The sequence below is a fragment of the Psychromonas sp. MB-3u-54 genome (assembly GCF_002836415.1).
Taxonomy (GTDB): domain Bacteria; phylum Pseudomonadota; class Gammaproteobacteria; order Enterobacterales; family Psychromonadaceae; genus Psychromonas.
This window is the reverse complement of sequence record NZ_PJBP01000129.1, coordinates 1-41,787: the sequence shown is the minus strand read 5'-3', so window position 1 is coordinate 41,787 and position 41,787 is coordinate 1. Positions and strand designations below refer to the sequence as shown.

The window sequence follows — 41,787 nt, the reverse complement described above, 5'->3', positions numbered from 1 at the left end:
GCAGAAATCCAAAAATAATGGTCGCAATAGGAATGACATCGACCACAGTATCAATAAAGGTATCAAAGAATTGCGTCAGGCTTATCATGATAAAAACATTCCATAAAGCATCACAAAGATCATTGGTAACAGCGACGCAAAGGCAATCAAACCAAATCCGTCTATCATCGGGTTTCGGCCTTTAATGGATGATGCCAGCCCGATACCCAAAGCTGTAACCAGAGGGACTGTGATGGTCGAGGTGGTAACGCCGCCGGAATCGTAAGCGATACCTATGATGGTCTCGGGGGCAAACCAGGTAAGTACAACGACCCCAATATAACCGCCAATAATCATAATATGGATAGGCCAGCCTTTCAGTATACGCACCACACCGAGCACAATAGCTAACCCCACGGAAAGGGCCACCGTCACTCTTAATCCATTGGCGTAATCATCCATTTCTTCAATAGTGTGCGGAATCACTCCACCTTCAGCTGCCACTTGTGCCGCTTCATTAGCCACTGCGGTTAATGCCGGCTCGGCAATAGTCGTTCCAAAGCCTAAACAAAATGCAAATAAAATCAGCCAGAAGAGACTTCCTTTTCGGGCGAAAGCTTGCGCCATGCTTTCACCAATGGGAAATAACCCCATGTTCAAACCAAAAATGAAAAAGGTCAGCCCTAGAATGACAAAAAGCAGGCCAAAAAGAATGGATAATATATTTGGAAGGGGTTCTTGTAATACCACAAATTGAAAGAAAGCGATCACGCAGATGATAGGCAGAAGATCACGAAAGCTTCCCAACATTGCTTTAAATAACGCAATCATTGCTTTCATGGCTTCTCCCTGTAGAATATTTCCCTGCTCTTAGATTGCTCAAAGTTTAAAGTCACGTCCACTACTATCTCTTTTTTTTTATAAAAATGAGAACTTTAGCGCGATTGCTCCAAGATGAAATATCAATGCGTTATATTACTTTAAATCATTTAATTAAATAAAAAGTTATTTATTAGTAAAATAAAAGCAATTAAAAACACCCTGTCACACCATTCAAAAGCTTAGAATTTCCCGTGAATATCGGCTGATAAAATGGCTGCCAGAAAGCAACAAGCCAAAGCACTTTGTACCGTGGTAAATGGATGATCCCAGTTACCGGGCATAGTCATCATGAATAGTCACCGAGCTTTGAATCAGCAGACTCAAGCGACTTATTTTAATAATTATTATGGCTAAAATAGCCGTGTCGCACCAAGACGTTCATAAAATGTGGTTCTAAAGCTTAGAGGGTTACAAAAAAAGCACCATGCCAGTGGCTTCCCACACAGCATAGTGCTTTTTATGAGCAAGAATAATTGCCAGAAGCGTAATGTTAATTTTTTTACCTACTATTTTTTTTATAAAATATCTTCATTAAAAAATAAATAAAAGTACGAATAATTATGTAAAGCGTAATTATCAACAATAGCCATTTTAGCTCTTGGGTAATACTTGGATATTCAACTAGCCTATAAAAAGTGTAATTACCTATATTTGTCAAAATAAAAAAAACCCATAAAACCAAGGTGATGGCAGTTATTACTACATGTTCTAGAGCCGACAGGGTGTGCTCTCCAAACTCTCCTTTTTTGCACTTGTGATACTTCTCTGGAATAGTGTATCTCCAAAAGTATGCTGCGTAACAAGAAACGGCAAAAATAGGTATGCTCATGAACATTGGCGCTGATGACTTCCCGCTACGTTGAATGACTGATGCGTAACCCATGTACTCCGAAAAACTCATGGTGAACATGGAGAAAACCCAAAAAAACAAGACTGTAAAAACACTCCACTTTAATACGTTTTTAGCAGGATTGTGTTCGGTTCGAAACCATCGGTCAAGAAGCTTAAGCAATTCAAATTCTTTCATTATTTATTCCTGCGTTAAAAGTTTATTAAAAGCTTGGCTAGAAAAAAGACCCATGATTTATGAACGTCTTGGTGTCGCACCCCCTTTAATAAAGTGTGCAATGCTTTACCATCAATATGCACCATATGTTGATGATCTCCTGCTTCAAAAAAAACATTAGCCAGCGTCAACAGGCGCTGATCCATAAAAGTTTCCAGTTTATAGGCGGGACCCAATGGCGGAATCGCACCGGATTGACAGTCGCTAAATAACTTATTAATTTCATTTTCTTCCGCGAGTTCAAATCCCCGGTCGAGTTCCTCTTTCATTGCCTTTAGTTTGAGCCAATGATGTCCCGGAATAATCACCATGGCATAACCCTGCGTATCTTTGACAATGACCGCCTTGGCAATATGATCTTCGGGAATATGCAGCGCTTCGGCACTATCACGACTGCTAGAGGTTTTTGGATGCGCCACCAGCTCATAATCAATTTGATGTTTTAATAAATAAGATTTTACCGTTTCTGCCATAGCCATAGTTTTCTCCTTATAGTGCTTAGTTTGTCTCATACCTCTTTTAGGGATTTTGCTTCAATCCAGTACGCTCCCTTATAAGGTTCTCATTGAATAACGCTTTAATTAACTCAAAGTGTCGTCCGGTACACAGATATTTACTCGGGTTGATTAAGCGATTTAATTGCCGCTCATCGGCCATTACCCAAAGCGTCATGCCAAGCTTGATAAGCCCCCCTTATCTGTCCCACACAGAGACTGGCATCATTAGCGGGTAACTTTTTATGCCACAAAACTGCTATCCCCTGTTGCTGTAAAAGTGCTGAGGTTGTTTCAATCAGCAGGGTATTTTGAAAACATCCTCCGGTTAATAACAGTTGCGTGACGTTATAATGCTGTGCGATTTTCAAAATAATAGCGGCAGCACTGTTATGAAAACGCCTGGCAATAACGGCGGATGAAATATGATTGCCGATGTCGACAATGATCCCTTCGAGCATAGGCCGCCAGTCGATAATATTGGGGGTCACGGAAAAATCAACCGGCACTGCATAAATTCCACTGTCCTTTGAGGTTTTCGCCGCAAATTCCAGGCGCATTGCAGCTTCGCCTTCAAAACTGTTGATCTGTACTAAATTCAGCAGACTGGAAATGCCGTCAAATAATCGGCCCGCACTGCTGGTTGAGGGGCTGTTGATATTATTGGAGAGCATTTTTGAAAGCTGCTTAATGGTTGATAATGCCAAGGTCGATAATGACTTAACAACGTCGTTCGAGGCAATATTTTTACCATAAATTTCATATAAAAGCGCGATAGCCACCCGCCTAGGCTCTTTGATAGCGGCCATCCCGCCGGGTAATTTAAAAGGTAAAAAAGTAGCCACTCTTTGCGGCTTATCGGCCGCAATAAGCATAAATTCCCCTCCCCACAGAGTGCCATCTTCACCATAGCCGTTTCCATCCCAAACCGCAGCAAATGCCGAGTCGGTTATGCGATGCTCGATCATCGCCGCATAGAGATGCGCCGAATGATGCTGCGTGCTGATAACGGGCAGATGCAGATCCATGGCCAATTGCGTGGTCAGATAGTCAGGATGCAGATCGCAGGCGACAAAGTCGGCCGTCACTCCCATTAAACGGCTCATGATTTGCCGAGTGCTTTGATGGCGATTAACCGCTTTGACATTATCAAGTGAGCCAATATACTGGCTTAAATAAAGGCGCTTGCCTTGGCTGATGGCGATGCTGTTTTTTAATTGCCCGCCGAGCGCCAGTATCGAAGGGTACTCAGTATCTAAGGTCAAATAATCAGGTACATATCCGCGCGCACGCCGTAACAGCATCGGCTCATGGTTCACAAATTTCACAATGGAATCATCTAATCCCTGATATATTTCCCGATCGTGGATCAAAAATCCATCCACCAGCTGGCTTAGCTCCTCGAGTGCCTGCTCATTATCACAACAGACCGGCTCGCCACTGCGATTGGCACTGCTCACCACCAGCGGTTTATTAACCGCCCGGCAGATAAGCTGATGCAGCGGAGTATAGGCTAACATAACCCCAAGATAAGGATTATCCGGCGCGATCGCCGGGCTGAGCGATCGATTGCTGTATCTGTTTTCCAGTAATACAATAGGTGCAATCTCACTGATCAGCAGTAACTTCTCCTGATCTTCAAGCAGACAATCAGCTTCGATCAGTGATAACTGCGAATACATAAGCGCAAAAGGTTTTTCCGGACGCCGCTTTCTCGCCCGCAGCCGTAAAACCGCCTGGTGATTGCAGGCATCAACCATAATATGAAAGCCGGTTAATCCTTTTACCGCAAGGATTTTACCCGCCTGCAGCGCGTCAATGGCAAGGGTTAAGGCTGCTTCTTTTTCGGCAATTCTTTGCCCATTATCATCAACAAAACTCAGCTGTGGCCCACATTTTTCGCAGTTAATTCCCTGAGCATGAAAACGCCTGTCCATCGGATTCTTATACTCGGTTAAACAATCCTCGCACATCGGAAAAGCATTTAAGGTTGTATTGCAGCGATCAAAGGGTAACTTCTTAAGAATACTGTAGCGCGGGCCGCATTGGGTACAGCTGATAAAGGGGTAGAGATAACGTCTATTTTCCTCGGAAAAAAGCTCATTTTGGCAGTGTTTACAAATCCCGATGTCCGGTGAAATGCTCACTAAACCCTCATTCTGTCCGCTGCTCTTCAAAATATGGAATCCGGTCTCATTTTTGTTTTCTATCTGTTTATAATTAAACTGCTCAATTTTTGCCAGAGCCGGCGCTTTTGACTGCAGTTGTAGCAAAAATTCTTGAGTGTCTAAAAATTCACCCTGTATTTCAATTAATACCGACTGCTTGATATTACGCACCCAGCCGGACAGATTGAGCTCGGCGGCAGTCACAGCAACAAAAGGCCTGAAACCGACCCCTTGTACCCTGCCTTGAACACTTATTCGATATCGCTGTTGCACAGGCACACCTTGCTGAATTTTAGAGAATATGAAGAAAATAATGAGCAGCGGAAGTTATTCAATTTTCTAATAATTAATTCTGTTGTTATTATTATAGGAGTATCTGCATTGTTTAATTAAGTTAAATAATTAAATTAAATAACGGATTTAGTCTATCTTTAAAAGGGTTGCATCGATTAATTATTGGCGCTCAAACCTAAGCATTTAAGCCGCAATAAAAGGTCTTAATCGTTACCTCAAGCATCAAAAGAACTAATCATTTAAAAGGAAAAATCAGCACTAACAAGTTGTGAGCTTGTGCTCACTTCATAAAATCATATAGAACGATTTTAACCGCTAAGGGTGAACACCTTTTGAGTTATTTTGTGATAATGAGGAGCCTTTAATAATGAACAAAGCGCTTGCCGCACTGATCCATCAACAAGTCAAAGTGTATCGGGGCGATGCCACTTATCTATTACAGATACTGCGACATATCCAATTTTTCTGCTCACATATTCCCGAGCAGGCGATTCAGCTGCTGTCCTTCGAATTGAAAATATCAATCCCTAAAATCAGGGCGCTGATTGAGTTTTATCACTTTCTCCATTATCAGCCCAGAGGCGATTATGATATCTATATCAGTGACAGCATCATCGATCATATGTCCGGTAAAAATGAAATTACCTCTTATCTCTGTGAAAAACTCAAGGTTAAATTAAATCAACCCAGAGCAGACGGACGGGTAACAGTGGCCAACACTTCCTGTACAGGCATGAGTGATCAGGGACCTGCGGTTTTAGTTAACGGTTTAGCATTAACCCGCCTGAGCCGAAAAAAAGTCGGCCAGATGGTGGCTAAAATTGAGGGAAAGATTGCCGTTGAAGCGTGGCCAAAGTCATGGTTTAACGTCGCTGATAATATCCAAAGTAAAGGGGTGTTATTAAATTCTGAAATTAAACCCGGAGAGGCTATTAAAAAAGCGCTGGCAGCAGATCCTCACGACAGCCTTACCGAAATTGACAAGTCCGGCCTGCGCGGCTGTGGCGGGGCCGGTTTTAAAACCGCTGAAAAATGGAAATCCTGCCTGTTAAGCGACGATAATCGACGTTATGTGGTTTGTAATGCCGATGAAGGTGAACCCGGTACCTTTAAAGACCGCGTTTTACTGAACAGTTATGCCGAACAGTTAATTGAGGGAATGACCCTTTGTGCTTATATTATTGGCGCTCAAAAAGGCATTATTTATCTGCGTTATGAATATCAGCATCTTCATAAAAAGCTTCAGGAAACATTACAGACACGCCGCGCTGCTAACTTATTAGGCACGCATATTTTAAACACTGAACTGAGTTTTGATATTGAAATATTTATGGGAGCGGGTTCCTATGTCTGCGGTGAAGAATCCGCTTTGCTCGAATCCCTAGAGGGCCGTCGCGCCATCCCGCGCATCCGGCCGCCTTATCCGGTTACGCACGGTTACTTAGGTAAACCAACTGTGATCAACAATGTAGAAACTTTTTGTTATGCCGCACTTATTATAGAAAAAGGCGCAGACAATTTTGCACAGCAAGGGCTTGCCGGCTTTAGCGGTTGTAAAATTTTAAGCATCAGCGGCGATGTAGAAAAAGCGGGAATATACGAGATACCTCTGGGAATGCCGGTCAAAAATGTGCTCAATTTATGCGGCGCACAATCTGTTCAAGCTGTTCAGGTTGGCGGCCCCTCCGGTGCTTTGATTATCCCCGCTGAATTTAGCCGCGTAATTTCCTTTGACTCTCTCAATACCGGCGGCTCTTTTATGGTGTTTAACCACAGCCGCGATATTCTGGAAAATGCGCTTAACTTTACCCATTTCTTTATGCAGGAAAGCTGCGGGTTTTGTACACCTTGCCGAGTGGGAACTAAACTTATCTGTGATTTAGCCGATAAAGTCGCCACTGGGCAAGGTGCCAGACTGGATCTGGACAGCATAAAACAACTTAACCATGTGATGAATGAAATGAGCCATTGCGGGTTAGGTCAAAGAGCCGCACACCCCCTGTTAGAAACATTAGAAAAATTTCCCGAGTATTTTGTAAAACGCATGACAGATGTTGAGTATCAGCCTTCCTTTGATGTGGAGAAATCGATTCAGCGGGCGATTGATATCGTTACCATAGAGAGCAATTGATAGGGTTATTGATGGTTATGAGCAAGCGAAGCAATACCTTCACCATAGATGGCCGGGCGATCCCTTTTATAGTGGGAGAGACAGTGATGCAGGCCGCCATTAAAGCCAATATCTATATTCCGCATTTATGTTTTAATCCTGAATTTACCCCTAATGGCAGTTGTAAACTTTGTACCTGCGACATTAACGGCCGTAAAAAATCATCCTGCTGCACCGAGGCCCAGCAGGACATGCAGGTCAACAATGAAACCCATGAACTTACTGGCATGAGGCGTACTCTGGTACAAATGTTGTTTGTCGAAGGTAATCATTACTGCCCTTTTTGCGAACGCAGCGGTAACTGTCAATTGCAGGCCTTAGCCTATGATTTAGGGGTGACCGATCTGCATTTCCCGCAGTTTACCGCACACCGAAATGTCGATGCCAGTCACCCGGATCTGATGCTCGATCTGAACCGCTGTATATTTTGTGAGCTGTGTATTCGTTCCAGTACCGAAGTCGATCACAAAGATATCTTTACCATTGCCGGCCGCGGCATTAATAAAAGACTGGCCATTAACTCAAAAAGCGGCCTTTTAAAAGACAGCACAATGAAGGTCACCGATAAATCAGCTCATATTTGTCCGGTAGGCTGCATTATCATTAAAGGGGAAGGTTTTAAAACCCCGATTGGTGAGCGACTTTATGATCAGCACTCAATTCGCGATGTTGGTAATCTCCGCCCCGACAGTGCTGTCAAAGCAACAACGCCAATGCAGGCAGAGAAGCCCAAGAAAAAACTAAAATTGGCGACTTGCTCACTGGCCGGATGTTTCGGCTGTCATATGTCCTTTCTTGATATGGATGAACGCCTTATCGAGTTGCTTGATAGGGTTGAACTGAGCCGCTCTCCCTTGAACGATATAAAAACCTGCGCACCCGATTGTGATCTGGGATTAATTGAAGGGGGGGTCTGTAATACGGAAAATATTGCCGTACTCAAACATTTTAGAGAAAGTTGTAAAATTATTATTGCCGTGGGCTCTTGTGCTATTAACGGCGGCGTCCCTTCACTGCGCAATAATATTGATGTTAAAGACTGTTTAGATGAAGCTTATCTTAACGGCATTGGTCTAGTGAACCCGAAGATCCCTAGCGATAAAGAGCTGCCCTATCTGCTTGAAAAAGTTTACCCGATTCATGAAGTTATTAAAGTCGATTATTTTCTGCCCGGTTGTCCGCCTCCTGCTGATGCTTTCTGGAAAATACTCAATGATTTGCTGGACGGGAAAGAGCCGGAATTACCCTATAACCTATTACACTTTGATTGATGGACAACCCTATGGATCATTCATTAGACACAGCAGAAAACAGCGAAAACCTGAAAAGATTTGTGATTGAACCTGTATCAAGGGTGGAGGGACACGGTAAGGTGACGCTGCTTGTTGATGATAATAACCAGGTGCAGCAGTGTCGCCTGCACATTGCAGAGTTTCGAGGATTTGAACGTTTTATTCAAGGGCGTCCCTATTGGGAAATTCCCATTTTAGTGCAGCGACTTTGCGGCATCTGCCCGGTCAGCCATCATATTGCCGCCGGCAAGGCGATTGATATGATTAGCGGTGTCACGGAGCTCACCGAATCCGCCTATAAATTAAGATTACTACTGCATTACGGGCAAACTTTACAGTCCCATGCGCTGCATTTTTTTCATCTAAGCTCACCCGATTTCCTGTTTGGTTTTGAAAGTGACCTTACCAACAGAAATATCGTCGGCGTGATTCAAAAACACCCGGAGCTCGCGCTTCAGGGAGTCAAGCTTCGCAAGTATGGTCAAGAGGTGATCCGCGTTATTTGCGGTAAGCGCATCCACGGCACGGGTTGTATTCCGGGTGGCATGAATAAGCCCTTAAGCCGCGAGGACAAGCACTATCTTCTTGGTGACACTGAGCAGATGGTAGCATGGGCAGAGTGCGCGGTTAAAACGGCTCGAGATTGTTATCTGGCTAATGAGCCTTTCCACAAAAATTTCGCCGGCTTAAGGTCCAATTATTTAAGCTTAGTCGGTAATAATGGCGAACTGGATCTTTATCACGGTAAATTAAGGTTAAAAGATGCCAATGGTAATCTGCTCTTTGATAAAAAGGATTATTGCGATTATCAAAATCTGATCCAGGAAGAGGTTAAATCATGGACCTATATGAAATTTCCTTTTATTAAAACAATGGGCAAAGAATCAGGCTGGTACCGCACCGGCCCCTTAGCACGAGTCAATAATTGTGATTATATTCCAACGCCGCTGGCTGAAATTGCGCGTCAGGAATTTGTCGCCTATGGCGGTAAAGAGCCAGTGCATTCAACTTTAGCCTACCATTGGGCGCGCATGATAGAAGTGCTTTTTTCTGCCGAAAAAATCAAACAGTTACTGCACGATCCAATGATTACCGGGACAGATCTGATTGTTCAGGGCAAACGCCAGAGTGAAGGGATAGGCGTAGTTGAAGCACCGCGCGGAACGCTGTTTCATCATTATCAGGTGGGTGAAGATGATCTGATCACTAAAGCCAATCTTATTGTCGCAACCACCCATAACAATACAGCCTTAAATGAATCTATCCGCATGGTGTGCAGCCAGCAAATTAACGGCCGGGAAATCAGCGAAAAGGTATTAAATAATATAGAAGTTGCCATTCGTGCTTATGATCCCTGTTTATCCTGTGCAACCCATGCAATCGGCAGAATGCCGCTAAAAGTTGAAATGCGCCACCAGCAAAGCGGAGAGCTTATCAACCGATTGAGTAAGGATATCGACGGCACTTTGCATCGGTGACGATGACATTAAAAAAGACAATCCTATTATTCAAAAAACAGGTCGTAATGGAAAAGCCTATCAGCAAACGTTAAACCTGTTTATTCGCTGCAAGACATGCAATCAGCAGAATTGAAAAGAGGTAGTAATGGAGAAAGCCTATCAGCAAGCGCTAAACATTTTTATTCGCTGCAACGCATGCTATTCGTAGAATTGAAATGAGGTCGTAATGGATAAAATCGGTCAGCAAACATTAAACCTATTTACCTGGGGTAATCCAAGTCGAGGAGATGATGCGATCGGCCCCGCGCTGCATCAATTTATTAAACAGTTTATCACCCGCTTTGCCCTTCAACATATTCAACTGATCGAAGATTTTCAGCTGCAGCCGGAGCATGTCTGCGATATTACCGATAATGCCTGCGTGGTTTTTATCGATGCCCGTTATCAAGGAGAAAGCCCCTTTCAGATTGAAGCTGTTAGCGCTAACAATGAGCTCGGTTATACCACTCATGCATTAAGCCCGGCCGCATTAATGGCAATTTATGCACAAACACAAAACAAACCATGTCCGCCCGCTTTTCTCTTCTCTGTTCGCGGCTACTCTTTTGAACTCGGCGCTCCCTTATCCAAACAGGCGCAAGTAAATATCACACTCGCCACGCAATTTTTAAAGGAGCTGCTTTCCTGTCAAAATCCACGGCAGCTACTGCAGCAAGCCATCCTCAGCGCAAAAGATAAAGAAAATGCATGAATTATCCATTGCTGAAAGCATTATTGAACTGCTGGAAGAACATGCAGTCACGCATAAATTTAAAAAGGTGACTAAAATTATATTAGAGATCGGCGTATTAGCCGGAATAGAAAAGTCAGCACTGTTTTTTTGTTTTGATGCAGCCGCGCAAAACAGTCTCGCAGAAGGGGCGGAACTGCTGATTGAGGACAAACTTGCCAAGGGGGTTTGCCGGCATTGCCATCTGCAGGTCACCGTCACAGATTGGTATCAACCCTGCCCCTATTGCGGTCAACTGCTCATTAATATTACTGATGGTGAGCAGATGAACATTAAATCTTTAGAAGTGGAGAATTAAATGTGTAAAGTCTGCGGTTGTAATCACGCTGAAGTGACCATGGAAGGCACACAGCATCAACACCATCAGCATCTTGATTTTGATGGTGTTGATGTTGAACAGCCTTGGTCGGCGGTTTCTGCAAACACCTCGCGAATGATTGAAATTGAACAGAATATTTTGTCCAAAAATAATTATTACGCCAAGCAAAATCGCGAGCAATGGCTGGCCGATCAAATTTTCTCAATCAATTTTATCTCCAGTCCCGGATCGGGTAAAACCACGTTATTAACCGAAATCATCCTGTCTATCAAAGCGCAGCATTGTATTTACGTGATTGAAGGGGATCAACAAACAGCCCTTGATGCCATGCGGATCAGAGAAACCGGAGTTCAAGCACTACAGGTCAATACCGGCAAAGGCTGTCATCTGGATGCGCACATGGTCGGTCATGCGGCTGTGGATCTGAAAATGCAGAAAAATGCATTTTTGTTTATCGAAAACGTCGGTAACCTGATTTGTCCGGCGGGCTTTGATTTAGGAGAAGCACATAAGGTGGTTATTCTATCGGTCACCGAAGGCGAAGATAAACCCTTAAAATACCCGGAAATTTTCCATGCTGCCAATCTGATGGTGATTAACAAAATAGATCTGCTGCCCTACGTAAATTTTGATCTGCAGCAGTGCTGTGCTTATGCAAAACAGATCAATCCCGAGATTGAAATTATTCAGCTTTCCGCCACTTCCGGTGAAAATATGGAACAACTGAATGATTGGTTGATTGCCGGAAAAGCGGAGCTGCAATCCGGCAAAATAAAATTATTATAAGAGAGCAATTTATGTGCCTAGCAATTCCCGGACAGGTTATTTCAATTAATCAATCAGCGAAGCCTATCACGGCAAAAGTTAATTTTAGCGGGATCATAAGAGAAGTGGTGGTTGAATGGATTGATCAAGTTGCAGTGAACGACTACGTGATTGTTCATGCCGGATTTGCAATCAGTAAACTGGATCAACAAGCGGCTTTCGAAACCCTGCAACTTTTTGATCAATTTGATCAGCAGCAGGAATAAACCCTTCATCCATAAACCACAAAAATGAGGTTAAGCTATGGCATCAGCAAACATTAAAATGGCCCATGGCAGTGGCGGCCGCCTTGCCAATGAACTTATCAATGAGCTGTTTTTTCCGGCCTTTGACAATCCGATTTTAAAGCAGGCCAATGACGGTGCATTATTAACGTTAGACAGCAGGCGCTTGGCTTTCTCCACGGATTCCTTTGTGGTTAATCCCTATTTCTTCTCCGGAGGCAATATTGGCGATCTTGCAGTTAACGGCACGGTGAATGACATTGCCATGTGCGGTGCGCTGCCGCAGTTTCTCTCCGCAGCCTTTATTCTCGAGGAAGGTTTGCCTATTACGCATCTAAAAAAAATAGTGAACAGTATGGCTGCCGCTGCACAGGCGGCACAAGTGCAGATAGTAACCGGCGACACTAAAGTGGTCGAGCGCGGCGCTGCGGACGGCATCTTTATTAATACCTCAGGAATAGGAATCATTCAGCATCAGCAGCAGATAGCGCCGCAAAATGCACAGGCTGGCGATGTTGTTATTACTAATGGTTATATCGGCGACCACGGCATTGCCATCCTATCGCAGCGCGAAGGTTTATCTTTCGAAACCACTATTCAATCGGACACCGCCGCTCTGCATACTCTGGTCGCCAGCATATTAGCGGCTTCTGCTAATGTCCATGTACTACGCGACCCCACCAGAGGCGGTATTGCCGGCACCCTGAATGAAATAGCCCAGGCCAGCCAAATAGAAATTCGCCTCGAAGAGTATGCGATTCCGATCCACGATTCGGTACGTGCGGCCTGCGACTTGTTAGGACTGGATCCTTTGATCGTCGCCAATGAAGGTAAACTGCTTACCATTGTGCCGTTAGCTGACAGCGGCAAAGTATTAAAAGCGATGCAGCAGCACCCGCTTGGCAAAGAGAGTGCCATTATCGGTCGAGTATTAAATCAACATATCGGTAAGGTGACCCTTGAAACCAGTATCGGCAGTTTAAGAGTGGTTGATATGCCACTCGGCGAGCAGTTACCGAGGATCTGTTAATGGAGGACTGGTTATTAATTAAACTTGCCAATAAAAAATGTCTTTTCCTGTGCTCTGCATTTAATGGATTGAGTCAGAAATTTTGGGTTAATTTCTCCTTTTTATTTAAAGAAAGCCGCTTAATACTGGGGATTGATCCCGCCGCTATTAGAGCATTTCAGCCGGACCTGATACTTTGCCCTTTTTTGAAGGACTTTATTCCCGAGGAAATCTGGTCTGCAATCCCCTGTTTTATCGTCCACCCCGGCCCTGCGGACGAAGCCGGCCCGAGCGTATTAAACTGGGCAATTTTAGAAGGAAAAACCCATTGGTCAGTCACTATTATTCAAGCCGATGCACACTGGGATGGCGGTCCCGTTTGGGCACAGGCCAAATTTAAACTGCCCGTAGCTTCCTTATCCAGCATCTATCGCCAGCAAGTCTCGGACACGGCGCTGCAATTGCTTCCTCTGACGTTAAGCCGTTATTATTCAGCCGAGAAACCACTGTTAACTGCCCCACCCGTCTATAGAATGAGAATAACGCAGCAGCAGTTGCGCATCACCTGGGATCGGCCAACAGCTGAAATAATAAAAAAAATTAATGCAGGAGACAGTAAGCCGGGCGCTCCGGCAATGATCAACGATAATCACTACCTGCTTTTCGGCGCGCAAACCGGCGAATCAGCGCTGCGTTTAAACGACTCACCACCAGGAATGATTATTCGGCAACAGGATGGTCAAATCTGTGTCAGTACAGCGGATGGCTGTGTGTGGATTGCACGCATGGCACGCAGCGCTGAAAAGATCAAAATCAGGCCGGTAGATCTGCTGGCACAATCATCAGAGTAATAGACAATTAATATGCAGGAAATCAGCTCTCAGGAAGGTGGTTCTGCTGGCACAATCACCAAGACAATAAGTGAAATAATATGCAGGAAATCAGCTCTCAGGAAGGTAGTTCTGCTGGCACAATCACCAAGACAATAAGTGAAATAATATGCAGGAAATCAGCTCTCAGGAAGGTAGTTCTGCTGGCACAATCACCAAGGCAATAAGTGAAATAATATGCAGGAAATCAGCTATCAAGCACGCAACAATGTGGGACATATTAAATTTCCTATCCATAACGGCGCGATGGATTTAAGCCATTGCCGGCAGCTTTTGCACACCATTGAACTTGCCAAAGAAGATCATGCCTGCAAAGTCATTATTCTCTGGGGAGGGCCTGATTTTTTTTCCAACGGAATTGACTTAAATGCCGTTCATCTGCAATACAACGCTTCTATTCTTGCTTATAAAAACCTCAAAGCATTGAACAACATAGTGCATGCTGTTTTAACCGCCAACACTAAATTGGTGATTAGTGCCCTGCAGGGCTCAGCTTCTGCCGGCGGTGTGATGCTGGCAATTGCAGCTGACCTGCGCTATGCCCGGAAAAACATAGTACTCAATCCCTCCTATGCAAATTTAGGGCTGTGCGGCTCTGAGTATTGGTCGGTACTTTTACCCGCCATCATAGGCTATGGTTTTACTCAAAAACTGATCTATGAGGCCAGCCCCGTCTCAGCCGCCGAGGCCCTGCGTCTGGGATTGATTCATCAGATCATTGATGGTGAGCCCGATACTTTTGAAGAGAATATAACCGCCAAAGCCGAATATTTAGCCTCAACCAATATCAATGCCCGCCTGGCAGCCAAAAGCGTGCTTAATCATCACTTACTTGCACAGATGGAAACCCAGGTAAAACTGGAATTAGAAAAGATGAAAGACTGCTGCAATCATCCGGAATTTGAATCGGCAAGAGGCCGTTTTGTAGAAAAGAACGGCCACCAGCAGCCCTTATTTCTAAACGCCGCGGCAGGCAATATTCAGCAAAAAAATAAACGGGATGACCAGGATGACAACACATATGAAGCGAATGACAATACATAAAAAATTCAATCCGGATGCCTTTAAAGACCGGGAGATTGTTAATAGGCTGACGCAGGAGATAAAATTACTCGCAGCGCGAATGGCCCCGCTAAAAATCATGCATATTTGCGGCGGCCATGAAAATGCCATTGTCCGCTACGCCATCCGCCAATTTTTGCCCGCGCATATTAAGGTTATCGCAGGTCCAGGTTGCCCGGTCTGCGTCTGCCCGGTAGAGTCGATTGATGAAGCTATCACCCTTGCACTGCTTCCCGGAGTGACCCTGCTCACTTTTGGCGATATTCTACGGGTGCCTGCAACTAACAGCTCCCTAGAGGAAGCCCGAGTCAATGGCGGCAGTGTAAAAGTCGTCTATAGTCCCCTTGATGCGATTAAATTGGCACAACATTCACCTCAGCAGACCTTTGTTTTTTTCTCGGTAGGTTTTGAAACGACTGCAGCGGGCATTGCCGGACTGATCCATTCGGGGGTCCCGGAAAACCTTTTTTTTCTGATCGCCAATCGTTATATGCCGCCGGTCTTGAAATTATTGATGGAGGTCCATGATGACAGCCTGCAGGGATTTCTGCTGGCGGGCCATGCAACGGCCATTACCGGTTTAGGGGTTTATGATTTTATGCGCGACGAATTTAAGTTGCCCTGCGCCACGGCAGGTTTTGAACCCGTTGATATCCTGCTGGCGATTCGCGAACTGTTAACACTTATCAAAAACGATCAGCATCAAGTGATTAACTGCTACAGCCGCGTGATTAAAAATGAGGGCAATCTGATCGCGCAAAAATGTCTTAAAGAAGTGTTTGATCTTAAACCCGGCGTGTGGCGCGGAATCGACAAAGTGGAAGATTCTGCCTACGTGCTTAAGGATAAATACGCCTTTCTTGACGCCAGAAAACAGCTTGCCTGTAAACCGTCCTATCCGCCGCAAGCCCATCATCCGAGCTGCCTCTGTCACCGAGTGATGCTCGGCGAAGTAGAGCCGCAGGATTGTAAATTATTTAAAAAAGCCTGCACCCCGAGTAAACCCTTCGGCCCGTGCATGGTTTCCCCCGAAGGTACCTGCCATGTACGTTATAGCTATTCTGAAATCAAAATCGACTCTCTCTAATTTTTAATCAGAGCATAATCTATCGGGCTTGTTTACGGTTTTTATTGTAAGCTTATTTGAGAATGATTTTACTTTGCCTACAAGTAATGATAAATCACTGAAATGCAGTTTCGCAGTACCAAGAAGATAGCTTATCAATAGCAAGAAAATAAAGTAAAGAGAGACACTATACAGCCGCATAACGCACAGTGCTGCTCCTAATTGGCAGGTTTATGTATCAAAATTTTGAATGTCCCCGAATTCGATTGTATTTCTAATGCGTTAGAGATATTGCAAATCAACCGCTTGAAAAAACTATAATAAACGCCTCAATAGGACAAAATACAGTTGTCTATTTCTATAAAGTAAAGGGCAAAGTATATGACAAAAGTTTTGGTTAGTGCATGCATGCTTGGATGCAAAGTACGTTATAACGGCAGTGATTTAAAGCCTTCCAATAACGACTTTGACCGGCTCATAAAAAATCATAAAATAGTTTCATTTTGCCCTGAAGTCTCAGCAGGTTTGCCCATTCCAAGAATACCAGCAGAAATTCAATGCGGTGTTGGGTAAAATGTATTATCGGGTAACGCTAAGGTACTGGACAGGGATGGTTCGAGTCTCAGCGCTCAATTTTTGCTTGGGGCACAATTGGCTCTCGAAAAATGTCAGTGGAGAACATAGACTTTGCGGTATTAACTGAATACAGTCACTCATGTGGCAGTGCCAGCATTTATAATGGTCATTCTCTGCTCAGAAAAAGTTGGCAATGGCGTTACTACTGCACTGCTTAAGGAACATAATGTACAAGTTTACAGCCAGCATCAAGTCCATCTACTACAACTGAAATTTAATAAAGGTAGCTAACAAGTCAAAGCATGAATGCATTACGTTTTGACTAAAAACCAAAGGTTGTAAAAACAGCACCCGGTTATGCTGCTGTTTACTGTCATGCACTGGGATCTCGCCAAAAAGCCCTTTTTAATTCAATGAGTAGGTCTGGTATTATGTTAATGGCTGTAACATTCTAGTTGCGGCACTCATAGCAGTTGGCTGCGTTGCATATCAGATCCACCCATTAGTGATTTATTTTAATTTTTTAGCAATTTATCAGTAAGTTATCGTCATTTATGGAAGCCTCTCTCAAGTCGGCTCATACTGAGGTTAAAACGTAAATAACAAAGGCCAAGATCATACTGGCCTGATATTCACCTGTGACCCCGGGCGAGTTAAAGAGAACGTCTAGTGAATGAATTAATTAATTTAATACATCTGCTAGCATTTTATCGCCGTTAAATAATTCAAAGACTTTGCCGCCCAGCTCCAACTTGCCTATTGCGCAGGTCAGTACGTTGGCAACATCCTCGCGGTTAATGATCATTTCCTGTTTGCTTCCGGGCCTCAGGGTTTGCACTTTACCTGTGGCGTTGTTATCTGTTAATAAACCAGGTCTGAACATGGTATAATTTAGCCCGCTGCGGATCAAATGTTCGTCGGCCATGTATTTGGCAACCATGTAAGGCCGCATTTCGTCAGTACCTTGAGAAGGATTGTCAGCGCCAATAGAGCTGACCATTACAAAATGTGACACATTAGCCGCTTTTGCGTAATCTACCGCTTTACATGCCGCCCATAAATCAATGAGCATCGTTTTGTCAGCACCTGTTTTGCCACCGGAGCCGGCACTGAAAATGACCTGATCACAATCTTCAAACGCCTGGCTGAAGTCATTTTCCAAATTCCCTTCAACAATATGTAGTTTATCACTGGAAATATCAGCCAATTTAGCTTTATCGCGCACTAAAGCTATCACTGTTTTTCCCTCGGCCAACAGTTGCTTTGTCGTCATTTTAGCGATTTGTCCGCTGCACCTATAATTAGTGTCTTTTTCATTTAATCTTCTCCTTAGTAAAGCTGCACTCACAGAATCTGCCGGTAACGACATAATCTGATAAGAGCCTATAAAACCGAAAAAGTCTTCCTAGATCACCATCTCCGGCGGATGGTGGAGATTCTTAGCTGATTCAACGTCCCCTCAACACACACACCATCAAATAGGTCACTTTGGGGACAAGCATATTATTCATCATATGCGACACCTTAATATTTTTCATTGCACCCTGCCCACTTTTGTCCAGGTCGCGATAACACCTTTTGAAACTCTCTTATAGCAAAAGAATGAATGAAGTGCTCAATGATTGCGAAGGAAAAATGAGTACTAACAAGGCATAAGTTACATTCGATCATTATTCTGCTTCACAAAAATCGTATGGAACGATTTTGAACCGCTTTAGCTGACCACAAAGTGGTGATGAACAGGATGTTCCGAATAAAACTCACAACGCAGTTAGGGATAATTTTAAAGAGTAAATAGGATCACTTTATTAATGCCTTTGGTATAACAAGAGATGGCCTGTCAACACAACAATATTAGCGCGGTTGATATTCCAAATTGCGGGAACTTATTTTATAAAATGTCAATCCAAACTATGCTCGGAAGTATCCCTTTTCAAGCATCACCCAAAACCAAAGCAAATATTATATCACTCTCTATGAGTGACATAATTGCATTAAAATAGACCAAAATGTATTCAGGTGAGCTGGTCAGTGTTGTTTTTATCAATGCCAGTACAAAAAAATCAGCCCCTTTTAGTAAGGTTTGCAGTCTAAAAACTATTTAAAAATACACCGCCCCTTTGCCATTGCATCCCACCGTACCCCCGGAGTGGTGATATCAAAAATCAAGCCTAATCGGATAAGCGGAAGTGTATTCTCTACAGCCGACTTTCGCGGGCCTCCCTTGCCATTCTCGAGGCATTAACCTTTAATCCTAAATAAGTGATTAGTGACTGATTTTTCTATTAAATATCAGTTAATACTCATGACGAGCATCGCAAGTGCAGTATCAGGAAGGATCTACAGTGGCCAGTTCTGTTATCATTAATCTCCTTGTTTTAGTTCCAATAAAGAAAATCAGGCGAGTAAAATCTTAAACTGATAAATTTGAAAAAACGTGAATGATTAAAATTGTATATTAAGGATAATTCTTAAGGGGGATTTATGATTAAACAATTGGACCTGCTGCAAGGTAATATAGATATGGAAACCCTTTTCGAATCTATGCCCGTTGCAATGGCTTTAACCGACAGAGAAGGCAGGTTGCTCCTAGTCAACCGTAAAATGGCATTGCTCAGTGGACTGAATGTAAGCGACCTTATTGGACGCAAAGTTGAAGAGGTTGGCAAAGAAGCCGCAGAGAATATAAAATATGAGTTTCGTATGTTCGATGCAGGATTAGATGTCCCGAATCGAGAATTAAAAATGGGGGACAAAATATGCTATGCATCGGTTAAACCTGTTCGTGACAAAGATGGATTAGCTGTTGGTGTAATGGCTGCTTTGACCGATATCACTAAACAAAAAAAGATTGAACGAGAGCTTGCCGAAGCCAATAAACAATTAAAATTGTTAGCCGATAATGACCCATTAACCAATTTATTAAATGCCCGTGCTTATTATCAAGTCTGTGAGCGAATGATGAGTATCGCATTTCGCCACAATAATCCATTTTCTGTTCTCTTTGTTGATCTTGACCACTTTAAAAAGATCAATGACACATACGGACACCATGCCGGAGATCTCCTTCTTAAAGCAGTCTCAGCCTGCATATCAGAAACTTGTAGAGAAAGTGACCTTATCGGTCGAGTTGGCGGCGAAGAGTTTTCTCTCTTTCTACCGGAGACAGACATCTCAGGCGCGATGATTTTTGCTGAAAAATTGCGTTCTAATATCGAGCAGTTACAGCCCACTATTGGCACAGATAAAAATATAAGTATTACAGCCAGTATTGGGGTTGCATCAAAATTGATACATCATAAAGCGATAGTAGATATTCAACGAGATGCGGATCATGCGATGTATCATGCAAAACACGAAGGCCGCAATCGGGTTTCCTGCTTATCTGTCGCGTTATGTAGAACCGGAAATGTCTCAATAAAAAAAGTAGTCGAACAAAAGGACGAAAAAATAGGACAGCCAATCTTTGGCTAAAATTTTGGCTTCAGAAAGAAGATTTATGGCTGCTGATATTATATTGATTAGGCGGCTATTTAGCGGGAAATATTATTGGAACCTGTTAACAGAAAAACGTCGTACAGTCCGTCCGCACAAAAATATTAGCGCGCAGAATGTGGGACCTGTCCTATCAATGATCACTCTGCCCAATATAAGCGATGATCGAAAGTATCCGTTTTCAATTATCACTCAAACCAAAGTCGAGATTATCTTTGGTTGCATAAGCGCATTAAAATGCCCCCAAGAGAGCTGGCAGTATCGTTTTATCAAGTCCAATACAGAAGTTTTTAGCCCGTTTTTGGCCTAAAAGTCAATTGAAAATACTCAGCGCTCTTTGGGAACGCCCCTCTAAAAAGAATCCCTCATTTATTTTCTACTTTCAAAAAAAAGATCTCGATGTTGCTCGTCATTGGCTATAAAGCGGCAGTTCGCATCCGTTCAAAGCAATATTTTTTTTGGCAATAACCTTTATTGTTCGATTTCTTCTTGTGGTTTAGAAAAATAGTACCCTTGGGAAAAATCAACGCCTAAATCATTTAAAATCTCATAAATGTTTTTTGTCTCAACAAATTCAGCAATCGTCTTTATATTCATCTTTTTAGCAAAAAGTAAAATACTTTCAACGGTTGCAAGTTGAGCGGAGTCATTATCTATATTTTGGATTAAAGAGCCATCTATTTTTATATAGTCCACATCTAATTTTGATAAATAATTAAAGTTAGAATAGCCTGATCCGAAATCATCTATAGCCACTTTACAACCGTATTTTTTAATACGTTTTATAAAAACTGACAGTTCATCAAATTTTTCTATTCCTTCAGACTCTACTATTTCTATAATTAATCTATTTCCGCATTGATACCGCTCAAGATAAGCCATCAACATCCTTACAACGGTCACGGATTGAATATCTTGAAGTGTAAAATTGATAGAAAAATCACAGTTATTGTCTGCAAACTTTTCAAATGATTTCCTGATCATAATCATAGTAAGCTTATGATAAAGCTTCGCTTTTTTAGCATGTTCCAGAAAAAAGAACGGCGTCAGGACTTTATCATTTTCTTCTTTCAAGCGAATCAGACACTCATATTTAGTTATTTTTTTAGTTTTATTATTAAATATGCCTTGATAAAACGGCACAAATTTATCGTTAAGGATTCCCTCTTTTATACTTGCTATCACTTTTATATTTTCGGCTATTTTGTTGTATAAATTCATATTATCATTAAAAAAAGTAACTATATTATTGTCTTTTTTATTTTCTTTTAAAGCCATATGGGCAAGATTGTATATCTCATTTTTTGTGCCATTAGCCGCCCCGCAAGATAAAAGCAAAGTGATTTTATCGGCTAGTATATTATACTCTTCATTCTCCAGGTCAGTAATCAACTCTGCTATAGTATTTTTTTTGTGTTTATCTAATGGCTCTTCGCAAAAAACAGCAAACTCATCTCCACTTATTCTAAAAACGTCAGAATATTTACTTTTAAGAACAGAGGCAAAATGTTCCAAGGTTTTATCACCTTTTTCATAGCCGTAGTAATCATTAATATCAGAAAATCTGTCTATATTAATAAGGATAAGCGTAACCTTTTCACTCTTGACGTTTTCTAGTTTGTCTATAAGTGCACTTCTATTTTCTAAACCGGTTAGCTTATCTTTATACTGTAGTTTAATAATTTCGTCTTTTTTTATTAGTTCTGTGACATCGGTTCTTGACGCTATATAACTTACAATCTGTCCATAGTCATCTAGAATAGGCATTATTAACGTCTTCACATAGTATGTGGAGCCGTCTTTTGCACGATTTTTTAGCGTGCCTTTCCAGACTCTTTTAGCGGTGATAGTCGTCCACATATTTTTAAATATGCTATTACTGTTACCCGGATGCCTTACTATACTGTGGTTTTTTCCAATCAGTTCTTCTCTGGAGTAGCCTGAAATTTTACAAAAATTATCATTGACATAAATAATATTCCCCTGCGTGTCAGCCTTTGACACAATAGAACTCTTATCTAAAAGTTGTTTATATTGATTTAAGTTCTTATCTGAGACATTAACTAAGTGTACAAGTGAATTTAGCATATTACTGCTGCTTATATTTTCTGGAATCTCATCTTTGTTTTGGACAATGTCTGCTTCAGACAAACTCAACGTTGTTGTAGTGACAGTTAAAAGTTGATTTTTTATTTTTGAATGAAAAAACTCTCCATAGCAGAAAAATCCACTCGAAGGGGCAATTTTTTCAATCAATCCAAGTTCATAATCCAAAAACTTTTTGGGGAATGTTTTTCTGCTCACGCATGAATAAACGTAGGTAGCTTCAACCGGATTACACATTATTCTGCTATATAAATCATATGATTTTAAGGATATATCTGCATTGTTTGTTATTGAAAAATTTACTTTATCGCCATTTTTAAAATGACCTGCATATATAAATCCCCCCTCTTCCGTCATGCTCATTGCTACTCTGGCAACACTAATTTCATCTTCTATTTTTAGCAGTGGAAATTCTACGGCACTGAGGGGGAAATCATCTAAAATATTCTCTCCCAAATAGTATTGGTAAATTTTATGGACAGGCGTGTAATCTATCTCATAGATAATATTACCCACAGCCTTAGTAACAATCATTTCTGTACCGATAGACACACTGCTGAAGGAATAATTTGAGTGTGCATATAAGCTGTCGCTATTCAGCGCACACAGGACGATACCCTCAAAATAAATTTTATCATCATAGATGACAAAGGTTTTCTCATATAAAAGATTATCACCAGCGTTTCCGCCGGATAGGGGGATATTTTGTTTTTTAGATGAAAGCCCTTCTAAAAAAAGTTCAGCATCACCTTTAAATGTCTCATTAAAAGCAATAACGGCTTTGGTATTTTGAGAATAAATTTCAGCTGACGCTTTCTCACCCGTTATAAAATTTGTTTGCGGGTAATAAAAGAGTTGAAAATTGGTTTTTGCAAAAAGAGAGAAAGAAAGTTGAATAGTATTATTTTTGCTAACGCCAGAAGCTATCTCGCCCGCCGTTGAGCAACCGATAATAGTCGCATGTGGGAGTTTGAACTTTAAACTATCTAACACTTGCTGAACATTATCGATATTCAAATCACCACTAAAAACTTGAATTAAAATAGAAATACCAGCTTCGTTGAGATTTTCATCTATAAAAAACTCTAAATCATTTATTGTTTCAAACTGATAGTTTATTAACTTCATTTAACACAAGCCCTCTTATTGCCGTGCTCTATTAAATTGATTTAACATTGCATGTTTCGGTCTTATACTATCGTTGATTCCAGTTTAAAGTGGAATAATTTTATATTTTAAATCAATGAAATACTATCTTTTATGTATTTAAAAGGGACAGAAACGAGTAAAATCAGAGATCTATCACGTCTTAAATTTGATTGTCACTTATTCCATCGTGACATCATTTATTGCCTATTGATGGTGCTATCGTATCTGCACTAGCTTATACGTGGATAACGGCTAACCTGCAAAAATTTCACTAAAATTTGATTGTCAAAATAATATTACAGCTGCATTAAGCTTCAGAAAGGATATTTATGGGTGCTAATATTGTCTTAATCCGGGGGTTATTTCGCGGAAAACCCCATTGGGGCCCCTTCACGGAAAAACTTCGCGCAGCCTTTCCGCACAAAAATATTAGCCCCGTTGATATTCCAGGTTGCGGAGAGCTGTCTTCTGAAATTTCCCCCTGCTCAATCGAAGCAATGGTAGAGAGTATCCGTTCTCAACGCACATTCAAGGCCAATGTCGATATTATATCACTCTCGATGGGTGGTATGATTGCGTTAAAATGGGCCGAAATGTATCCAAGTGAGGTGGGCAGTGTTGTTTGTATCAATACCAGTACAAGCGGTTTCACCCCCTTTTACCAACGTTTACTGCCTAAAAACTACTTAAAAATACTCCGCGCTTTTTGGGCACGCCCCTTTCAAAGAGAGTCCCTCATTTATTCTATGGTGTCGAATAAAAAAAGGGATATCGATGTTGTCAGTCATTGGGTATCGATTGAGAGATTGCATCCGATCAGGCGGGTTAATTTTGTTCGTCAGTTGCTTGCAGCTTTGAGGTTCAAGGTAAAGCGACCAAGTTGCAGGCTGCTGTTTATATCCTCAATTCAGGATGGTTTAGTCAGCTGCCAAGCAAGTCAGGCGATGGCTATTCAGTGGAAAGTAGCTTTAATCAATAACCAACTGGATGGGCATGACATTCCATTGGACAACCCTGACTGGTTGTGTAAACAATTACTTAGTTGGTTACAAGACTAATCAGATTAAACTTTCCAAACATCTAATCAACAATAGTCAATAGTCAATAGACTATAGACTATATAATTCATTGATAGCGCCAAAAATGACAAATATTAGGCACCTTGCTACCTTAGAAATGACTAGGCGCAAGGTCATACCCAAAGGCCCTAAAAATACAGTGATAATCAGAAAAACGTAAAGGAAATATTAAATAATAGCTATCACGCCACATGAATATGACGCAGCAACAAGCAGCTGAAGTCGTTTTCCGGTAACGGTTTAGAAAATAGATAACCCTGTCCGTAATCACATCCGGCAGCACTTAGTAAACGCCGCTGCTCCTCGGTTTCTATACCTTCTGCGATGACCTGCATACCCAGTTTGTGGGCCATCATAATGATCGCTTCACAGAGTATCATGTCATCCGAATCCGCTTTAAGATTACGCACGAAGGATTGATCTATTTTAAGGTTGTCGATATGAAACTTTCTGAGGTAGGACATGGATGAATAGCCGGTACCAAAATCATCAAGTGACACCTCAATGCCGTGATCACGGAACGCCAGCAGCTTGTCCATCACTATGCTGCTACTGCCATCAAGTAGAAGACCTTCGGTGATTTCAATAATGACGGCCTGCCCGGGCAGGCCGAGTGCCTGCAGATGTTCAAACCAGCTGGCAATGTCGCTCCCACCCTCACGGAACTGTACTGGGGATTTGTTGATACTTACCTGAAAGTCATCATGATACTCACGACGCCAGTGGGCAACCTGATCGACCGCCTGACGGAATACCCAGTCCCCTATTTCAACAATGTGCCCCGTTTCTTCGGCAACGGGGATGAATTCTGCAGGGCTCACGATACCGAGTTCAGGATGATGCCAGCGAATCAAAGCCTCGGCTTTACGAATGTTACCTGTTCCCAACGCCACGATCGGCTGATAGTAAAGCTCTAGCTGATTATTTTTCAGTGCATCGCGTAAATCGTTTGCCAATTGCCCCTCGCGCTCTACCTGTTTCTGCATAGAGTTGGTAAAATAGTGGTAGCAGTTCCGCCCTTCATCCTTCGCCGAATACATGGCTTGATCGGCATTTTTTAACAGTATTTCAGTTGCCTCCCCGTCTTCCGGATAGAAGGTTATGCCGATGCTAGGTGTAATATAAACGTTTTTCTTGCCCAGCAAGAATGGCTCAGCTAATTCGCACAGGATCTTTTGTGCTACACGTTCGACACTTTCTGTGTTTTTCAACCCGCCAATAATCACGGTAAACTCATCTCCTCCAAAGCGTGATACCAGATCTCTTTTTCGCACACAATTACGCAGCCGCTGAGCGACATCGATGAGAAGCTGATCGCCCATATTATGACCCAGAGTATCGTTGACTGCCTTAAAGCGATCAAGGTCGAGAAACAGTAGAGCCACGTTGAGACCTCTACGCTGTGCTTTATTCTTTTCATGAAGCAGCTGCTCATGGAACATCTGCCGATTGGACAGCCCGGTTAAATTGTCGAAGTTCGCCTGTTTCCAGATGATTTTTTCAGACTTTTTCCTCTCTGTAATGTCAGAGAACTGTGCAACCCGGCGGTGGACGGATCGATCCTTATTATAAATGGAATTAATGCCCAGTAAGGCAATATAGTTTTCACCATCTTTGTGACAGTAATTGATCTCTCCCTGCCAATGGCCGGTGCTGTTTAGGGCTTGCTCCATGCGTTGATAAACCCGCTTATCCTGCTGCTTGGACACGATGAATTTATGGCTTTTACCGGTGATCTCTGCAAGGTCATACCCGGTCATTTCGGTAAACGCCGGGTTGGTGGTAATAATATTGCCATTGCTGTCGGTAACAGTCATTGCCTCGCGGCTGTTTTGATAAACCATACTGGCCAATTGCATCGACTCATCAGCTAACTTACGTTCGGTGATATCGGTATGCGTCCCACTCATACGCAATGGACGCCGATCCTGTCCGTAGTTAACGATTTTGGCACAGTCCAGAATCCACTTGTACTCTCCCTGTTTGGTGCGCATCCGGTATTCAATTTTGTGTTGCGTAGTTCGCCCTTCCAGATGGTCAGTAACTGATTGCCAGACCCCTTCACAATCATCGGGATGAATACCATCAAGGTTGATGCTTGTGCCGTTCTGAATTTCTTCAAAGCCGTACCCCAGCATTTCTGCCCAGCGCGCATTTCTCTGTACTGTATCGGTTTCTATATTCCAGTCCCAGAACCCCAGTTCACTGCCTGACAAGACGGAGGTAAGCTGCTCCTTTCTTGCCCATATTTTGTCTTCGGCATGTTTTCTGTCGGTGGTATCTAATATACCGGCAATCACAAACTGTATTATTCCATCGACCCGATAGCAGGACATAGTCATGTGGGCATAAACGCTCTGCCCATCCTTACCGATGAAACGTTTGTCGAGCGAATAAGCATCTCCTTCTCCCGTCAGCATCCGGTCATATTGGTACAAATCAAGATGCAGATCATCAGGATGAGTCAACTCAGGCCAGCTTAGCTGCAGCAGTTCTTTTTCGCTATAACCGAGCATTTTACAAAACCGGGGATTTACCCTTAACCAGCCTTTGTCCGGATGGGTAATGGCAATCCCAATGCTGCCCATATCAAACTGGGAGCGAAACAGAAATTCACTTTCCTGTAGCGCATCAGCGCTCTGGCTGCGTCGCAGTCTCTGGACAAACAACATCCCCAGTAGAGACGTTATTAAAGGATAAAGTAGCAATATCGGAAGGCTGATATTGGAAAGTACCGCTAGCGCCTCTTCTCTGGGAAAAATAAACATCAGCGCCAACATTACCCCATGGGTGACGATCCCAAAGAGATATATTTCACGGAAGGACAGTGCTGACAAAGCATTCTGACGATAATAGCGCCAGGCAATGCCCAAGGTGCCCGAAGTAAAAATCACTAAAATGCCAATAACGACAGATTCCTCGCCCCCCAGAAACAGCCGCAATGTAGCGGTTATCAGCATCGCAATTAAAGTGGGTATAGTGCCAAAAAATAATCCGGATATTCCGAGCAGCACCGAGCGGGCATCAAACATAATGCCCGGCGCATATTCCCAGGGTGTAAGCATGATAATAATACCAACCAATCCCAGAGCAACACCGGTAAAAATAGCCCAGCAAGAACCGAATAGGGTACGGTTTCGAGAAACTGCCATGTCATAGATGAAAAACATTGCCAGTAATAAAGCAGCATTATGGATCAAAGTGAGAAAGCCAAAAGAGTTCATATATATTTCAGTCTATTATTCATTGTTCGATTGTTCTCTATTTTCGAAGGCAGAGTGCGCAACAATATCAATTAAGCGGGAAAATAGCTCACAACAATTTTATATGTATTGTTAATATTTATATGTAAAAATATCTGTGCGAATGAAATAACAATCAGGATTAAAGTCCGCACTGTTGCTTTTTCATATTGGCATTTTGACTTTTTTATAAAGATGGAAGGAGTTTGGTCTTTTTAACTGAGGGGCATTCCATTTATTTTGATTTGGATCTGTAGGTGTAACGCTTGTTTATTAATTTATTTAATCAAATTCAGGCACAAAAAAATCAACCGAATTTCTGCCTGATGTTTTTGATAGGTGCATGGCTTGATCTGCTTTTTTAATTAAATCCATCGACTTTATTCTATCATCGGGGAACATTGAAATCCCAATTGATACGCCTATTTCAAGATCGCTGCCAGACAGTTGAACAGGCTCATTAATCGCGCTTATAATTCGCTCTGCAACCTGCAAAATTTCATTTTTTATTTTGGGATTATTAAGAACAAAAACAAATTCATCTCCCCCTAAACGGGCTACGGTATCGGACTGCCGTACTAATTCCAACAGTCTTTTCGAGATCACTTTAAGCAACTCATCTCCAACATTGTGACCAAATGTATCATATGACTAATATTGCCATTTGTTTTTTCCAGCTTCCGCTCAAAGCGCTGCGCTTCTCCCGCCAAAACAGCTTGGATATAGGGATCATTCAGGGCATATAACGTCTCTCCCGCGAATTCCCTAAATGAGACTTCAATAAGATCTTTAGGGGACTGAGTGAACCAGTGACTACAAGCATTATTAGCAAATTGGCAATGTAACTCTTTATCCCAATAACCTATCATATTAGGCACAGAAGCGATGATTTTTATAATAAATTGCTTATCTTGAGCTTCGGATTCATAGGCTGATTGTGCTTTTTTCAGCTGCAGTCGAATACCTTGTACAACCCCGTTAAGGTCGATGATATAACTGCAAATCATGACAAAAAAGCATCTCTAACAGATCAAAAAGGTTATTTATTAGCGGATGGGTAGCCAGTAGTAGCCAGAAAAAAATAATGGTTAAACATGCCAATAAGGTTGCTATTAAACCTGCCGAAATTCCACCATAAAGCGTTGCCAAAATAACGGCAGAATAAAAAGTAAACCAAGTAATTTCTTCTCCAATCGTCTGCAATGGCCAGACACGCAAGACAGCAGAAAACTAACCAGTAAAAGTGCAGCGGTAAAATGCTTCAGCTGTTGGGAGGAAAAAAAATCGATGACTTCTGGTTATCACTTTTCTCATTTCACTCATGCTCATCCCCTACTCTATCGTTATGAATTTAGATCTTTTGCCAATAAAATAAATTCTGACTAACGGTGATTTTTATGCAGCTTTTTTATTGGCTTAGTTGGCTTTAATGCCACAGCTATAATATGGCAGACCAGCTAATGGATTTTAGCCCTCGCAGCGGGAAATTAAATTAATGTTTTGATAAACTATGACTTAGCCAAACGGACAATATAAAGCAAAATGACCGCTCCGACCGTTGCGGTAACGATTGAACCAAGAAAGCTCCCTGAATGCAGACCAAGTAGCCTAAATGTAAAGCCACCAACAAATGATCCAACGACACCAATAGCGATATTCCCGATCAGACCAAAACCCGATCCTTTTGTTAGTTGACCAGCTAACCAGCCGGCAGCACATCCAATAATTAAAAATGCGATTAATGACACGGTATTATCCTTTTGTATAATTTTTGCTAGTTTATACCCATTTTATTAAATTATACCAAAAGAATTAATTAAGTGATCAATGATTGCGAAGGAAAAATCAGCACTAATAAGGCGTGAGTTGCATTCGATCATTATTCTCACTTCACAAAAATCGTCTGGAACGATTTTGAACAGCTTTAGCTGACCACGAAGTGGTGAAGAACAGGATGTTCTGAATAAAACTCACAACGCAGTTAGGGATGATTTTAACCAGCAAGGGTGATCACCTTTTTAGTTCTTTTGGTATTAGTGTTCACTTCGTTGGAATTTAAAACATTTCCCAAAGTATTAACACGCTGGACAGTTTGAGGATAGGTGCGCTGGGCAAGAATTGCGAAAATAAGAAAATAAACGGCTTGCTTTCATTTTATGCTTTATATTTAAAATTTTCTCAATATTGAGCGTTGAGTACCCCTCCCTTCCTAGCAGCTCATTCTTTGGCAGATTTTGTAGAGCCTTTAGAGCATGCAAGAAAAACCCATCAATCTCAATAATGCTTATTTGCATCGAGTAAGAAGAAAGCTATGTCAGCAAAATGCTCTTTTCAAGATGAATATTACAAATGAATGCAGTCTTCCGTTGTGTTACATACTATAAGTTAATGTCACTTTTTCGAAAATATGACACTTTTACGCTTGGATAACGATTTATTGCCTTATTCTTAAATGTCTTTTGGCCGTTTTTTGCAATAATATCTTTGTGTTACCGGCTCACGCCCATTTTTTTAACATAAGAGTGGGCAATGAAGATATTTGGATAAATCATCAAATATAGTCTAAAATAACTCATTGACAGTGATTTCCACCTGCGTTGACTGAATTGAGCAGTGAATAACCTTTATTTGAGCCCTTACGCGCCATTGGTTAGATCAAATTGATTGATTAATGATTTAGTATTCATCACTTTCACCCTCAATAAGTTACGCCTATTGGTAGATACAGACAGCAATATTGTGAAACAGAACCTTTTAATAACATTTAATGATCACAAGGCAAATATCTGAAGTGCATAATTCAACTTAAAATCAATCTGTTATGGCATAAGACCCTTCGCATTTTATCTTTAATTAACTGATTATTATGATTTTTTTAATGTAACATCCTTACGCTCCCTATGGTACTGGATCAATATAATCATTTTATAAGCAATGATATTGAGCAGTTGATTTATATCAATCATGATCTGTATTTATTACCTTTAAATAACAATCTAGTTGTTATCTAAATGTTAAGTATTTATAGTGAACATTATTATTTATTAAAAAAACTTTGTTAGCTGCAATATTTATTTGTATTAACGCCGTTTAATCGGGAAATGTATATTTCCACGAACAATCAAAAGATATCAGATATAAAAAACATCTTCACGCCGAATAAGGCAAAGGGATATAAAGATTCGAAAATAGAGAGGTACCTAATGTCAACCGCAAACATACTTATTGTTGAAGATGAGTTAGTCACACGTAACATGTTAAAAAGTGTTTTTGAAGCAGAAGGATATAATGTTTTAGAAGCGAATGATGGTAATGAAATGCACCAAGCCATCAAGGAAAATAATATTAACTTAATTATTATGGATATTAATTTACCCGGTAAAAATGGACTGTTATTAGCACGAGAGTTACGTGAACATGAAAATATTGCGCTTATTTTTTTAACGGGTCGTGATAATGAAGTTGATAAAATACTGGGATTGGAAATTGGTGCAGATGATTACATCACTAAACCTTTTAATCCTCGAGAATTAACCATACGTGCGCGCAACCTGTTAACGCGTACCATGCAAGATAGTATTTATTCTGAAGAAGCAGGTAAAAAAGTAGAAAATTACAAATTTAACGGTTGGACACTTGAAATAGAGAGTCGCTCACTGATTAGCCCCGATGGTAATATATGTAAATTACCACGCAGTGAATTCAGAGCTATATTACATTTCATTGAAAATCCGGGGAAAATTCAAACACGCGCAGATTTATTAATGAAAATGACCGGGCGAGAATTAAAAGCACAGGATCGTACTGTGGACGTTACCATCCGCCGCATCCGCAAACATTTTGAGAGTATTCCCGATGCACCTGAAATTATTGCGACCATTCATGGTGAAGGTTACCGCTTCTGTGGTGAAGTAGAATAAAAGCACAGACTTTTATAACACAATATATACCAAGGCACGCTAAGTGCCTTTTTTATTGGCAAAAATTTATTTTTAACATGCAAAAAAAAGCCTCACGATAACGCGACGCTTTTATAAACTTGATTGGATAAATGTTAGTACGTAGCTATAGAGGCCTCTTTGATCGTAATGAGAGGAGAGCAATATTACTCAGGAGATAGTCTTCCAAAAGGACTATCTTGGTGGCTGTACAGCAGTAGGTTTATCCAGTGAGCCCTGTGAGTGAATAATGCCAAAGGGAACAAGTGATGAATCAGTGGTAAACAGATCAGCACCAATATTAATATAAGGCCCATTCAAACCAGCACCAATTAACGGCGCGTTTTTGATGAAGTCATAACCGAAACCTAATTCTCCTTGAACATTTTCCTGTCCTCTCATATAGTTAATTTTAATTTTACCGGGCTGAATATTACCGGCTAAATTAACATCTAATGATAAGTTAGCCCCTTGAGTGTCTCCATCGGAATCGACCTTCGCTCTGATCACACCAAGTACTAATGACGGTGTATAACTGCCGTTTAACGACCACTTTAAACCAATGTAAGCCTTAGTATCAAAACGACTACTATTTGCTAAAGGAATATCAGCGTAACTTAGTGATGAACTTAAAGCCGCGACACAAAATAAAATACCTGAAATACGTTTTTTCATTATTTATTCCTTATTGAATTTTTCCTTTTTACGGCTAAAAATCACTTTTATACCAATCCGCATAAGTAAATGTAGCCGAGCGTGGAATATTTTTATCACTGATCTGGAGAGAGTGCAAACACCCTGTTCAAGAGATTGAATCTGCATGGGAATATTTAATCGAATGGGAATATGTTATCGGTAGGGTGCATTCTATGCACCGCAGGCAGACAATCGGTGCGTGAAGCTAGCGGTTGTTGTTATGGTTCGTGCTAGTGTCTTCGGACTGAGATAAGCCGATTCATTTTTTTACTTTTTTAAAAGCAAAAAAAAAGCTTCACGATAACGTGAAGCTTTTTTTAAACTGGTGCCCGAAGCGAGACTTGAACTCGCACACCCATAAGGCGAGGGATTTTAAATCCCTTGTGTCTACCGATTCCACCATTCGGGCAAAACTTTAAAATTTGGAGGCGGAACCCGGAGTCGAACCGAGATGGATGGATTTGCAATCCACTGCATGGCCACTCTGCCATTCCGCCAATATACTTTTAATTTAAATTTGGAGCGGTACACGAGACTCGAACTCGTGACCCCGACCTTGGCAAGGTCGTGCTCTACCAACTGAGCTAGTACCGCATCACATTTTTAATGATTTAGTTATTACGAGTAAACTCGTAACGCCAGTAAATTCTTGTCAAGGTTGGTCTCGACGAACTTAACTAATACTGCATCACATTTAAATTATCATCTTAAGGTTGCTAGTAAACTAAATCCCCTCTCGATGTGTGCGCATTCTAATGGTTATTAGAAATGAGTCAATACACTTTACCCATTTTTTTATCAGTTTCACACTGTTCGCTTCTTTTTTAAACGAAGCGATGACTTAATGTACTAATTGTTATGAATTTTTACTTAGTGCTGGCCATGCCGCGCGCAAATATACAATCATAGACCAAAGTGTTAATCCGGTTGCTATATATAAAGCGATGAAACCTAACCACTCCATGGTGATTGAATTCTGCCAAATCAGTAAAAAAAGAGCACTCATCTGAGCGACTGTTTTTACTTTTCCTACCCATGAAACAGCAACACTGGATCTTTCCCCGAGTTCTGCCATCCATTCTCGAAGAGCGGAAATGATTATTTCCCGGCAGATCATCACCATCGCAGGAATTGTTATCCAAATAACAGCGTAGTGTTCCACGATCATAACTAATGCCACCGCGACCATTATTTTATCGGCCACAGGGTCTAAAAAAGCACCAAAAGCAGTCTGTTGATCCAGTTTTCTAGCGAGGTAACCATCCAAATAATCCGTTATCGCTGCGGCCAAAAAAATAAAAGCAGCGGTAAAGCCCCCCCAGTTAACGGGTAAAAAATAAAAAAACACAAAAATGGGGATTAAAAAAAGTCGAAAACCCGTTAATATATTTGGGATGTTTAACATTAAAATGTCCTTTGATGATCGCTCCCCAATCCACTTGGAAATACGAGTTTGCAGATTTACAACCAGCTTGATTATAAGCTATTTTTGCATTTTATGGTTTCATTATGCAAATCCTAAAGAGTAATTTATGGGATTAACATTTTAATTTTATCAATTATGCAAAGCGTCATAAATTTTTTCAGCTAATGAAGCGCTTATGCCGGGAATTTTTTTCAATTCATCAATACCTGCGGACATGACCCCCTGTAGTCCGCCTAAGTGGTTTAATAATGATTGACGACGTTTAGTGCCTACTCCAGCGATATTTTCTAATGTACTTGTCCGTCTTACTTTGTCACGCTGCTGGCGATGCCCCATAATGGCAAAACGATGCGATTCATCACGGATTTGCTGTATTAAATGCAGCGCAGGTGAATCACTGCTCAATTCAATGATTTCGTGGCTCCCGGCTAAAATCAGTGTCTCTAATCCGGGCTTACGGCCTTCGCCTTTGGCAATACCTATCAATAACGGGTATTTATCTTTGAAATTCTCTTCAAGAGAACTAATAATATTTTCAGCTTGATTTAATTGCCCCACACCGCCATCGATAAAAATAATATCAGGAATATTTTCTGTCTCCTGCAGCGCCTTAAAGCGTCGCGCGAGCACTTGCCCCATTGCCGCATAGTCATCGCCAGGTGTAATACCGGTAATATTAAAACGACGGTAATCAGATTTTTTTGCCCCCTCACGATTAAACACAACACAGGATGCCACTGTTTTTTCCCCCATCATATGTGAAATGTCATAACATTCCATGCGCAAAATCGGTTTACTTAACTCCAATTTGTCCTCCAGCAGCTGATAACGTTTTAATATGTTATTTTTTTGGCTGAGGTGGCTCTGTAATGCTATTTGAGCATTTTTTTTTGCCAGTTTAACAAACTTTGCACGCTCACCACGTACTTCTACTTTCAAGGCCGTTTTATAGCCACAATATTCAGTGAATAAATCAGTAAAAACACCACGTTCAGCAAAATCATCACTGAGCAAAATTTCCCTTGGTATTGCGCGTCCATTTTGTCCGGACAGATAAAACTGGCTTAAAAATGCGCTTAATACTTCATCTTTACCGGAGTTTTTAGGGATTTTAGGGAAATAATTACGGCTGCCTAATATTCGCCCCTGACGGACAAACAGCAGATGCACACTGGCAAAACCTTGATCATAACTGAAACCCACTACATCTAACTGTTCAATGTCACCGCTGACCCATTGCTGTTCCTGCACTTTTTTTAAGGATTGGATTTGATCACGTCGCAGCGCTGCTTTTTCAAATTCAAGGGTCGTACTTGCCGCTTCCATTTCATCAACCAGCTGATTAATGACATTTTGACTTTTACCCTGTAGGAAGGCGCTGGCTAATTCAACTTGGTGTTGATATTCAGATTCCGGCATAGCATTCACGCAGGGTGCAAGACAACGTTTTAATTGATACTGCAGGCAGGGACGGGAGCGATTGTTATAATAACTGTCTTCGCATTGACGTATTGGGAACAGTTTCTGCATTAAATGCAGACTTTCTCTGACCGCCCCGCCACTCGGATAGGGGCCAAAATAGGTCCCTTTTCGTTTGCTATTTTGGGAACGTACTAAAGTCAGTTGCGGATGTTTATGGTCACTTAAAAACAGGTAAGGGTAAGATTTATCATCACGCAATAACACATTATAATGAGGCTTGTAGCGTTTGATAAAATTGTGCTCGAGGATTAACGCTTCAGTTTCTGTGTGCGTGACAGTTACTTCAATTCGGTCAATATGACTGACCAACGCTAATGTTTTAGGGTGTTTTTGGGTAAGGCTAAAATAACTGCTTAGGCGTTTTTTCAGGTTTTTTGCTTTACCAACATAAATCACTTTTTGTTGGTTAAACATCCGGTATACGCCCGGTTCAGAGGTGACCGTTTTTAAAAAAGTTGTCGGGAAAAATTCACTCATATAAAAATATAACCTCGCACAGAAAAGTACTTAACAAGGCTAAATTGTGCATTGTTAAGCCACCCGCACAAGATCAGCATATTGTTACATTGCATCTCTAATAGATTACAGCAGACCGGTATCAAGCATGCCGTAACGTATCGCTAAATGAGTCAAACCAACGTCACCCTTTACACCGAGCTTATCAAACAAACGATAGCGGTAACTATTGATTGTTTTTGGGCTTAAACCAAGTTGCTCCGATATATCCACCACACGCAGCCCTTTAGTTATCATCATCATAATTTGTAACTCTCTTTCCGAGAGCACGCTAAAAGGATCATCAGCAGTCGGAGAGAGTTGTGAAAGTGCCATTTTTTGTGCAATTTCAGACGCTAAATAACGTTGTCCGGAATGCACCAAACGGATGGCATTTAATACTTCATCGGGGCCGGCAGATTTACTTATATAACCGGAAGCGCCAGCCTGCATTACTTTTGACGGGAAAGGATTCTCGGTATGCATGGTCAGCATAATGATTTTTAGGCTTTCATTTATACGCAAAATTTTGTGCATTGCATCTAAACCACCAATACCGGGCATATTGATATCCATCAAAACGACATCGGGGTGATTATTTCGGCACCATTTTACGGCCTCTTCACCACTTTGTGCCTCTCCAATAACTTTCATGCCTCGCACATCATCGATGATACGGCAAATCCCTGTACGAACTAATTCATGGTCATCAACCAACAGAATATTTATCACAAAATTTCTCCGTTAATGCCAAAGCAACAACTAAAACATTAAGCTAAAAATAAAATAAGGACTATAAAAAAGAGATAACAACTGGATAATAGTCTTTTAGTAATCAGAGATTATGATAGTGAAAACAAACACAGCAGAGTAATCAAAGGGAAGTAAATATAACATTAAAAATTTATTTTTATAAGCAAAAAACGCGCGATTATTGAAGACATTTAGGTAAAAGAAGATAGAGAGTTAAAATGGAGACGTTAGAAATGAGAAAACCCACTGCAAGCAGTGGGTTTTCTTAATGTGGCGGAGGAGGAGAGATTTGAACTCTCGGAGAGCTATTAACCCTCGCTGGTTTTCAAGACCAGTGCATTCAGCCGCTCTGCCACCCCTCCGGAACGAAAGGGATAATACAGACTCAAGGCTTAACTTGTAAAGCTTAAAATAACAAAAAAAGTTCGTTTGCACACAAATTAATCAAAAGACAGTTTTTAATAAAATCAATAGCGACGAATAACAAGTTTTGATTGATACCAAACGTATTAATAAAGTGATCCGATTTATTATTTTAAATTAATCATAAATTTAATGCTTTTGGTATGAGTAATAGGAAGGCATTGCAAATAAAAATAACGAAGCTGGCGTGCATTTTAAAAAATTGAACAGATGTTTATTCGCGCTAAACAGCGCTAATATTTTTAACTGGGAGGATTAACAACAAACTTGGGATAAAGATTCAAAGGACGCAGAAACGAAAAAAGGCTTCTCATATGAGAAGCCTTTTTAAATGAGGCTGAATAAAGAACAGGAGAGATTCAGCCTCTTGTAACATATAAAACCCGTCGTATAAAACAAAAAACCCGCTGTAAAAACAGCGGGTTTTCAATGTGTGGCGGAGGAGGAGAGATTTGAACTCTCGGTGAGCTATTAACCCACGCTGGTTTTCAAGACCAGTGCATTCAGCCGCTCTGCCACCCCTCCGGAACGAGGCGAACAATAGCGATTTTCAGGTTTAATTGCAAAGCTTAAAGTAACAAAACGAACCGTTCGCTTACAAAATCAACAACCTGCACAGATTCTCCGCACATTTTGTTGTTTTCTAGCCTGAGTTACCGCTGAAAAAGTGATTAGCTGAATAATGTTTATATTTAATAAAACAATCACCAGGAAAAAAACAGCTTATTACTCATAATTATTGTTGCAGAGCCCACGCTCCTGTATTCTAATGCCTAATTAATTATTTCATTTATCATTGCTAGGCAGACACAATATGCAAGAGTTATATAATCCTAAAGAGATTGAAAAAAAATTCCAAACTAATTGGGATGAAAACCAGTCATTTAAGGCCACGGAAGACCCCTCTAAAGAAAAATATTACTGCCTTTCCATGTTCCCCTACCCGAGTGGCAAACTGCACATGGGTCACGTGCGCAATTACACTATCGGCGATGTTATTTCCCGTTACCAACGTATGCAGGGCAAAAATGTAATGCAGCCTATGGGCTGGGATGCCTTTGGTCTACCCGCTGAAAATGCCGCCATTAAAAATAATACCGCACCGGCAGGTTGGACTTACGAAAATATCGCTTATATGAAAACGCAACTGAAACAGTTAGGTTTTGGTTACGACTGGAGTCGTGAACTGGCTACTTGCCAACCTGAATATTACCGTTGGGAACAATGGTTTTTTACAAAATTGGTTGAAAAAGATCTGGTTTATAAAAAAATGGCCACCGTTAACTGGGATCCGGTTGACCAGACTGTTTTGGCAAATGAACAAGTTATTGACGGCCGAGGCTGGCGCAGTGGCGCATTAGTTGAACAAAAAGAAATCCCGCAGTGGTTTATTAAAATAACCGCCTATGCCCAAGAATTATTAGATGATTTAGACAAGCTTGACGAATGGCCAGAACAGGTACGTACTATGCAGCGTAACTGGATTGGACGCTCTGAAGGTGTCGAAATGGACTTTAAAGTAAGCGGAAAAGAGGAAAGTTTTTCTGTTTACACAACACGTCCGGACACCGTAATGGGTGTCACCTATGTTGCGGTTGCCGCACAACACCCGTTAGCGCTGGAAGCGGCTAAGAATAATCCAACCCTAGCGGCATTTTGTGAAAAATGTAAAAACGTAAAATTAGCAGAAGCTGAAATTGCAACAATGGCCAAAGAAGGTGTTGATACGGGCTTTAAAGCAATTCACCCTATCAGCGGCTTAGAAGTGCCAATCTGGACAGCAAACTTTGTTCTTATGGGTTACGGCTCCGGCGCGGTGATGTCTGTTCCAGCCCATGATCAGCGTGATTATGAATTTGCTAAAAAATACGGCCTGGAAATTAAGGCGGTGATTAAACCTGCCGATGCGGATGTTGATGTCTCCGTTGAAGCTTACACTGAAAAAGGGGTTTGTTTTGCTTCCGGTGAATTTGATGGTTTAGACTTCAGTGCTGCATTTGATGCCGTCGAAGCAAAATTAGTCGCGGATAACAAAGGCAAACGTCAAGTGAACTTCCGTTTACGTGATTGGGGAGTTTCCCGTCAGCGTTACTGGGGAACGCCTATTCCGATGCTCAACCTGGAAGACGGATCCGTTGTGCCTGTTCCGGAAAACGAGCTGCCAGTTATTCTGCCTGAAGATGTGCAGATGAACGGCATTGTATCTCCCATTAAAGCCGATCCTGATTGGGCAAAAACAACCTATAACGGCCAGCCGGCGACACACGAAACAGATACCTTTGATACCTTTATGGAATCAAGCTGGTATTACGCACGTTACTGCTCACCGCAAAGCGATGATGCCATGTTAGATCCTGAGAAAGCGAATTACTGGCTGCCGGTTGATCAATACATAGGCGGTATTGAACATGCAATATTGCACCTTCTATACTCACGCTTCTTCCATAAATTATTACGTGACTTTGGTTTAGTCGATTGTGATGAACCGTACAAAAAACTGCTTACGCAAGGCATGGTATTAGCGGATGCTTATTATTATGAAGATGCTAAAGGCGGAAAAGTCTGGGTTGCACCTACAGATGTAGAGACTGAAACCGATGAAAAAGGCAAAGTCATTTCAGCCACAACAAAAGACGGGCAAACAGTGATTTATGACGGCATGAGCAAAATGTCTAAATCTAAAAATAATGGTGTTGACCCGCAGATTATGATCGATAAATACGGCGCAGACAGTGTGCGTTTGTTTATGATGTTTGCAGCGCCTGCTGATCAAACATTAGAATGGTCAGACTCCGCCCTTGAAGGTTCACTGCGTTTCTTAAAACGTTTATGGAAAATTGCTTTTGACCACGTGGCATTGGGCACAGTTGTCGATTTAGATCTTAAATCACAAACCGAAGCACAAAAAACACTGCGCCGTGAACTTCATAAGACAATTGCAAAAGTGACCGATGATATCGGCCGTCGCCAAACCTTTAACACGGCTATAGCATCGGTGATGGAGTTGATGAATAAATTAACTAAAGCGGCCACAAAAACCGAGCAGGACCGTGCTATTTTACAAGAAGCATTGGTTGCTATTACTAAATTGCTTGCCCCTATTACGCCGCATATTTGCGCAGAGTTATTTGAAGTATTAGGTCAAACTGAAGAGATATTAAATGCACCTTGGCCAACGGTTGACGAAAGTGCATTGGTTGAAGACTCAAAACTTATCGTCGTGCAGGTCAATGGTAAATTACGGGCTAAATTGACCGTTGCCGCTGACGCGCAACAGGAAGCGGTTCAGGCCATGGCGCTGGAAGATGAAAATGTGAGTAAATTTACCGATGGAAAAACCATTCGTAAAATCATTTTTGTCCCGGGTAAATTATTGAATATAGTGGCTAACTAAGTAATCAGTCATCAATTTTAAAACATTCAAATCCATACTGTTTCTATGTCTCATTTTGAGATATAGAAACAGTAAATTGTAAAAATGTTTGATTCTAACTAACAGTCACTTAGCAATATTTTGTCGGTGTGAGCAAGCTATTTGTTTCGCCGCCTATTTTCACCTCAGACAAGGCTTCTTATGCAGTCCACAGTACGCACATCTTTTTTCACTAAAATAGGCTTAATCTTATTATCTGCTTTATTTATCAGCGGTTGTGGCTTTCATTTAAAGAACAACAATGGCCTTATTGAAAAATACCCTAAAATTTACTTACAAAGTAATGATAGCAATAGTGAATTAGCTCGTTTTATTAAAATCCGTTTACGGGGTGCCGGTATTCAAATAATGAATCAGCCGGAAGCCGATGTTGCCATATTAAAAGTCTCTCCGGATCGCCAATCATCACGCATTATCTCTCTTTATGTTAACGCGCAGAATGCAGAAAAAGAGATAAGTTATAATGTTAAATATTCAATTCAATCTCCCGGTTACCAAACCCAAGAATTTTCGGTAAACCTCTATCGTGACTTTACTGAGAATGCTTCACAAGCTCTCGCAAAATCGCGAGAATCAGAAATATTAACCAAGGAATTGCGCGGTATTGCTGCCGACAGTATTATTGCCACCATGCTCAGCCTAGAAAACAAAAAATAAGCGATAAAAAATGCGTATTTACCCTGAACAATTGAACCAACATCTTAAGCAAAAAATACCCAGCTGCTGTTTGATTTTCGGTGATGAGGCGCTACTTTGCTTAGAAGCAACGGAGCAAATTCAGAAAGCGGCAAAAACACAAGGGTATTTGGAAAAATTAAGTTTCAGTCTTGATGGTAAGTTTGACAGTGATCTTATTTTTGGCGAGTTCCAAACGCTCTCCCTTTTTTCTGAAAAAAAAATTATATTATTAACTCTGACTAAAACAAACAAAGAAAACAGCGCTTTTATTCGAGAAATTACCCCCCTATTACATCCCGATATCCTGTTGATTTTACAGGGGCCAAAACTCAACAATCAGCAAATGAGCAATGTTTGGTTTAAGACCTTAGAACAACAGGGGATTTTTGTTGCAACCAACCTGCCGCAAGCGCATCGTTTTCCCCAGTGGATTTTCCAGCGTCTTAAAGCACTCAATTTGCACGCAGATAAAGAAATCGTCGATTATCTTTGTTTGCATTTTGAAGGTAATTTATTGGCGGCTAAACAAGAGTTTGAAAAATTGGCTTTGTTATATCCAAAGCAAAATTTAACCCTGCAGCAAGTTGAGCAAAGCATTACCACCCACAACCATTTTAATCTTTTCCAATGGATTGATAGTTTATTGGCTGGTGATCAAATGCGTGCTGAGCGTATTTTAAAGCAGATAAAAGCCGAAGGCACTGAGATTTTATTACTCTGCGCAACCTTGAATAATGAAGTCCAAAAGCTCCTTAAACTTAGCTATCAAAGCCAACAGCATTCTTTAACGGAATTATTCAACCAGCAGCAACCAAAACTTTGGCCA

The 41,787-nt window shown here is 41.3% G+C and carries 32 protein-coding genes, 5 tRNA genes and 1 pseudogene; 19 read left to right on the top strand and 19 right to left on the bottom strand.

The features are described 5' to 3' along the window. Positions 1-84 precede the first annotated feature (84 nt). The 4 genes from CXF72_RS09850 to hypF all read right to left on the bottom strand — a co-directional run bounded on the left by CXF72_RS09850 (position 85) and on the right by hypF (position 4,862). Positions 85-819, bottom strand: coding sequence for a DUF1538 domain-containing protein (locus CXF72_RS09850; protein WP_101038789.1), 735 nt, complete (start codon positions 817-819; stop codon positions 85-87). Positions 820-1,360: 541 nt separating this feature from the next. Beyond that, the gene (locus tag CXF72_RS09845) at positions 1,361-1,888 is read right to left on the bottom strand and encodes a hypothetical protein (RefSeq protein WP_101038788.1); all 528 of its coding nucleotides are present in this window, start codon (positions 1,886-1,888) and stop codon (positions 1,361-1,363) included. Positions 1,889-1,902: 14 nt separating this feature from the next. After that, positions 1,903-2,406 carry an aminoacyl-tRNA deacylase gene (locus tag CXF72_RS09840; protein ID WP_198552561.1) on the bottom strand — a complete coding sequence of 168 codons (504 nt, stop codon included), beginning with the start codon at positions 2,404-2,406 and terminating at the stop codon, positions 1,903-1,905. 167 nt (positions 2,407-2,573) lie between these two features. Next, positions 2,574-4,862 (bottom strand): carbamoyltransferase HypF, encoded by a 2,289-nt coding sequence (gene hypF / locus CXF72_RS09835; RefSeq protein WP_157823229.1) that lies wholly within the window; start codon positions 4,860-4,862, stop codon positions 2,574-2,576. A 388-nt stretch (positions 4,863-5,250) separates the two neighbouring features. Here hypF and CXF72_RS09830 point away from each other — a divergent pair, with 388 nt between their 5' ends. From CXF72_RS09830 to CXF72_RS19825, 12 genes are all read left to right on the top strand, one after another. Then, complete coding sequence (locus CXF72_RS09830; RefSeq protein ID WP_101038786.1) at positions 5,251-7,014, top strand: NAD(P)H-dependent oxidoreductase subunit E; 1,764 nt, start codon at positions 5,251-5,253, stop codon at positions 7,012-7,014. A gap of 17 nt (positions 7,015-7,031) precedes the next feature. After that, entirely contained in the window at positions 7,032-8,324 is a 1,293-nt protein-coding gene (locus CXF72_RS19585) for a 2Fe-2S iron-sulfur cluster-binding protein (protein WP_198552560.1), read from the top strand. A gap of 11 nt (positions 8,325-8,335) precedes the next feature. Further along, complete coding sequence (locus CXF72_RS09815) at positions 8,336-9,823, top strand: Ni/Fe hydrogenase subunit alpha (RefSeq protein WP_101038785.1); 1,488 nt, start codon at positions 8,336-8,338, stop codon at positions 9,821-9,823. Between the two features lie 208 nt (positions 9,824-10,031). After that, the gene (locus CXF72_RS09810; RefSeq protein WP_101038784.1) at positions 10,032-10,556 is read left to right on the top strand and encodes a hydrogenase maturation protease; all 525 of its coding nucleotides are present in this window, start codon (positions 10,032-10,034) and stop codon (positions 10,554-10,556) included. Continuing rightward, positions 10,549-10,893 carry a hydrogenase maturation nickel metallochaperone HypA gene (gene hypA, locus CXF72_RS09805; RefSeq protein ID WP_101038783.1) on the top strand — a complete coding sequence of 115 codons (345 nt, stop codon included), beginning with the start codon at positions 10,549-10,551 and terminating at the stop codon, positions 10,891-10,893. Before CXF72_RS09810 ends, hypA begins: the two co-directional genes overlap by 8 nt. Further along, the gene (gene hypB, locus CXF72_RS09800; RefSeq protein ID WP_101038782.1) at positions 10,894-11,700 is read left to right on the top strand and encodes a hydrogenase nickel incorporation protein HypB; all 807 of its coding nucleotides are present in this window, start codon (positions 10,894-10,896) and stop codon (positions 11,698-11,700) included. Between the two features lie 11 nt (positions 11,701-11,711). Next, complete coding sequence (locus CXF72_RS09795; protein WP_232784938.1) at positions 11,712-11,945, top strand: HypC/HybG/HupF family hydrogenase formation chaperone; 234 nt, start codon at positions 11,712-11,714, stop codon at positions 11,943-11,945. A gap of 37 nt (positions 11,946-11,982) precedes the next feature. Further along, a complete protein-coding gene (gene hypE, locus CXF72_RS09790; protein ID WP_101038781.1) occupies positions 11,983-12,993 on the top strand; it encodes a hydrogenase expression/formation protein HypE in 1,011 nt (336 codons plus the stop codon). Continuing rightward, positions 12,993-13,823 (top strand): formyltransferase family protein, encoded by an 831-nt coding sequence (locus CXF72_RS09785; protein WP_101038780.1) that lies wholly within the window; start codon positions 12,993-12,995, stop codon positions 13,821-13,823. The genes hypE and CXF72_RS09785 overlap by 1 nt, the downstream gene beginning before the upstream one ends. A gap of 216 nt (positions 13,824-14,039) precedes the next feature. Further along, positions 14,040-14,906, top strand: coding sequence for an enoyl-CoA hydratase/isomerase family protein (locus CXF72_RS09780; RefSeq protein WP_101038779.1), 867 nt, complete (start codon positions 14,040-14,042; stop codon positions 14,904-14,906). Further along, on the top strand, positions 14,893-16,011 hold the full coding sequence (gene hypD, locus CXF72_RS09775) for a hydrogenase formation protein HypD (protein ID WP_157823228.1): 1,119 nt from the start codon (positions 14,893-14,895) through the stop codon (positions 16,009-16,011). The genes CXF72_RS09780 and hypD overlap by 14 nt, the downstream gene beginning before the upstream one ends. A gap of 360 nt (positions 16,012-16,371) precedes the next feature. Then, complete coding sequence (locus tag CXF72_RS19825) at positions 16,372-16,563, top strand: DUF523 domain-containing protein (protein WP_232784937.1); 192 nt, start codon at positions 16,372-16,374, stop codon at positions 16,561-16,563. 685 nt (positions 16,564-17,248) lie between these two features. Here the strand turns inward: CXF72_RS19825 and CXF72_RS09765 are convergent. Then, positions 17,249-17,883: pseudogene (locus CXF72_RS09765) on the bottom strand (SDR family oxidoreductase). Between the two features lie 1,167 nt (positions 17,884-19,050). Here CXF72_RS09765 and CXF72_RS09760 point away from each other — a divergent pair. Further along, complete coding sequence (locus CXF72_RS09760) at positions 19,051-20,040, top strand: sensor domain-containing diguanylate cyclase (RefSeq protein ID WP_101038777.1); 990 nt, start codon at positions 19,051-19,053, stop codon at positions 20,038-20,040. Positions 20,041-20,065: 25 nt separating this feature from the next. Further along, on the top strand, positions 20,066-20,371 hold the full coding sequence (locus CXF72_RS09755; protein WP_101038776.1) for a hypothetical protein: 306 nt from the start codon (positions 20,066-20,068) through the stop codon (positions 20,369-20,371). A gap of 161 nt (positions 20,372-20,532) precedes the next feature. Here the strand turns inward: CXF72_RS09755 and CXF72_RS09750 are convergent, their stop codons facing one another. Further along, a complete protein-coding gene (locus CXF72_RS09750; protein ID WP_101038775.1) occupies positions 20,533-23,295 on the bottom strand; it encodes a sensor domain-containing phosphodiesterase in 2,763 nt (920 codons plus the stop codon). 350 nt (positions 23,296-23,645) lie between these two features. Between CXF72_RS09750 and CXF72_RS09745 the strand changes: the two genes are divergently transcribed. Continuing rightward, positions 23,646-24,374 (top strand): alpha/beta fold hydrolase, encoded by a 729-nt coding sequence (locus CXF72_RS09745; protein WP_101038774.1) that lies wholly within the window; start codon positions 23,646-23,648, stop codon positions 24,372-24,374. 203 nt (positions 24,375-24,577) lie between these two features. Here the strand turns inward: CXF72_RS09745 and CXF72_RS09740 are convergent, their stop codons facing one another. The 4 genes from CXF72_RS09740 to CXF72_RS09730 form a co-directional block, all read right to left on the bottom strand. Beyond that, entirely contained in the window at positions 24,578-27,619 is a 3,042-nt protein-coding gene (locus tag CXF72_RS09740) for an EAL domain-containing protein (protein WP_198552558.1), read from the bottom strand. Between the two features lie 300 nt (positions 27,620-27,919). Beyond that, on the bottom strand, positions 27,920-28,243 hold the full coding sequence (locus CXF72_RS19820) for a diguanylate cyclase domain-containing protein (RefSeq protein ID WP_232784936.1): 324 nt from the start codon (positions 28,241-28,243) through the stop codon (positions 27,920-27,922). Next, the gene (locus CXF72_RS19815) at positions 28,240-28,644 is read right to left on the bottom strand and encodes a PAS domain-containing protein (protein WP_232784935.1); all 405 of its coding nucleotides are present in this window, start codon (positions 28,642-28,644) and stop codon (positions 28,240-28,242) included. The genes CXF72_RS19820 and CXF72_RS19815 overlap by 4 nt, the downstream gene beginning before the upstream one ends. Before the next feature lie 501 nt (positions 28,645-29,145). After that, on the bottom strand, positions 29,146-29,385 hold the full coding sequence (locus CXF72_RS09730; protein ID WP_101038772.1) for a GlsB/YeaQ/YmgE family stress response membrane protein: 240 nt from the start codon (positions 29,383-29,385) through the stop codon (positions 29,146-29,148). A gap of 1,455 nt (positions 29,386-30,840) precedes the next feature. Between CXF72_RS09730 and arcA the strand changes: the two genes are divergently transcribed. Further along, positions 30,841-31,557, top strand: a complete 717-nt coding sequence (arcA, locus tag CXF72_RS09725; protein ID WP_101038771.1) for a two-component system response regulator ArcA — start codon at positions 30,841-30,843, stop codon at positions 31,555-31,557. A gap of 213 nt (positions 31,558-31,770) precedes the next feature. Here the strand turns inward: arcA and CXF72_RS09720 are convergent, their stop codons facing one another. From CXF72_RS09720 to CXF72_RS09680, 9 genes are all read right to left on the bottom strand, one after another. Continuing rightward, entirely contained in the window at positions 31,771-32,250 is a 480-nt protein-coding gene (locus CXF72_RS09720; RefSeq protein ID WP_101038770.1) for a hypothetical protein, read from the bottom strand. A gap of 344 nt (positions 32,251-32,594) precedes the next feature. Continuing rightward, positions 32,595-32,680, bottom strand: a tRNA-Leu gene (locus CXF72_RS09715). A gap of 14 nt (positions 32,681-32,694) precedes the next feature. Then, positions 32,695-32,768, bottom strand: a tRNA-Cys gene (locus tag CXF72_RS09710). A 21-nt stretch (positions 32,769-32,789) separates the two neighbouring features. Further along, positions 32,790-32,865, bottom strand: a tRNA-Gly gene (locus CXF72_RS09705). A gap of 262 nt (positions 32,866-33,127) precedes the next feature. Further along, entirely contained in the window at positions 33,128-33,676 is a 549-nt protein-coding gene (gene pgsA / locus CXF72_RS09700) for a CDP-diacylglycerol--glycerol-3-phosphate 3-phosphatidyltransferase (protein WP_101038769.1), read from the bottom strand. A gap of 150 nt (positions 33,677-33,826) precedes the next feature. Further along, positions 33,827-35,656, bottom strand: coding sequence for an excinuclease ABC subunit UvrC (uvrC, locus tag CXF72_RS09695; RefSeq protein ID WP_101038768.1), 1,830 nt, complete (start codon positions 35,654-35,656; stop codon positions 33,827-33,829). A 105-nt stretch (positions 35,657-35,761) separates the two neighbouring features. Continuing rightward, positions 35,762-36,406, bottom strand: a complete 645-nt coding sequence (uvrY, locus tag CXF72_RS09690; RefSeq protein WP_101038767.1) for a UvrY/SirA/GacA family response regulator transcription factor — start codon at positions 36,404-36,406, stop codon at positions 35,762-35,764. 292 nt (positions 36,407-36,698) lie between these two features. Next, positions 36,699-36,789 (bottom strand) — tRNA-Ser (locus tag CXF72_RS09685). 495 nt (positions 36,790-37,284) lie between these two features. Next, a tRNA-Ser gene (locus CXF72_RS09680) sits at positions 37,285-37,375 on the bottom strand. 289 nt (positions 37,376-37,664) lie between these two features. On the opposite strand from CXF72_RS09680, the gene leuS reads away from it, so the two are divergent. From leuS to holA, 3 genes are all read left to right on the top strand, one after another. Next, positions 37,665-40,244 (top strand): leucine--tRNA ligase, encoded by a 2,580-nt coding sequence (gene leuS / locus CXF72_RS09675; protein WP_101038766.1) that lies wholly within the window; start codon positions 37,665-37,667, stop codon positions 40,242-40,244. Between the two features lie 180 nt (positions 40,245-40,424). Next, the gene (locus tag CXF72_RS09670) at positions 40,425-40,940 is read left to right on the top strand and encodes an LPS-assembly lipoprotein LptE (RefSeq protein WP_101038765.1); all 516 of its coding nucleotides are present in this window, start codon (positions 40,425-40,427) and stop codon (positions 40,938-40,940) included. A 10-nt stretch (positions 40,941-40,950) separates the two neighbouring features. Next, the coding region (gene holA / locus CXF72_RS09665; RefSeq protein ID WP_101038764.1) for a DNA polymerase III subunit delta at positions 40,951-41,787 on the top strand (837 nt) is incomplete at its 3' end.

What these genes read in the sequence shown, in the direction of transcription:
- CXF72_RS09755 (WP_101038776.1), top strand. Translation starts at nt 20,066, where the DNA reads ATGGCTGCTGATATTATATTGATTAGGCGGCTATTTAGCGGGAAATAT.
- CXF72_RS09795 (WP_232784938.1), top strand. Translation starts at nt 11,712, where the DNA reads ATGTGCCTAGCAATTCCCGGACAGGTTATTTCAATTAATCAATCAGCG.
- CXF72_RS09810 (WP_101038784.1), top strand. Translation starts at nt 10,032, where the DNA reads ATGGATAAAATCGGTCAGCAAACATTAAACCTATTTACCTGGGGTAAT.
- CXF72_RS09830 (WP_101038786.1), top strand. Translation starts at nt 5,251, where the DNA reads ATGAACAAAGCGCTTGCCGCACTGATCCATCAACAAGTCAAAGTGTAT.
- leuS (WP_101038766.1), top strand. Translation starts at nt 37,665, where the DNA reads ATGCAAGAGTTATATAATCCTAAAGAGATTGAAAAAAAATTCCAAACT.
- CXF72_RS09745 (WP_101038774.1), top strand. Translation starts at nt 23,646, where the DNA reads ATGGGTGCTAATATTGTCTTAATCCGGGGGTTATTTCGCGGAAAACCC.
- pgsA (WP_101038769.1), bottom strand. Translation starts at nt 33,676, where the DNA reads ATGTTAAACATCCCAAATATATTAACGGGTTTTCGACTTTTTTTAATC.
- uvrC (WP_101038768.1), bottom strand. Translation starts at nt 35,656, where the DNA reads ATGAGTGAATTTTTCCCGACAACTTTTTTAAAAACGGTCACCTCTGAA.
- CXF72_RS09840 (WP_198552561.1), bottom strand. Translation starts at nt 2,406, where the DNA reads ATGGCTATGGCAGAAACGGTAAAATCTTATTTATTAAAACATCAAATT.
- CXF72_RS19815 (WP_232784935.1), bottom strand. Translation starts at nt 28,644, where the DNA reads ATGATTTGCAGTTATATCATCGACCTTAACGGGGTTGTACAAGGTATT.
- CXF72_RS09785 (WP_101038780.1), top strand. Translation starts at nt 12,993, where the DNA reads ATGGAGGACTGGTTATTAATTAAACTTGCCAATAAAAAATGTCTTTTC.
- CXF72_RS09760 (WP_101038777.1), top strand. Translation starts at nt 19,051, where the DNA reads ATGATTAAACAATTGGACCTGCTGCAAGGTAATATAGATATGGAAACC.
- hypE (WP_101038781.1), top strand. Translation starts at nt 11,983, where the DNA reads ATGGCATCAGCAAACATTAAAATGGCCCATGGCAGTGGCGGCCGCCTT.
- CXF72_RS09780 (WP_101038779.1), top strand. Translation starts at nt 14,040, where the DNA reads ATGCAGGAAATCAGCTATCAAGCACGCAACAATGTGGGACATATTAAA.
- CXF72_RS09845 (WP_101038788.1), bottom strand. Translation starts at nt 1,888, where the DNA reads ATGAAAGAATTTGAATTGCTTAAGCTTCTTGACCGATGGTTTCGAACC.
- CXF72_RS09720 (WP_101038770.1), bottom strand. Translation starts at nt 32,250, where the DNA reads ATGAAAAAACGTATTTCAGGTATTTTATTTTGTGTCGCGGCTTTAAGT.
- CXF72_RS09740 (WP_198552558.1), bottom strand. Translation starts at nt 27,619, where the DNA reads ATGAACTCTTTTGGCTTTCTCACTTTGATCCATAATGCTGCTTTATTA.
- CXF72_RS19825 (WP_232784937.1), top strand. Translation starts at nt 16,372, where the DNA reads ATGACAAAAGTTTTGGTTAGTGCATGCATGCTTGGATGCAAAGTACGT.
- CXF72_RS09815 (WP_101038785.1), top strand. Translation starts at nt 8,336, where the DNA reads ATGGATCATTCATTAGACACAGCAGAAAACAGCGAAAACCTGAAAAGA.
- CXF72_RS09850 (WP_101038789.1), bottom strand. Translation starts at nt 819, where the DNA reads ATGAAAGCAATGATTGCGTTATTTAAAGCAATGTTGGGAAGCTTTCGT.
- CXF72_RS09670 (WP_101038765.1), top strand. Translation starts at nt 40,425, where the DNA reads ATGCAGTCCACAGTACGCACATCTTTTTTCACTAAAATAGGCTTAATC.
- hypB (WP_101038782.1), top strand. Translation starts at nt 10,894, where the DNA reads ATGTGTAAAGTCTGCGGTTGTAATCACGCTGAAGTGACCATGGAAGGC.
- arcA (WP_101038771.1), top strand. Translation starts at nt 30,841, where the DNA reads ATGTCAACCGCAAACATACTTATTGTTGAAGATGAGTTAGTCACACGT.
- hypA (WP_101038783.1), top strand. Translation starts at nt 10,549, where the DNA reads ATGCATGAATTATCCATTGCTGAAAGCATTATTGAACTGCTGGAAGAA.
- hypD (WP_157823228.1), top strand. Translation starts at nt 14,893, where the DNA reads ATGACAATACATAAAAAATTCAATCCGGATGCCTTTAAAGACCGGGAG.
- CXF72_RS09750 (WP_101038775.1), bottom strand. Translation starts at nt 23,295, where the DNA reads ATGAAGTTAATAAACTATCAGTTTGAAACAATAAATGATTTAGAGTTT.
- CXF72_RS19585 (WP_198552560.1), top strand. Translation starts at nt 7,032, where the DNA reads ATGAGCAAGCGAAGCAATACCTTCACCATAGATGGCCGGGCGATCCCT.